This is a genomic window from Methylobacterium currus (assembly GCF_003058325.1).
Taxonomy (GTDB): domain Bacteria; phylum Pseudomonadota; class Alphaproteobacteria; order Rhizobiales; family Beijerinckiaceae; genus Methylobacterium; species Methylobacterium currus.
Genome location: NZ_CP028843.1, coordinates 6,478,796 through 6,534,320, shown reverse-complemented (window position 1 = coordinate 6,534,320; position 55,525 = coordinate 6,478,796). Strand labels below are relative to the sequence as shown.

The window sequence follows — 55,525 nt, the reverse complement described above, 5'->3', positions numbered from 1 at the left end:
GCCCGGGCATCGGCATCGTGGCGGCGAGCGAGGATGCGGCGGCACGGCTCGGGATCGACGGCATCGTGGTGGTGCGGGTGCTGCCGGGCTCGCCCGCCGCCCAGGCCGGCCTCCAGGGCGTCGATCCGGCGACGGGCGAGATCGGCGACATCATCATGGGGGTGGACGGCCGCCCGGTGCGGCGGCTGGCCGATCTCACCGCGGCGCTCGAAGCCTCCGGCGTCGGCCGCAGCGTGACGCTCCAGGTCGAGCGCGACGGGCGGGCGATCACCGTCATGGTCACCCCGGCGGATATGGGACAGCGCCGGCGCTGACGCCTTCGGTCGCGCGGCGGAGCCGGAGGCGTTATCCTGGCGCCGATCCGCTCCGGAGCCCGCCCCGTGCCTGCCCGCCTCCTCGCCGCCCTCCTCGTCACGGCCGCCGTGCTGCCGGCTGCCGCGGGCGAGCGCGGCGCCCGTCCGCCGCGCCTGTGCCCGCAGGACGCGCCGCCCGGCGTGCGCCTGCCCGACCGGCCCGAATGCCGCGAGGCACCCCCGGCGGCCGTCCGGGCCACGGCCCCGGGCTTCATCGATCTCGGCAACGGCACCTCGCTGCGCGTCAGCGGCCGGGCCGCCTACGAGGTGGGCTATACAGGGCGTTGACCCTCGATGGGCTGACCCGCGATCGTCCGGGGCGATGCCGTTCCTCCCTTGGTCGAGATCCGGACCGAATCGCCCTCCGGGACCTGCCCCGTCGGAACCCTCCGGGGCCCCGCCGCATTCGCTCATCGGGGCGAGACGGAGGGCATGATGATCCTGGCAGCCTGCGAGGGCCGGCACTGGCAATACGAGATCGTCGAGCATGCCGACGGCTACGTCGTGCGGATGCGCGACCTCGATACCGGCGATCTCGACGCGGAGGGCGCCACGGTCTTCCGCACCATGCCGGTGGCCTTCGCCTTCGCGGAGATGTCCGCCGCCTTCGACCGCTTCACCGCCTCGACCGAGGAGGAGGCGGACGACGTCCAGATGGCCACCGACTTCGCGGTGTCCGAGCGCGTCTTCTGCGATCTCAGCAGCCGCCTGTGCGACGGCGGCGTCGCCGGCAACCTGGTCCAGGCCTGGGAGCGCCGGCCGGCGGACGGGCCTCGGCTGACGCTGCACTGATTGTCACGACCCCAGCCGCTTGAGCACGTCCCGTGCCGCCCGCTCCCCGTCGAGCGTCGCCCCGCCCACCGTCATCGCCGCCCCGCCCCCTGCTGCCTCGCCGGCGAGGTAGATCCGCTCGGCCACCGGCACCCGCAGGGCTTCCCGGGCGGCGAGGTGGCCGGGCCGCGCCAGGGAGTAGCTGCCGCGGGAGAACGGGTCGGTCCACCAGGCGGCGAGCCGGCCCGCCGTGACGGCGGCGCGGATGTCGGCGCCGAAGACGCTCACCAGATGGTCGGTCGCCGCGGCCAAGGCCGCCCTCTCGCCGGCCTCGCACAGGGCCCGGGCGCCGTCGCCGCCGCAATGGAGCACCGCCAGGGGCTTCCCGAACGGCTGCATCTCCAGATAGGCGGTGAGGCCGGGCGTGCCGCCGCGCAGGATCACGGCGTCGCGCAGGTCCTGGGCGCGTAGCCGGGCGAGGTCGAGGGCCAGCCCGATCTTGGTGTAGGCGCCCATCGTCAGTCCCGCCACGGCTTGCGCGGTCGCCGCCGGCAGGTCCGGGGTGAAGCGCAAGGAGCCCGACGCCAGCACGCCGACCGGCACCGTCACGATGGCGCAGGCGGCCCGTAAGCGTCCGCGGGGCGTCTCCACGGCGACGCCCGGGCCGCTCCAGTCGAGGCCCGTCACGGGCGTGTCCAGCCGCACCGGCAGGTCGGCGTAGTGGGAGGCCACGAGGGCGCCGTAGCCGTCGACCCAGATGTCGTCGCCGGACCAGAGCTGGTCGTAATCGGCGCAGGAGACCCGGTCCGGCTCCTCGCCGAGGGTGAGGCGGGTGAGCCCGGTGGCGGCGGCCCGTGCCGCCTCGTCCTCGCCCGCCACGGCCTGCGCCACCGAGCGGTCCGGACCGGCCGGGTGGTCGAGGAGGGCGCTGACCCGGCCGAACCCCGACCGGCGCTGGCGCCGCTCGGCCTCGCTCGCCCGGACGCCATCGTTCACCAGGACCGGCCAGGGGCTGGTGGCGTCGTCGGTGGTGCGCACGCGCGCCGCTTGCGCGATCTCCCGCCACGGGTTGCGCTCGGCCCAGTGCACGTATTGCCCGCCGGCATCGAAGCTGCGCCCCGGCCCGAGCGCCGTCTCGGTGAAGGCCCGCCCGCCGACGCGCCCGCGGGCCTCCAGCACCACGACGCTGTGGCCGCTCCGCCGGATCGCCGAAGCCGCGGCGAGGCCGGCGGCGCCAGCCCCGATCACCGCGACGTCGGCATCGCTCGCGGCGCGGGTACGGGTGGAAGCGGCGAGCACGGCGGCGCCGGCCAGGAGGGAGCGACGCGACAGCGTCATCCCGGTTCTCCGTATGGGTTCCTTGTGCGACTCACCTCGGCGGAGGTGCGGCGCCGGCAAGGCTGCGCGGCGAAATATCGCCCGGTCGGCGGCCTGACGGAGCGCCTTCGACGCAGGCTGTCCGAGATCCGAGGTCGACCGGACTTGCCTCGCGTCACCTGCTGCGCCAGGACGATGAGATATGCGGCGGATTCGTTCTCGGGCGCTTAACCGGTGCGGCGCACCGCTGCGCCGGATCGGGGGAGGCGATCAATGCGGGTCGTCGTGTGGCTCATCTCGGGTGCCCTTCTCCTGGTGGCAGGGTGGCACTGGGTGAAACTGGACAAAGTCATTCGTCCCAAAATCCCGAAGACCGGCGAGGAGAGCTTTCGTGTGTCGGTCCGGCACTGGATCTGGAACCCGGACATCTCCGACGACGCGCGGCGTCACGCCGTCGCGGGAGCGTTCGCCCTCGCGACCGGGATGGGTACGGCGAGCATCGGTGTCTGGTGTCGCGGGCTGCCCGCCCTCTCCATCCTCTCGGTCGGTGGGGCCGTGTTCGGGCTCTTCGATGTCGTGCGGGAGTACCGGGTGTTCCGAACGCGGCGCCGCTGGCGGGCAGGCTGACCGTGCGCTGGCAGCATCCGCTCACGGCGATGCGAGCCGCCGTTCGACGTCACGCCCGCCCCACGAACGCCATCCGCCCCTGATTGTGCCCGAGATTCTGCGGCATCCGCTCCGCCGCGAAGCCGGCAGCCGCGAGCCGGGCCAGCATCGCGGCCTCGCCGGAGCGCGTGAGCCCGAGGCGCCGGCGCAAGCTCCGGTAATCCGACACGAGGGTGCGGGCGAGGCCGATCACCGCCGCCAGCAGAAAACCCTCGCGCCGGGCGAAGGCGAGGAGCGCGGCGGCGTCCGACAGAGCGCCGAGATGGGGTGGAATGACGTCGGCGAGGACCAGGCGGCCGCCGGGCTTCAAGAGGCGGCGCCAGGTCAGCAGGCAGGCGTCGAGCTCCGCGGCGGTGAGGTACTGCGCCAGGGAGTTCGCCACCACGAGGTCGAGGCCGGCCGGCGGCAGCGCGGCGACCTCCTCGGGCGACAGGACGGCGATCTTGGGATTGTCGGAGAAGCGCCGGCGAAGGGCGTCGCGCTGGCGCGGCGAGGCGTCGCAGAGGAGGAGCCGGCCGCAAGCCAGAGCGACCCGGGCGGCAGACAGGGCCTCGCCGCTGCCGTGGTCGAGGACGACCGCGTCCGGGTGCGGAACCAGGGCGGCGATCTCGTCGGCCAGCCCGGCATAGTGCCGGGCCTTGTGGCGCGCATTGACGTAGATCGGGGTGTCGCGGTCCCAGAACTCGCGCCAGGAGGCAACCACCCCGGGCGCGCTCAGCCGCCGATCAGCAGGACCGAGACCGCCCGGTCGATCGAGAGATAGAAGACCGCGAAGGCGACGACGGCGGCCAGCGCGAACTCGGCGGCGTCGTTCGGCAGGGCGCGCAGCTCGCGCAGGGTCTCGCGGCCGTAGAGGGCGCCGAGCCAGGCGAGGGTCAGTACCACCGGCATCGCGAACAGGAACGACCAGGTGCTCTCGACGCGGCTCGCCATCGGGTCGATCAGCGCGCGGATGTTGCGCACCCACGGCGCCTGGGTCGCGGCCGCCAGGGTGGTCACCCAGGCCAGCCCCACGGCGATGCCGAGATGGGTCGTGAAGGTGCGGTGCAGGCGCGAGAAGCTGTCGGTCGCGGCGTGGTCGGTCACTGGGCAAGCCCCGAATTCGCGGCCCCGCGACGATCGTTCATCGTCGTCGCTCCAGGGCGGTAGACGGCCGAAGAATCGGCCGCGAGTTCGGGTTTTTTGTGGCTGCGGCCGGATCCGGCCGCAACCTTTTTCAGAGTTACGCGTTGCTGCCTTTCGTCTCGCGCATGAGGCTGACGAAGCGGTCGAACAGGTAGTGGCTGTCCTGCGGGCCCGGCGAGGCTTCCGGGTGGTGCTGCACCGAGAAGGCCGGGCGGTCTGTCAGGGACAGGCCGCAATTCGACCCGTCGAACAGCGAGACGTGGGTCTCGACGGCGTTCTCCGGCAGGCTGTTCGGATCGACCGCGAAGCCGTGGTTCATCGAGACGATCTCGACCTTGCCGGTGGTGCGGTCCTTCACCGGGTGGTTGGCGCCGTGATGGCCCTGGCTCATCTTCACCGTGCGGCCCCCGAGCGCGAGGCCCATCAGCTGGTGGCCGAGGCAGATGCCGAAGGTCGGGACCTTCTTGTCGAGGAGGGCGCGGATCACCGGCACGGCGTATTCGCCGGTCGCCGCCGGGTCGCCGGGGCCGTTCGACAGGAAGACGCCGTCGGGCTTGAGCGCCAGCACCTCCTCGGCGCTCGCGGTGGCCGGCACGACCGTGACGTCGCAGCCCGCCTTCGCCAGGAGGCGCAGGATGTTGCGCTTCACGCCGTAATCGATCGCCACGACCTTGAGGCCCTCGCCCGGCGCGCGGCTGCCGTAGCCGGCGGGGTGCTGCCACACGGTCTGCCCCCAGGTCGTGGAGGCCTTGCTCGTCACCGGCGGCACGAGGTCGAGGCCTTCCATCGGCGGGAGCGCGGCGGCCTTCGCCTTCAGCGCCTCGCGGTCGAAGCGCCCGTCCGGGTCGTTGGCCAGGATCGCGTTCGGCATGCCGCGGTCGCGGATGAGGGCCGTCAGCGCGCGGGTGTCGACCCCGGTGATGCCGACGATGCCGCGGGCCTTCAGCCAGCCGTCGAGGTGGCGCGAGGAGCGCCAGTTGGAGGGATTCGTGACGGCCGAGGCGATCACCGCGCCGCGCACGCCGGAGGCCGGGGCATCGTCGAGGCTCTCGAGGTCCTCGTCGTTGGTGCCGACATTGCCGATATGCGGGAAGGTGAAGGTGACGATCTGCCCGGCATAGGACGGATCGGTCAGGATCTCCTGGTAACCGGTCATCGCGGTGTTGAAGCAGACCTCGCCGGCGGCCTCGCCGGTGGCGCCGATGCCGAAACCCTCCAGAACCGTGCCGTCGGCGAGCACCAGGAGGGCGGTCGCGACGGGCTCGGCCCAGCCTTCGGGTTGCGCGGGGGCGGCCGCGTCGTCTTGCAGCATGATCGTGAACTCGCTTATGTCGCGGCCGGGCACGGCCGACGGGCGCGGCCGGCTGTTTACGGGGCCGGCGGCGGCCCGGTCAATCTGGGGATGCTCCGGTATCCCCTCAAGTGCCTCACCTTTCAAGTGCCTTGCATCACACGACAACACCAGGAGACCGGCATGCTGCGCCAGCGCCTCACCGCCGAGATGAAGGAAGCCATGAAGGCCGGCGACAAGGCGAAGCTCGCCACCGTCCGGCTGATCCAGGCCGCCCTCAAGGACAAGGACATCGAGGCCCGCGGCCTAGGCAAGGAGCCCCTGGGCGAGGAGGAGATCTTTTCGCTGCTCCAGAAGATGATCAAGCAGCGCAACGAATCGGCGACGGTCTACGACCAGGGCGGCCGCCCCGAACTCGCCGAAGGGGAGCGGGCGGAAGCCGCGATCATCGCGCAGTTCCTGCCCCAGCAGATGGACGAGGATGAGACCCGCGCGGCGATCCAGGCCGCCATCGCGGAGACCGGTGCCGCCTCGCCGAAGGACATGGGCAAGGTCATCGCCGCCCTGAAGGGCAAGTATGCCGGCCGGATGGACTTCGCCAAGGCGAGCGGCCTGGTGAAGGGAATGCTGGCCTGACGGCCGCGACCGGCGCCGGGCCCGGCCGTACCGGTGTCGTGCAAGGACGCCGCGCCCGACGCCTCGTCGCGGGCGCCGGCGCGTCTGGACGGCGGAGGTCGATCCCCGCTGTCCCGACGGCGCGGCGCATCGGCCGCGCCGGTTCCCGCCCCGTCTCTCCCGGGCCGCGCGAGCCGGCATCGGGCGTGAGGTTCAACAGAATTTCGCAGAAGGACGTCTGTTCCATCGTTAGGTAAGGATTAAAGAGGTTCGTCGTTATCTCTGCGTCATCCAAGGGGAGCCTGACGGGTTCCGGGGAGCGGGGGTGCACGGTGAGATCGTTGTCGTCCATTCGGGTCCTGGTGCTCGGGATCACGCTCGCCCTGGGAGGCATCGTCGGGACGATGACGCTCGACCGGGTCGTCGAGGCCTGGAACAAGCACCGCGATGCCCGGGCCGTCGCCGTCGCGGCGACGCTCGACCAGCGCGTCCTCGACGCGATGCAGACCCTGCGCTTCGAGCGTGCGGACACCGCCGTCGCGGTGAGCCTGGCTGGCGACGAGGCCACGGCCCAGCACAGGACCATCGCCGGCCATCGCGCCCGGGCGGACGAGGCGATCGATGGGCTGGTCGCCGCCTCCGCCGGCCTCGACGTGCCGGGCCTGCGCCAGGCGATCGCGGATTTCGAGCCCGCCTACCGCGACCAGATGGCGCTGCGGCGCCTGGTCGACGCGGCCGCCGACCGCGAGATCTCCGCCCGCGACAAGACCCTGGCCCCGCGGGTGCTGCAAACGGTCGATGCCACCATCGACCGCCTCGACCGGGTCGCCGGCGCCCTGGAGCAGCAGATGGCCCGGCTCGAGCCGGAGACGCGCCTGCTGACCGGAATCCAGCGCCTTGCCCGGGAAACCCGCAATGCCGCCGGCTTCCTCACCTCGACGATCAGCACCGTCCTGGCGAGCGGGGCGCCGCTCTCCACCGAGCAGGCACAGGCGCTGCAGGTCATGCGCGGGCGCCAGGACGCGATGTGGAAGCTCGTCGAGGGGCGGACGGCCGAGCTGCCCGCCAGCGTCGCCGCCGCGGTCGCGGCGGCGCAGGAGGCGTATTTCGCGCCCGCCACGGCCGCGGCGATCCAGCGCAACCTGCGCGCCTTCACGCCCGGGGCCGAGGCTCCGATGACCCGCGAGGCGTGGAAGGACTTCATCCTGCCGAAGCTCGCCACCATCATGAACCTGGCGAGCGAGGCCATGGCGGCCGAGGTGCGGGCGGCGGATGCGGCGGCCGAGGCGGCAGGGCGCCGGCTCGGCACCCACCTGGCGCTGCTCGCGGTGGTGCTCCTGCTGGTGGGCGCGAGCTGCGCGGTCGCCCAGCTGCGCATCGCCCTGCCGATCCGCCGCATGACCGGTGCGATGCAGGCCCTCGCCGCGGGCGACGCGACGGTGGCGGTGCCGGCGATCGGACGCCGCGACGAGGTCGGCGCCATGGCCGCCGCCGTGCAGGTGTTTCGCGACAACCTCATCCGCACCCGCGCCCTCGAGGAGGAGACGGCGCTGGCCCGCGCCTCGGCCGAGGAGCAGCGCCGTGCCGGCATGCGCCAGATGGCCGATGCCTTCGAGGCGGCCGTCGGCGGCATCGTCGGCCAGGTCGCGGCCTCGGCCACCGAGCTCCAGGCCACCGCCGCCGTGATGACCGACGGCGCGACCCGGACCGCCGGACGCTCCACGGCGGTTGCCGCCGCCGCCGGCCAGACCGCCGAGAATGTCGGCACGGTCGCGGCCGCCGCGGAAGAGCTCGGTGCCTCGGTGAGCGAGATCGGCCGGCAGGTCTCGGGCTCGGCCGCCCTCGCCCGGACCGCCGTCGACGAGGCCGCCGGCACCGCCGGACGGATGCGCGAGCTGAGCGAGGCGGTGGCCCGCATCGGCGACGTCGTCGGGCTGATCTCCTCGATCGCCAGCCAGACCAACCTGCTCGCCCTCAACGCCACGATCGAGGCCGCCCGGGCGGGGGCCGCCGGCCGCGGCTTCGCCGTGGTGGCGGCGGAGGTGAAGGAACTCGCCGGCCAGACCGCGAAGGCCACCGAGGAGATCACCGGCCAGATCGGGCGGATCCAGAGCAAGACCGGGGAGGCGGTGTCGGCGATCGAGGCGATCACCGGGCGGATCACCGAGATCGACCGCGTGTCGATCGGGATTGCCGCTGCCGTCGAGGAGCAGGGCGCGGCGACCCAGGAGATCGTCCGCAACGTCGCGGAAGCCGCCTCCGGCACCAACCAGGTGACCCATACGATCACCGAGGTTGCAGGGGCCGCGGAGGAGACGGGAGCTGCCGCGACGCAGGTTCTCTCGGCCTCCTCCGAGCTGTCGCGGCAATCCGAGCAGCTCTCGGCCGAGGTGAAGCGCTTCCTCGCCTCCGTCCGGGCGGCCTGACGGCCGCACCGGCGTGACGGCCTGACGGCCGCATGGCGGGGCGGCGAGGACGGAAGAGCCGGCTGCGCCGCGGCCGGCTCCGATCCGTTAGGACTCTGCTGACCAAGACGCGTTACAAGGCAGATCCCTCGACCGGACCGTAACCCTTGCGCTATCCGCCCCACCTGCTCGAAGAGATCCGCTCCCGCCTGCCGGCCTCCGAGGTCGTCGGCCGGCGCGTGCGCCTCAAGAAGGCGGGTCGGGAATGGCGCGGCCTGTCGCCGTTCAATGCCGAGAAATCGCCGTCGTTCTACGTCAACGACCAGAAGCAGTTCTACCACTGCTTCTCCTCGGGCAAGCACGGCGACATCTTCACCTTCGTGATGGAGACCGAAGGCGTCTCGTTCCCGGAAGCCGTGGAGCGCCTGGCCTCGGAAGCCGGGGTGGCCTTGCCGGCGCCGAGCGAGGCCTCGCGCGAGAGCGAGACGCGGCGGCGCGGCGCCCTGGAGGTGATGGAGCTGGCCTGCACCTTCTTCGAGGAGCAGCTGGCCGGCCGCACGGGCGCGCGGGCGCGCGACTACCTCGCCGGCCGCGGGCTCGACGGCGAGGTCCGCCGCACCTTCCGCCTCGGCTACGCGCCGCCGGAGCGCTACGCGCTCCGCGACCATCTCGCCGCCCGCGACGTGCCGGCCGAGCTGATGGTGGAATTGAACCTGCTGACCACCGGCGACGACATCAAGGTGCCGTTCGACCGTTTTCGCGACCGGGTGATCTTCCCGATCCGTGATGTGCGTGGCCGGGTCGTGGCCTTCGGCGGCCGCGGCATGAGCCCGGACGCCAAGCCCAAATACCTCAACTCCTCCGAGACGCCGCTCTTCCACAAGGGGCGGATGCTCTACAACCACCACGCCGCCCGTAAAACGGCCCACGAGACCGGCCGGGTGATCGCGGTCGAGGGCTATGTCGACGCGATCGCGATGACGCTCGCCGGGCACCCGGAGGTGGTGGCCTCGCTCGGCACGGCACTGACGGAAGACCAGCTCGCCCTGCTCTGGCGCATGGCCGACGAGCCGATCCTGTGCTTCGACGGCGACGGCGCCGGCCGGCGCGCCGCCTACCGCGCCCTCGACGTCGCCCTGCCGGCGCTCCAGCCCGGCAAGTCCCTGCGTTTCGCCCTGATGCCGGAGGGCCAGGACCCGGACGACCTCCTGCGCACCGGGGGCCCGGGCGCCATCGACCGGGTGCTCGACGGCGCCCGGCCCCTCGTCGACGTGCTGTGGTCGCGCGAGACCGAGATGAGCCCGGTCGACACGCCGGAGCGCCGGGCCGGCCTCGCCCAGCGCCTGCGCGAGATCGTGAACGGCATCCGCGACGAGACCCTGAAGCGCTACTACCGCGACGAGATCGAGGCCCGGCTGCGCTCCTTGAGCCCCAATGGCGGCGCCCGCCGGGAGGGAGGGGGCGATCGGGCGTATCGGGAGCGGGCGCCCTTCGTGCCGCGGGGTCGCGGCGTTCCGCCCCAGCCGGTCTCGCCGCGGCTCACCGCCCGGGCGAGCCCGCTTCTCGCCCGCTCCTCGCTGTTCTCCGGCGGCTCGTCCTCGCGGGAGGCCTTGATCGTCGCGGCCCTCCTGGTCCATCCCGAGTTGCTGGCCCGCGAGGCCGAGGAGCTGGCGGAGGTCGAGTTCGAGGGAGCCGATGCGCGCGCCTTGCGCGGCGCGCTGCTCGATCTCGCGGCGGAGGGAGGGGCGGGTGACGCGGCCTTCCTCGACGCACGGCTGGAGCGAGCGGGACTCACGGCGGCGGCGGGCCGAATCTCTGCGCTGGTGCGGCCTGGCGACCGCTGGGTTCTCGATCCGCATGCCGATCCGGTGCGGCTGGAGGACGCGCTCCGGCAGGCCGTGATCTTGCACCGCAAGGCCGGAACGCTACATAGCGAACTCCGGGCCGCCGAACGCGCCCTGGCGGAAGAGGAGACGGAGGCCAACTTCGCCTGGCTGCGCGACGTGAAGACCCGCCTCTCCGTGGTGGCGGGCGCAGAAGCCGAGGCGGAGGTGGCCCACGACGCGGACCACGAGGCCGAATCGTGACGGAATCGTCTTGAACGCCACGCGCGGCTTGCGGCTTTCGTCCGGACTAGTTAACGGCAAGTCGATCGATTGGCTTGCACATTTGCGTGAGATCCTGGGGCGGCTCGTGCGCCGTCCGACGAGACATCACGGTGCCGGCATGGCGGGAGCCTCCCCCGCCCGGGCACTGCCGACACCGGGAAGCATAGGCTGAGCATGGCGACGAAGGCAACGGAACGAGACGAGACCGAGGCGGCCCCCGAGCAGCAGACCGACGGCCCGCTCCTCGACCTGACGGATGCCTCCGTCAAGCGGATGATCAAGCTCGCCAAGAAGCGTGGCTACGTCACCTATGACGAGCTGAACGAGGTGCTTCCCCAGGAGGAATTCACCTCCGAGCAGATCGAGGACGTGCTGGGCCAGCTGTCCGAGCTGGGCGTCAACGTGGTCGAGGCCGAGGAGGCCGACGACCAGCAGGGCGAGAACGCGCCTCAAGAAGGGGCCGAGGAAGAGGAGGCCAGCGAAGGTGGCGAGGTGGCCGAGGTCGCCGCCGCCCGCCCGGTGGCCCTGCGCGCCGAGACCGCCAAGGAGCCGACGGATCGCACCGACGATCCCGTCCGGATGTACCTGCGCGAGATGGGCTCGGTCGAGCTTCTCTCCCGCGAGGGCGAGATCGCGATCGCCAAGCGGATCGAGGCCGGGCGCGAGGCGATGATCGCCGGCCTGTGCGAGAGCCCGCTGACCTTCCAGGCCATCATCATCTGGCGCGACGAGCTCGTCGACGGCCGGGTGCTCCTGCGCGACATCATCGACCTCGAGGCGACCTATGCGGGCCCCGACGGCCGCGCCGGCCCCGCCGAGGGCGAGGTCGAGGGGGAGGGCGACGAGGAGGCCGAGGGCGAGACCCCGCCGGAGGGCGAGGGCGACGAGGACGACCTCGAGAACAACGTGTCGCTCTCGGCGATGGAAGCCGAGCTGAAGCCGCGCGTGCTCGAGACCTTCGACGCGATCGCCGAGAACTACCGCAAGCTGCGCAAGGTCCAGGCCGAGCAGGCCGAGACCCGGCTCAAGGGCGCGGCGGCCTCGGAGTCGCAGGGCCAGCGCTATTCCGAGCTGAAGAACACCGTCGTCGCCGACGTGAAGTCGCTGTCGCTGAACGCCAACCGCATCGAGGCGCTGGTCGAGCAGCTCTACGACATCAACAAGCGGCTGATCTCGCATGAGGGCCGCCTGATGCGGCTCGCCGAGAACCACGGCGTCGCCCGCGACGAGTTCCTGCGCCACTACCAGGGCTACGAGCTCGACCCGCACTGGGTCGAGCGGGTCGCCAAGCTCGGCGGCAAGGGCTGGAAGAACTTCACCGAGCGCGGCGCCGACAACATCGGCACGCTGCGCGAGCAGATCATCTCGCTCGCCTCTGAGACCGGCCTGGAGATCCAGGAGTACCGGAAGATCGTCCACATGGTCCAGAAGGGCGAGCGCGAAGCCCGCCAGGCCAAGAAGGAGATGATCGAGGCGAACCTGCGGCTGGTGATCTCGATCGCCAAGAAGTACACCAACCGCGGCCTGCAGTTCCTGGACCTGATCCAGGAGGGCAATATCGGCCTGATGAAGGCCGTCGACAAGTTCGAGTACCGCCGCGGCTACAAGTTCTCGACCTACGCCACGTGGTGGATCCGGCAGGCGATCACCCGCTCGATTGCCGACCAGGCCCGCACGATCCGCATCCCGGTGCACATGATCGAGACGATCAACAAGATCGTCCGGACCTCGCGCCAGATGCTGCACGAGATCGGCCGCGAGCCGACCCCGGAGGAACTGGCCGAGAAGCTGGCGATGCCGCTGGAGAAGGTGCGCAAAGTCCTCAAGATCGCCAAGGAGCCGATCTCGCTGGAAACCCCGATCGGCGACGAGGAGGATTCCCACCTCGGCGACTTCATCGAGGACAAGAACGTCGTCCTGCCGATCGACGCGGCGATCCAGTCGAACCTGCGCGAGACCACCACCCGGGTGCTGGCCTCGCTCACCCCCCGCGAGGAGCGCGTGCTGCGCATGCGCTTCGGCATCGGCATGAACACCGACCACACCCTGGAGGAGGTCGGCCAGCAGTTCTCGGTGACCCGCGAGCGCATCCGCCAGATCGAGGCCAAGGCCCTGCGCAAGCTCAAGCATCCGAGCCGGTCGCGGAAGCTGCGGAGCTTCCTCGACAATTGAGGCCGCGGACACAGCGAGAAAGGCCCGGCAGGCGATCCGCCTGCCGGGCCTTTGTCGTTATTGCGGCGGCGCCACGATCCGCGCCACCGCGCGCCGGACCAGCGGCAGCACGAGCAGCAGGGTCGGGAAGGCGACGAGCCACGAGAAGCCCCAGGCCCGGGGCCAGTGCCAGAGCATGCCCGGCGTGAACCCGATGCTGAGCAGGGTCGAGATGCCGGAGACGACGCAGGTCATCAGCACGGAGAGCAGGAAGGCGGTGACGAGCGGTGCAGACGAGGCCGGCAGCCGTCGTGCCGATGGGGAAGAGGTCATGACACGTCTTTCGAGACGGGCGGCCTGCCCGGGCGATGCGGCGCGCACTCGCCCGGCGGAGACCACCCGAGGGAGCGCGTTGCCTGACGTGAGACGCTTACGGCCGGCCGGGACACGGCCCGGCGACGACCTTGCCGATAGCAGACGCAGGGTCACATGCCAAGCGGATGGACCGGTTGTCCGTAGCCAAGCCTTTCCGCAACCAAGCCTTGCCGTCCTGCGGCGCAACGCCCATCTCAGCGCCATGCACGACCCGCTTCGCCCTCATCCCGCTCCGACGCCCACGGCCGCGGCGGACGGATCGGAGGCGAGCGACATCCCGATCGGCCTGTTCCGCGACTGCGTCGCCCTGCGCGACTGGCTGCTCAGCGAGGGGGCAAGATTGCCGGAATCCGGCGATCTCCTCGCCGGCATGGCCGAGCGGCTGAACGATCTCGGCGTGCCGGTCGACCGGGCCACCACCGCCATCGATGCGCTGCACTCGGACTATTCCGGCGTCGGCCGGTTCTGGACCCGCGAGGACGGCGTCAGCTTCCGCCTGTTCCCGCATGGCGAGGTCACCGAGCAGGCGCTGGCCCGCAGCCCCTTCGCCCATGTCTACGCCACCGGCGAATGGCTGATTCTCGACCTGCGCGAGACGCCGGACGACCGCTACAGCATCATCCCGGAGCTGAAGGCGGCGGGCTACACCCACTACATCACCGTCCCCCTTTTCTTCACCAACGGCACCAAGAACGGCGTCACCTTCGCGACCCGCGATCCCCGCGGCTTCGGCGACGACGACCTGGCGATCCTGCGCTTCATCATCCCGACCCTGTCGGCGGTGATGGAGATGCGCGGCCTCAATGCCCGCCTCGATCACGTGCTGCGGGTCTATGTCGGCGACGGGCCGCATCAGGCGATCCTGGCCGGCTTCATCCGCCGCGGCCAGGTCGAGCGGATCCGCTCGGCGATCCTCTTCGCCGACATGCGCGGCTACACCCACCTCACCGACGCGCTGACGCCCGAGGCCTCGGTGGAGCTTCTCAACACCTATTTCGACTGCCTGGTGCCGCCGATCGAGAGCGAGGGCGGCGAGGTGCTGAAATACATGGGCGACGGTCTCCTGGCGATCTTTCGCGAGAGCGGCGACGATCTCGGCGGCGCCGCGCAAGGCGCACTCTCGGCCGCGCAGGCGGCTTTGCGCCGCGTCGAGGAGGCGAACCGCGCCGGGCGTTTTCCCACCCGCATCGAGGTCGGCATCGCGCTCCACCACGGCGAGGCGGCCTACGGCAATGTCGGGTCCGGCGCCCGGCTCGACTTCACGGTGATCGGGCGCGACGTGAACCTGGCGAGCCGGCTCGCCAAGCTCAACAAGGTCCTGTCCGAGTCGCTCCTGATGTCGAAGCCCTTCGTCGACTTCCTGTGGGGCGACCCCGAGCTGCTCGGCACCCATCCCCTCGACGGCATCGCCGAGGAGATGGCGATCTACCGGCCGGGCAAGGGCGGGTGAAGGGGCGGGTGAAGGGGCGGCTGAGGGGTGTTGACGGCAGGCCCGTCCCCCGCCAAATACCGAGCGTTCCAGGGAGATCCCCGACAAGGGGCTGAGACACCGCTGGACCGCCGCCCTCGGGCCGGTCAGCGCGGAAATCCTTCGAACCTGATCCGGCTCATACCGGCGTAGGGATTGGACAGGGTCCGCCAGGACCCGCGCGCATCATCCGGCATTCGGGCGCAGTCCAGTCTCTTCGGGCCACCGTGGAGACGAGGGTGCACGCGCAGACGATCGGACGGCGGAGCGGACCGGCCACAGATCCCGAGAGCGACCGGCTGCCGGAACGGGCCCAGGGTGCGATCGATGTCGCAGTGATTGGCGCCGGGCTGATCGGCCTGTCGATCGCGTGGCGCCTGGCCAAGGCGGGTCTCGCCGTCGCGGCGATCGAGCGGGCCAAGGCCGGGGACGGCGCCAGCCTCGCCGCCACCGGCATGCTGGCGGCGGCGGCCGAGCACGAGCCAGGGGGCGAGGCCCTGCTGCCGCTCTGCCTCGCGAGCCAGCGCCTCTGGCACCCTTTTCGCGATGAGCTGGAGGCCGAATCAGGTCTGACCATCGACTACCGCCGCGAGGGCACCTTCGTGATCGCGCTCGGCCGCGACGAGGTCGAGCGCCTGCGCTTCCGCCACGACTTGCAGCGCCGCGACGGCCTCGCCGTCGAGTGGCTGTCCGGCCCGGCCATCCGCGCCCGCGAGCCGGGCCTGCGCCCCACCGTCACCGCCGGCCTGTTCTGCGCCGACGACCATCAGGTCGATCCGGCCCGGGTGATGGCCGCCCTGCGCCGGGCCTTTCGCGCGGCCGGCGGGCGCCTCGTCGAGGAGACCACCGTCACCGCGCTCCTTCGGGAGGGCGGCCGGGTCGCCGGCGTCGAGACGAGCGCGGGCACCGTGCGGGCGGGTACCGTCGTCCTCGCCTCCGGCGCCTGGGCCGGGGAGGGGAGCCTGGTGCCGGACCTCGCCCTGCCGGTCCGCCCCCTCAAGGGCCAGTCGGTCGCGCTGCAGATGACCCCCCGCAGCGGGTCTCTCTCCCACGTGGTCTGGACCGAGCAGGTCCACATGGCGCCGAAGGGCGACGGCTCGCTCATCGTCGGCGCCACCGTGGAGGAGACCGGCTTCGACCCGCACCTCACCGCCGGCGGCCTCTACGCCCTGCTCGAAGGCGCCCGACGGGCCCTGCCGGGGGTGGAGGAGATGCGGGTGGCCGGGATCTGGAGCGGCTTTCGCCCGACCTCGGACGACGACGCCCCGATCCTAGGCGAGGCCTTGCCCGGCCTGGTGCTGGCGGTCGGCCACCACCGCAACGGTTACCTCCTGGCCCCGGTCACCGCCGAGGCCGTCTCCACCCTGATCCTGCGCGGCGAGACGCTGCCGGTGGCCGCTCCCTTCGGCCTCGCCCGGTTCGCGCCGCACCATTCCCTCCGCAGCGAGACCCCATGAAGCTCTTCGTCAACGGCGAATCCCGCGACAGCGACGCCGCCACGCTCGACGCCCTCTGGCGCCAGGAGACCGCCGGGCTGGACCTGCCCGGCCCGCAGGGCTTCGCCATCGCGCTCAACGGCGCAGTGGTGCGCCAGCGCGACTGGGCGGCCACGGCGCTGACGGAGGGCGACCGCGTCGAGATCGTGCGCGCGATGCAGGGTGGTTAGGCAGACGACGAATTCGCCTGACGCCCCCTTCGTTCCGGGCGCGGAACGGGCGGAGGCTTGCGACAGGGGCTTGCGACAGGCCGCCGGCCCATGCCGCGAGGACCTCAAAATCCCCCGGTGCGCCACAAGGCGACCGCCGCCGCGACCAGCACGGCGAGCCAGGCGCCGGCGACCAGCATCAGGGTGCGCCGGTGGCCGGAGCGCGGCCGGTTGTCGTTGGCCGCGCGGCGCAGCCGGAGGGAGGCGGCGGCGTAGCCGTGAGTGGACGCCGCGATCGTGGCCGGGCGGGCAGGGGCGGTCTTGCGCAGGCTCGTCATGGCGATTCGTGCTCGTCGGACGACGATAGCACGCGCGCGCGCCGAACGTGAGCCGGCCGAACGACGCAAGCCGTCAGGACGACAAAAGGGGCGAGAACGGGATCGGGCGCGCGGCGATCCGGGGGGCGTGATCGTCGATCCAGCGCGGGCTGAGCACGGCGCCGTCCTCGGTCACGATCCAGGGCAGGGCCTCGGGACCCCCGGCCCGCACCGCCGCCGCGAGGGCGGCGCGCAGGGTGGGATAGCGGCGCGTCTCCCGCGGCCCCGATGCCCCTCGCGTGCCGTGCCACACCATCAGCTCGGCCGGACGCTCCATCTGCGGCTGCGACATCGTCGAACTCCTCTCGGCGCACCGAGGCTCGGTGAACCGAGAGGAGAATGACGCTTCCGCTCTGAGGCGGCGCTTACCGGAGGATTGCAGTTTGGTAACGAAGCCGCGTCACGACTCCGCCGGCGCCTCGCGATGCGGCCGCAGCTCCGGGGCACCGATCTCGGGCTCGGCCTCCGCCGCCGGCTCGCTCCGGCTCTCGGCCCGGCTGGTGTCGATGAACAGGCGGGCCTCGCCCTCGCCGAGGCCCAGGCTGCGCAGCGCATAGAGCGCCATGCCGAAGCCGACCTCGCGCTCGGCCATCAGCACCAGCCCCACCTTTTCCTCCTCGAGCTTGCGCCGCTCGGTGTCGCTGTGGGTGCGCACCACCGTGTCGATCCCCGGATTGGCCTCGCGGGCGATCTCGATCAGGCGACGGGCCTGATGCGCGTCCGGGCTCGCCACCACCAGCAGCCGCGCCCGCCCGATATCTGCGGCAGTGAGGATGCCCGGCGCGCTGGCATCGCCGAACACCGCCGCGATGCCGGCGGCACGCAGTTCCTCGACCCGGCGCCGGTCGCGCTCCACCACCACGTAGGGCAGTTCCCAGGCGGCCAGCGCCTTGCCGATGGCGCTGCCGACCCGGCCGTAGCCGACCACCACCGCGTGGCCCTCGCGGCCCCTGGCGTGGGACGAGATCGCGAGCTGCTCAGCCCCGCGCTCGAACCGGGCGGCCAGCGCCGGCCGCCCCTCGATGAACCGGCTGACGCGGCTCATGCCGGCGAAGATCAGCGGGTTGAGGGTGATGGAGAGGAGGGAGCCGGCCAGGATCAGGTCGCGCCCTTCCGGCGGCAGCAGCTTCAGGCCGATGCCGAGGCTCGCCAGGATGAACGAGAATTCGCCGATCTGCGCCAGGCTCGCCGCGATGGTGAGCGCCGTCGAGAGCGGATGGCGGAAGGCCAGCACGATGGCGATGGCGGCCAGCGACTTGCCGACCAGGATCACCGCCAGGGTGGCGAGCACGGCCAGCGGCTCGCGCAGCAGGATCGTCGGGTCGAACAGCATGCCGACCGAGACGAAGAACAGGACCGCGAAGGCATCCTGCAGCGGCAGCGAATCCGCCGCGGCCTGGTGGCTGAGGTCCGATTCGGCCAGCACCATGCCGGCGAAGAAGGCGCCGAGCGCGAAGGAGACGCCGAACAACTCGGCCGAGCCGTAGGCGATGCCGAGCGCCAGCGCGAGCACCGCCAGGGTGAACAGCTCGCGCGAGCCGGTGCGGGCGGCCTGGTCGAGGATCCAGGGCACCACCCGGCGGCCGCCGGCCAGCATCAGCACGGCGAAGGCCGCCACCTTGGCGAGGGTGAGGCCGAGGGTGAGCCAGATGTTGCCGTCGCCCGCGATGCCGTGCGCCGCCCCCGCGCTCTCGCCGCCCAGCGGCCCGGCCAATGCCGGCAGCAGGACGAGGGCCAGCACCATCGCCAGGTCCTCGACGATGAGCCAGCCGACCGCGATGCGGCCCTTGTCGGAATCGAGGAGGCTTCGCTCCTCCAGCGCCCGCAGCAGCACCACCGTCGAGGCGACCGACAGGGCGAGGCCGAAGACGAGGCCCGCCCCGAGGCTCCAGCCCCAGGCGACGCTCAAGGCCAGCCCCATCAGGGTGGCGACAGCGATCTGCACGACGGCGCCGGGCAGCGCGATGGCGCGCACCGCCATAAGATCGCCGATCGAGAAGTGCAGGCCGACCCCGAACATCAACAGGATCACGCCGATCTCGGCAAGCTGCCCCGCCAGCTCCGCATTGCCGACGAAGCCCGGCGTGTAGGGGCCGACCGCGAGGCCGGCCAGGAGATAGCCGACCAGGGGCGGGAGCTTCAGCCGCTGCGCGAGCATGCCGCCGACGAACGCGAAAACGAGCCCGAGGGCGATGATGGCGATCAGCTCGGAGGCGTGCGGCACGGTCGGGTCAGCTCCTTCGGAATGGGGCGCGCCGCAGGGGCAGCAACGACGTGTCCGAAGTCTAGCAGCCTTTCCGGGCTCCCGCGGTGCCGCATCGCACCAAAAATCGCCCCCGCTCCCCGAAATCCTCGCATCCGGCGAGCGCCGTCGCCGGGCGGCGCTCTACCGTCCGAAGCGGGCGGTTTTCAGCGCCCGAATGGCCGGCGGGCGGGGCCGGCGGCGCGGGGAAGCCGCGGCAGGCTCGTCCGCAGGCTGACGCCCGGCCGGGCGGCGAGCACGATGACGATCGCGCCGAGGGCGGCGGAGGTCATCACGAGAAGCTCGGTCGAGAACATGCGGCAGCCCTGGCGGTGAGGGGACGCCGCTGTGCGGCAGTCGAAAATATCGGCGTTTCGTGCCGGGTGGACGATTGCCGCCCGGCGTCGCTGCTCTAGCTCGCCGCAGGAGCGGCCGGCCATGTGACATCCCGCCGTGAGGCAGCATGTCCGCATCGGTCGCCCACGATTCCGACGCAATGGGCCGGCCTCTGGCATCCGGCCGCGCGATGCGGCATCAGCGACGGACAATCTTGTGCGCGCACCGCACCGCCAGATGAGGGTGTATAGTATGAAGAAGGTCCTGACCGGGGCGCTCGTGGCCCTCGGCCTGTCGTCGGGCGCAGCGCTCGCGGCACCGAAAGACCCGAGCGGGACTTGGTTGACCGAGGACGGCCGGGCCCGCATCCGGATCGAGAAGTGCCCGAGCCGCACCGACCGGGTCTGCGGCTATGCCGTCTGGCTCAAGACCCCCAACGACGACAAGGGCCAGCCGCGGGTCGATTTCAAGAACACCGACGCCAAGAAGCGCAGCCGCCCCTCGCTCGGCCACCAGCTCATCATGGGTCTGAAGCCGAATGCGGATAATCGTTACGAGGGACAGATCTACAACGCCGACGACGGCAAGCTCTACGACGTCTCGATCTGGACCGAGGAGCCGGGCGAGCTCAACGTGCGCGGCTGCCTGATGGGCTTCCTGTGCGGCTCCCAGACCTGGACCCGCGTGAACGACGTCGCGCCCGGCCAGCTCACCGCCCCGACCGGCGCCCCGAACGGCCCGCGGCCGGACCCCGAATGGGCCGCGGCGCCCAAGGCCGCCAGCCCCTCGGCTGCCCCCGCGGCGGCCAAGCCCGCGACGCCGGCCGCCGCCCCGAAGCCGTGAGACGGTCCCCGAACGCGCCATTCGGCACCGGCGCTCGGCCGCCTGCGGCGTGGGGCCCGCGGGCTCCCCACGCCTGAGCGAAGCCGGTCCCCGCTTGCGCAAGCCGCCGCCGCACAGGCGCCGGGCGATCGATCGGGCGCCGTGAGAGACCCGTGTCCCGGACGGCATCCGGGATACGGGTAAACCGACCCCGCAGCGTCAGTGCGCGCCTTCGATTTCCTTCAGGGTCGCTTTTTTCAAAGGCACCTGCCGGTCACGGCAGGTGCCTTTTTCGTCGGCGGCCTTGGCGCCGCGACCGTAAATCCAGGTTGTATCATCCGCGATCACGGCGCGCCGGACCTGCCACCGTGGCTGCGATCGTCGCCGCTCTCTCACAACCTCAAGTATTTTTTCCCTCTCTGATCGCTGCATGTTGGGCTGCCTGCGCGTTGCCCGTATCGCGCGAAGGCTTAGGTCGCCCGCCAGGGCTGGGCACGGAACCAAGCGCTGAGCAAAAATTCCTCTTACAACCGCATATAGGCAAATGAGAACTTGTCGGAAAAGCAGCGGGTCTGAGGCGAACGCTCCCGGGGGGGTGTCATAGGGTTCGATCTACTCGCAGATAAAAATTTTTCATTGACTGTTAGGTTTTTTGGCCGCATGTGCAAAGAAGTATTCCAAAAAAGGGGGGCGTTCATGAGCGCTGACGAGCTGGCACCGACATCGCAACTGATCAATCTGTCGGCCGACATCGTATCGGCCTACGTGTCGAAGAATTCGGTGCCGGTGGGGGAGCTGGCGAACCTGATCACTGCCGTACACGCCTCCCTCGAGCGCGTCGCCGCGCCCCCGGCGCCCGAGCCGGAGAAGCCCGCGCCGCCGGTGCCGATCCGCAAGACCGTCACGCCGGACCACATCATCTCGCTGGAAGACGGCAAGCCCTACAAGTCGCTCAAGCGGCACCTGACGACCCGTGGTCTGACCCCGGACCAGTACCGCCAGAAATGGGGCCTGCCGCCGGACTATCCGATGGTCGCGGCGAGCTATGCCGCCCAGCGCTCCGAGCTGGCCAAGAGCCTCGGCCTCGGCCAGATCCGGCGCGACCGCGCGGCGGCGGCCCGGCTCGCGGCCGGCCAGGGCGATGAGGGCGAGCCGGCGCCGGCCCGTCGGGGCCGTCCGCGCAAGGGCGAGTGATACCGCCGCGCCTTCGAACGGACCCGTTCGAAGGCGCCGGCTCAGCCCGAACGGGCGCCGGCGCTGATGCGCCGGACGCTTTCGCATCGACGTGTCGATGCGAAAGCGCGATGGTATGAGGCGACGCCCGGACGACGGCGTTTGGGCGCGTTCGCGAGCGCGCCGTCCGGCACTGTCCACGCGTTCCGGTGATCGCTGGGCGATCGCCCGGTCCGCGACGAGACAGGGTGCGCCTCTTCTTTGTGCGTGCAGCCTGGCGGCAAGGATGGATGCCGGCTCCCCCTTGCGCCGTGACACCGGCCAAGAGGCGGGCGGGATGGCGACGACAACGAAAAACCCCCGCCGGAGGTCGCGCGCCGTGCGCGGCGCCGAATCCGTCGGGGGCTGACAACGACTGGCGCGGGTCCCCGGACGGGGGAAGCCGCGTCGGTCCGGCGATGGGCGTCTGGCCTACTTGCGGCGCGCCTTGCGGGCGGCGTAGCGCGCGTCGCGGGCGGCCTTGCGCTCCGCCTCCATGGCGGCCTCCCGCTCGGCGGCCTCGGCGGCTTCCCGCTCGGCACGGGCCTTGGCCTCGGCCTCCTCGGCGGCCCGCCGCTCGGCCTCGGCCTGCTTGGCGGCCTCGCGCTCCGCGGCGCGGGCGGCGCGGGCCTCGGCGATCTTCTGGCGCTCCGCCAGGCGGGCCTGGACCTCCGGGTCGTCGGCGGCGGGCTTGGCCCGGAACTTCTCCAGCAGGGCCTTCTTCGCGTCCGCGGACGTACTCCGCCGATCGTTGAAGTTCTGGTCCTTGAAGCCGGCCATCGTGTTCGTCTCGTCGTCCTGCGTGCGAAGGCGCGCCCGTCCGTGTGGGCCGCGCCGGGATCCGTCATGGGCTGTCCGGCTCCCGCTTGCGCGCGAGGGGCCGTCCCACGTGCTCTAGCGCCGACAGCGTCCGGTTTCAAAGCCAAAGACGCCGCGGTCCCCCGGGCGGGAGGTGGAACTTCGCCCGATCGGCGAAAAACGCCCCGCGGCGGACAGGGGATTGTCAAGGTTTCCCCGGCACCTTCGCGGGGCAGCGGCGATCCCCTGCCGGAGGAGACCTCATGCGTGCGATCGTCCTCGACGATGCCGAGCTCAACAACCTCTTGATGCTCGAGGCGCTGCGGCCGATCGTGGGTTGCCGACCGCAGAGCTTCACGCGGCCGGCGGACGCGCTCACCTTCGCGGCGGCCCATGTCGACGAGATCGGCGTCGTCCTGACCGATTACGAGATGCCGGAGATGGACGGCCTCGCGGTCATCCGGGCGTTACGGGCGCTGCCGGGCTTCGCGCATGTGCCGATCGTGATGGTGACGAGCTTCGACCAGCGGGCCCTGCGCCGCTCCGCCCTGGAGGCCGGCGCGACCGACTTCGTCAACAAGCCCTGCGACCCGGTCGAGATCCGGGCCCGCGTGACCAATCTCCTGGCCCTGCGCCGGGCCCACAAGGTCGAGCAGGCCCAGGCCGCCCGCCTCGCCCAGGAGGTCGCCGCCGCGGTGGCCCTGGTCGAGGCGCGCGAGCGCGAGATCGTCACGGTGCTGATGCGCGCGGCCGAGCACCGCGATACCGATACCGGCGACCACGTCGCCCGGGTGGCGAACTACACCCTGCTGATCGCCGAGGCCCTGGGCCTGTCGCCCGAGCAGTGCCGGCTGATCAGCCTCGCCTCGACGATGCACGATGTCGGCAAGATCGCGATCCCCGACGCGATCCTGCTCAAGCCCGGTCCCCTGACGCCCGAGGAGCGCCGGGAGATGGAGCGCCACGCCGAGCGCGGCGCCCGCATCCTGGCCAACAGCTCGTCCGACGTGGTGCGGCTGGCCGCCGAGATCGCCGTGAGCCACCACGAGCGCTGGGACGGCAAGGGCTACCCCAACGGCCTGTCCGGCACCGACATCCCGCTTCCGGGCCGCATCGTCGCGGTGGCGGACGTGTTCGACGCCCTGACCAGCGACCGGCCCTACAAGCGCGCCTGGACCCTGGAGGCCACCCACGCCTTCCTGAGGCAGGAGGCCGGGGCGCATTTCGACCCGGCCGTGGTGGCTGCCTTCCTGTCCCGCTGGGACGCCGTCGCGGACCTGGTCGGCCAGGCCGCGAGCCGTGCCGCCTGAGGGAACCGGAGCCGTGACGACCGGGCTGACGGGCGCGCCGGAGGCGCCGATCGCGGGAACCGAGCCGGGACAGAACCGGAGCTTGCGCGCCCGGGTGCTGCGCGTCGCGGAGGATCCGCTTCGCGTGCCGTCGACATGCGGGGACGCCGATCCCGGTGCGGGATCCGCGCAGCTCCCGTCGGGCGGTCGCTGGTTGCAGTCGCGGGGCGCGCGCCCGGCGAAGCGCGCCGGTGTCGCGGGTCCGGTGCCCAAGGCGGTCGAGCTCAAGGCGGTCGAGCCCATGTCCGTCGAGCCCGTGGCGCCTGAACCGGCGCCGGCCGAGTGCGCCCCCGCGGCCCCATCGCCTGCCCCGTCGCGCCCGGCTCGCAGCCTCGCCACCCGCCTCGGCCGGGTGGTGCTCGGGGCGGTGATCGTCGCCCTGGCGGCCGGCACGGCGCTCGGCGCCTGGTCGGAGGTCAACCGCTACGCCGCCGATACGCGCCGGGCGCTCACCGGCCTCGCCTCCGTCTTCGCCGCCGCCGCCGCGGGCGCCGCCGCGGCGGACGACACTGCCGGCGCTCACGCGGCGTTGCGGGCGATCGCTCGCCAGACCGGCATCGTCTATGCCGGTCTGACCCGCCCGGACGGCACGGCACTGGCCGAACAGGGGACGGGCCTGCGCCTCGCCGACGACCTCGATCTCGACGAGGAAGGTCTGACGCCCCTGGCCCTGATCCTCGCCCGCACGGTCAAGGTCAGCGTGCCGGTGGTGGAGAATGCCCGGATCGTCGGGCGGGTGACCCTGATCGCCGACACCGCCGATCTCGTCGGGCGACTGTTCGACGTGGTGCGCAACGCCCTGATGGGGGCGGCCCTCGCCCTGGCGGTCGGCTTCGCCGTGGCCTGGCGCCTCGGCCGCACCCTGACCCGGCCGCTCACCGCGCTCGCCCGCACCATGGACGCGGTGCGCGAGAACCACGATTACGCCCGCCGCGCCGTCCTGCCGCCCGGCGCCGAATCCGACGACGAGGTCGGGCGTCTGGCGACGAGCTTCAACGACCTCATCGATGCGGTGCGGGAGCGCGACCACCGCCTGGTCGAGCATCAGGGCCGGCTGGAGCAGGAGGTGAGCGACCGCACCCACGACCTCAGCGAGGCCAAGGAGGCGGCCGAGGCCGCCAACAGCGCCAAGTCGTCGTTCCTGGCGACGATGAGCCACGAGATCCGCACGCCGATGAACGGCATGCTGGTGATGGCGGAGCTGCTCGCCGCCGCCGAGCTGCCGGCGCGCCAGCGCCGCTACGCCGAGGTGATCGCCCGCTCGGGGCAGAGCCTGCTCGCCATCATCAACGACATCCTGGATTTCGCCAAGGTCGAGGCGGGCAAGCTCACCCTGGAGCGCATCACCCTCGACCCGGCCGAGGTCGCCGATACCGTCGTGACCCTGTTCGGCGAGCGCGCCCGAGCGAAGGGGCTCGACCTCGCGGCCGTCGTCGCGCCGGACGTGCCGCGGGCGATCGAAGGCGATCCGGTGCGGCTCGGCCAGATCCTCGGCAACTTCGTCAACAACGCCCTGAAGTTCACCGAAACCGGCCATGTCCTGGTGCGGTTCGAGACCCGGGCCGGCGGCGCGACCTTGCGCCTGAGCGTGTCCGACACCGGCATCGGCATCCCGGCCGAGACCCTGCCGACGATCTTCTCCGCCTTCTCGCAGGCGGACGGCTCGACGACACGGCGCTTCGGCGGCACCGGCCTCGGCCTGTCGATCGCCGAGCGCCTCGTCGACGCCATGGGCGGGCGGATCGGGGTCGAGAGCGAGGTCGGCCGGGGCTCGACCTTCTGGGCCGAGATCCCGCTCGATCGTCTCGCTCCGGCGGAACCCCTGATGCGGGTCGGCGGGATCGTCCCGGCGGTGGTCGTCGCGGTATCAGGGCCCGCGACGCATCTCGTCCTGACGGAAGGCCTGGCCGCCGCCGGCTTCGCGCCGGGGGAGACGGGGGAGGGCGCCCACCACCTCGTCGAGGCCGGCGAGCTCGCCCGGGCCGGGCGCCGCCCGGCCGGGGCCGGCCGGGTCCTCGCCATCGCGCCGATGGGCGAGCCGAGCGGCGCCGCCGTGCTGTCCTCCGGCCTCGCCGACGCCCTGCTGCGCTGGCCGCTGGCGCAAGGTGAGTGGCGCCCGGCGCTCGCGGCGCTGGCAACCGGCGGCACCTTCGCGGGCATCGGCGCCGAGGCCGGCCCGGTCGCGTCGCTGCCGCGCTTCCCGGCCGCGCGGGTGCTGGTGGCGGACGACAACCCCGTCAACCGGGAGGTCGCGGTCGAGGCCCTGGGCCGGCTCGGCGTGACCCGGGTCGTCACCGTGGAGGACGGTTTCGGGGCGCTCGAGGCGGCGCGCGAGGGCGGGTTCGACCTCATCCTGATGGACGGCTCCATGCCGGGCCTCGACGGCTTCGACGCCGCCCGGGCGATCCGGCAATGGGAGGCGGCGGAAGGCGCGGCCCGCGTCTCCATCGTGGCGGCGACCGCCCATGTCGTCGGCAGTGCGGCCGGAGCCTGGCGCGAGGCCGGCATGGACGGCGTGCTGGCCAAGCCCTTCACCCTGACCGATCTCGCCCGCACGCTGGCGGCGGCCGTGGGAGCAGGGGAAGAGTCGGGCACGATCCTGGAATCGGGCGAGACCGGGATCGACGAGGCGGACGAGCCGGTTCCGGTCACGCTCCTCGATCCCGACACCCTGGCCGGGCTCGCCGAGATGGCCGAGGGCTCCGGATCGGCCTTCGTCGAGCGGGTGCTCGGGCTGTTCGCGTCCCACGGGCCCGACGGCCTGGCGGCCCTGCGGGCGGCGGCCGACGCCGACGCCGCGGCCCGGGCGGCCCACGGGCTCAAGTCGATGAGCCTCAATGTCGGCGCCGCGGCGCTCGCCGGTCACCTGCGGGAGATCGAGCACGCGGCCCGCGTCGAGGGGCGGGTGCCGGACGAGGCGACGCTGGCGCCGCTCGACGGCCTGCTCACGGACAGCATCGCGGCGCTCTACGGGCATTTCGGGCTGGAGACCCCCGCGCCGCCGATGCGCGACGCGGCCTGACACTGCCGCGACACGTCGTGCGGGCGACCGGAACCGCCGGAGGCGACAGGGATCGCCGCAGGCGGCAGGACCCTTCCGGCGTCCCCCGGCGTTACAGTCGTCAGCCACGGCCACGCTCGCCGGGCGACGGGAGACTCAGAGCATATGGCCCAGGAGAGTTCGGCCCACCAGAGCAGCGGCGCGATCTACACCGCCGCCGGTGCGAACCTGGCGATCGCCGTGGCGAAGTTCGTCGGCGCGTTCTTCACCGGCAGCAGCGCGATGCTGGCCGAGGGCGTCCACTCGGTGGTCGACACTGCCAACCAGATCCTGCTGCTCGTCGGCCTGAAGCGGGCGAAAAGGCCGGCGGATGCCCGCTTCCCATTCGGCTACGGCCGCGAGGTCTACTTCTATGCCTTCCTGGTCGCGCTGCTGATCTTCCTCGGCGGCGGCGCCTTCGCGGTCTACGAGGGCGTGCACAAGCTGCAGCACCCGGAGCCCGCCGCCGATGCGGTGATGTTCGGGCGGACGATCCCGGGATTCGTCGTCAACCTGGCGATCCTCGGCTTCGCGGTCCTGGCCGAGGGCTATTCCTGCTTCGTCGCCCTCAAGGCGTTCTGGGGCGAGAAGGGCGAGCGGCCGCCGATCACCGCGATCCGCCGCAGCAAGGACCCGGCCCTGTTCACCGTGCTGGTGGAGGATGTGGCCGCGCTCACCGGCCTCGTCGTGGCGCTCGCCGGCGTGATCCTGGCGGAGACGCTGGACAGGCCCGCCTTCGACGGCATCGCCTCGATCGTGATCGGCCTGATCCTGATCGGGATGGCGATCTTCCTGATGATCGAGACCCACGGCCTGCTCGTCGGCGAGGCGGCGGAGCCCGAGCTGGTCGCCGGCCTGCACGAGATCGTCCGGTCCGAGCCGGGGGTGCAGCACGTCAACGAGGTGCTGACGCAGCATCTCGGCCCGGCCGATATCCTGGTCAATGTCAGCCTCGACATGGACGACCGGCTCTCCGCCGGCGAGATCGAGCGGCTGGTCGGCCATCTGGAGACGCGGATGAAGGCGTTGAGCCCCAAGGTCCGGCGCGTCTTCATCGAGATCCAGGCCCGGCACGATGCGGCTGCCCGGCAGCCGGACAGGGTGGCCTGATCCCGTCACGCCCATTGCTTCATTCTCCAACGTCCGACCGCCGCCGGTGGTCGGATTTGCGCCAGAACTCGCCTCGGGGCGCGGCTCAAAAGCCGGCTCCAGATAGATTTTTATGCAATTATCGGCAACGTAAAATCAGAAATTACAACCTTGAGTATATTAAATCTGGTTGCATCACGGTGAAATCCACAAGAACTACCTAATTTGATCACTGAGTTGCTGGTACCAGCTTGCAGATGGGCATGAGACTTGCCACCAAGTCTCAGGGACCGGGTGATCGCCCATGCGGACTTGGGCAGCGGACGGCCCTCAAGAAGACCGCGTGGCGGCGCGGCGCCGGCAGGCCCGCTGCAACGCCTCCGTCCACCACACTCTCGAAGCGGAAACCCAATGATGTCAGACGTGGATACTCAGGATCAGGAGCCGGGCGACCTCGTCATGCTCACGGCCGATATCGTGTCGGCCTACGTGTCGAAGAACTCGGTGCCGGTCGGGGATCTCGGCAGCCTGATCGCCGCCGTGCACGCCTCCCTCGAGCGCGTCGCCGCGCCGCCGGCGCCCGAGCCCGAGAAGCCCACGCCGCCGGTGCCGATCCGCAAGACGGTCACGCCGGACTACATCATCAGCCTGGAAGACGGTAAGCCCTACAAGTCGCTGAAGCGGCATCTCACCACCCGCGGCCTCTCGCCCGAGCAGTACCGCCAGAAATGGGGCCTGCCGCACGACTACCCGATGGTCGCGGCGACCTATGCCGCCCAGCGTTCCGAACTCGCCAAGAGTTCCGGGCTCGGCCAGCAGCGCAAGAACCGCGGGCGGTAAGCCGTCCGTCGGGCCCGCGTCGGCGGGCCGGACAACCTCGTCCCGCGGGGGCGGGGAGGGCCCCGGCGCCCGCGGCGCGGGTGCCTGTTTACCTGGGCCGCGTTGACACCCGCCATGTCATCCCGGGGCTCGCCGAAAGGCGAGAACCCGGGATCCATGACCCTTGACGATTCAGAACCAATCGGAGCGCATCCGTCTCGCCCTGCGTCGCGAGCGGCTATGGATCCCGGGTTCCGCTGCGCGGCTCCGGGATGACGAGGAGGGTTTCGAGAGCGTCGGGGAACCCGAACGGGCGTTCAAGCCGCGTCCGGATCGCGCGGCGCGGCCGGCGCGAACAGGTCCTCGGGCGGATCGACGATGATCCGGCGGCCCGCGACGTCGATCTCCGGCACGAAGGCCTTGGTGAAGGGCAGGAGGGCCGGGCTGCCGCCGGCGGCCGGCGCGATCTCCAGCAGGTCGCCGCCGCCGTAATTCGGCACCGCCCGCACCGTGCCGATCGCGTTGCCGGCGCGGTCCACCACCGCCAGCCCGACGAGGTCGGCGGCGAAGAACTCGTCTTCGTCCTCCGGGGCGCCGAGGCGCTCGCGCGCGACGTAGAGGGCGAGGCGGTTCAGGCTCTCGGCCCCGGTGCGGCCGGAGAGGCCCGCGACGCGGGCGATCAGCATATCGGGGGCACCCGCGGCGGGGCGCAAGGACGCGATCTCGATCGCGCTTCCGTCGGCCCCGGTGAGCGGGCCGTAGGACCCGATCGCCATCGGGTCGGCCGTATAGGATTTCAGCCGCACCTCGCCGTTGAGGCCGTGGGCGCGACCGAACTCGCCGAGCAGCACGAAACCGGGATCGGAGGCGATCCCGGATTCGGCCCGCGCGGGCGCAGGGTTGGCGCGCTGCGGCGGCGCGCCTTCGCCCCGGCGCGGGTCGGAGCCCCCGCGGCCAGGACCCGAGGAGGTCTGGCCGCGCGGAGGACGGGCGTCGGGGCGGCGCGCCACGGTCAGTCTTACTCGGCCGACTCGGCGGCGCCGGCCTTCTCGGCGCGGGCGGCGGCGCGCTCCTTGGCCTTGGTGCCCGGCTCGGCCTTCTGCGGGTTGTTGCGGGTCGGACGCTTGGCGAGGCCGGCGGCGTCGAGGAAGCGCAGGACGCGGTCGGTCGGCTGGGCGCCCTTGGCGAGCCAGGCCTGGACCTTCTCGGTCTCGAGGATGACGCGGGCCGGATCGTCCTTCGGCTTCATCGGGTCGTAGGCGCCGACCTTCTCGATGAAGCGGCCGTCGCGGGGCGCGCGGGCGTCGGCGACGACGATGCGGTAGTAGGGGCGCTTCTTGGCGCCGCCGCGGGTGAGGCGAATCTTGAGGGACATGGGTCTCTTCCTGTCTGAGGTTGGGGAGGATCGTTCGACGTCGCGGACGGGGGGATCCTGGCGGATCCCGACCCGCCTACTTCTTCTTGCCGAAGGGGAGTCCGCCGAGGCCGGGCAAGCCCGGGAGCTTGGCCCCCAGGCCCGGCAGGACGGGGGCAGCGGGGGGCGCCTTGCTCGGGCCTGCCGGCGGCTTGCCGGCGGGACCTGACGCCTTGGGACCGCCGAGGCCGGGCGGCATCGGCGGAAGGGTGGTGCCGGGGGGCAGGGATTTCTGCAGCTCGGCGAGCATCTCGGGCGTGGGCTGGGGCATGCCGCCCATCATCTTGCCCAAGCCGCCCATTCCGCCGCCCATTCCGCCGCCGCCGAGGCCGAACATGCTGCCGAGCGCCTGGCCGATGCCGCGCTTGCCCGAGCCCATGGCCTTCATCATGTCGGCCATGGTGCGGTGCATCTTGAGGAGCTTGTTGATCTCGGAGACGTCGACGCCGGAGCCCCTGGCGACGCGCTTCTTGCGCGAGGCCTTGAGGATGTCCGGGTTGCGGCGCTCCTCGGGGGTCATCGACGAGATGATGGCCCGCTGGCGCTTGAACATCCTCTCGTCGAGGTTGGCGCCCTCGACCTGCTTCTTGATCTGGCCCATGCCGGGCAGCATGCCCATCAGGCCGCCGATGCCGCCCATCTTCTCCATCTGGGCGAGCTGCATCGACAGGTCGTCGAGGTCGAACTTGCCCTTGCGCATCTTCTCGGCGACGCGCAGGGCCTGTTCCTGGTCGATGGTCTCGGCCGCCTTCTCGACGAGCGAGACGATGTCGCCCATGCCGAGAATGCGGTTGGCGACGCGGGCAGGATGGAACTCCTCCAGCGCGTCGACCTTCTCGCCGGTGCCGACGAGCTTGATCGGCTTGCCGGTGACCGCCCGCATCGAGAGCGCCGCGCCGCCGCGGGAATCGCCGTCCATGCGGGTGAGCACGATGCCGGTGACGCCGAGGCGCCCGTCGAAGGCGCGGGCGGTGTTGACCGCGTCCTGGCCGGTCAGGGCGTCCGCGACGAGCAGCACCTCGTGCGGGCTGGTGGCCGCCTTGACGTCGGCGGCCTCCTGCATCAGCGCCTCGTCGAGGGTGACGCGGCCGGCGGTGTCGAGCATCACCACGTCGAAGCCGCCGAGGCGCGCGGCCTCCATGGCGCGCTTGGCGATCTGCACCGCCGACTGGCCGGCGACGATCGGCAGCGACTCGACCCCGACCTGCTTGGCCAGCACCGCCAGCTGCTCCATCGCGGCCGGGCGGCGGGTGTCGAGGGAGGCGAGCAGCACCCGGCGCTTGTCGCGCTGGGTCAGGCGCCGGGCGATCTTCGCCGTGGTGGTGGTCTTGCCCGAGCCCTGCAGGCCGACCATCAGGATGCCGACGGGGGCCGGCGCGTTGAGGTCGATGATGCCGGCCTCGCCGCCCAGCATCGCCACGAGCTGGTCGTTGACGATCTTCACGACCATCTGGCCGGGCGTCACCGACTTCAGCACCACCGCGCCGACGGCCTGCTCGCGCACCTTCTCGGTGAAGGAGCGGACGACCTCGAGGGCGACGTCCGCCTCCAGCAGGGCGCGGCGCACCTCGCGCAGGGCGGCGGTGACGTCGGCCTCGGTCAGGGCGCCGCGGCGGGTCAGCCCGGACAGGATGCCGGAGAGGCGGTCGGAGAGGCCTTCGAACATGCGCGTCAGTCTCCGGGGGTTACTCGTTCAGGCCCGCGGAGGTGGCGCGCCGGGCCTGGAGGGCGCCCTCGAAGTGATGGAGCGCCCGCTCGAACTTGTCGCGGCAATCGGGATTGCAGAAGCCCACGACCGCGCCGTTGTAGAGCGTCAGCGCATCGTGCGCGATCGGCTTGCCCGACCAGGGGCAGAGCTCGTTCACCGCGTCCTCGATGCGTAACGGCGCGTGGTCGGTTCTGGTCATCCGGTCTCCTGTGGGCCGCCCGTCCGGGCAGCAGGTGGTTCAGTCGCGCGCAACGCCATTCGCGCCCGAGGGCGCATCGCGCTGTCGGGCGTTGACCTCCGGCCTCATGGGCCGGTCGGCGTCGAGACGAGACCTCGTCCTTGAGAGGCCGGGGCCTATCTCCCCGCGCGAGCGATGTCAACGTCCGACATCCGGCACACCCGCATCGGGCCCGCATTTACGGCTTCTTAACCATGCCGGCGGTTAACTGGGGCAAGATTCGCAGGAGATGCGGCGTGTCCGAACCGGCCTTGAAGACGCAGACCACCGCCGCCGCGCGGCAGCCTTCGGGCCCGCTGCAGGACTGGCTCGCGACCCTGTCGCGGATCGACGCTGCCGACCAGGCCCGTGCCGCGCCGCGCCGTCCGGCCGAGGCCCCGCCGGCCTGGGAGCCGCGCATCGTCGCACCGGGCGGGGCGACCCCGGCGCCGGCGCCAGAGGCTGCGCCGCCGCCCGCGGCCGGCGCGGAGCCGGACGACCTCGCCGCGCTGATGGCCGAGAACATGATGCTCAAGGCACGGCTGCGGCAGGAGCACGGACGCTACGACGAATTGCAGGCGCTGCTGGCCGAGGAGCTGCGCTCCCTGCGCGCCCATGTGCAGCACGAGGTCGACAAGGCCGAGGAGCTGCGGGTCGAGCGCGACCTGTGGATGGCCCGGGCCGAGGCCCTGGCCCAGCCGCTGTTCCAGCCGCGGCGCTGAACGCGGCCCCGGCCTGACGCGCGCACCTCTCGGACATCCTGCATCACGGGAAACGCCCCGGCATCGACGCATCGATGCCGGGGCGTTTCGTCATCGGCGAGCAGGGGTGCCCCTCGGCGCCAGGTAGTCCGGCGCGCGAAGCGGGTCAGGCCCGCTTCGCCCGGGGCGCTTCGAGGACCTGACCGTCGATGGCGGCCGGCTCCTCCGCCTGCTGATCCGCGGTCCGGATCGGGGGGCAGTCGGCCGAGCGCAGGTGGATTGCCGAATTGTCGTCGATGCACCGGAGTGCCGCCAGGAGGCCGGCCTCGTTCGCGACGTCGGCGACGAAGCCGTGCCGGCCCTCGACGACGCAATCGGCCGCCACGCCGCGATGGTGCGGCGAGATCCGCCGGCCGTCATGCCTCGTGATCAGGTCGGGGATCCGGCGCCGGATCGCGGCGGTGACGCAACCGGCGGTCAATCGCTGGTTGCAGTGGAACTGGATCAGGTCCGGATCGATCCGGTCTGGGACGCGCCCCGTCTCGGGATCCTCGACCAGGGCGTCGACGTCGGGATGACCGCCGGCGGTGGCGCGGAGCACCCGCACGCCGTCGCGGACACACCAATCGAGGGCGTCGGCCCGCCCCGGAGGGGGCCGACCACGTCGATCTACCGCTCGGGCCTCAGGATCGCCCGCAGCGCGCGGACGTGGTCGTGGACGGTCGCCGAGGTGCGTCCGGGCCGGATCTTCCCGGCTTCCGTCCCCCGGTTCGGGCCGGCGCGCGAGATCATTTCCCGTCCGGCCCAAAATGCTCTAGAGCGACGCCGCCATGTCCCATAGCCGCCATGTCCCATAACAGCTTCGGCCACCTCTTCCGCGTCACCACCTTCGGCGAGAGCCACGGCCCGGCCCTCGGCTGCGTCGTCGACGGCTGCCCGCCGCTGATCCCCCTGGAGGCGGCGGAAATCCAGTCCGAGCTCGACCGCCGCCGGCCCGGCCAGTCGCGCTTCACCACCCAGCGCCAGGAGCCGGACCAGGTCCGCATCCTCTCGGGCGTCTTCTCCGACGAGCGCACGGGCGGGCGCCAGCTCACCACCGGCACGCCGATCGCCCTGATGATCGAGAACGTCGATCAGCGCTCCAAGGATTATTCCGAGATCCGCGACAGCTACCGGCCGGGCCACGCCGACTATGCCTATGAGGCCAAGTACGGCATCCGCGACTATCGCGGCGGGGGCCGATCCTCCGCGCGCGAGACCGCCGCCCGGGTGGCGGCGGGTGCCATTGCCCGCAAGGTGCTGGCCGGGGTGACGATCCGCGGCGCCCTGGTGCAGATCGGCCCGCACGGCATCGACCGCGCCCGCTTCGACTGGGACGAGGTCAACAACAACCCGTTCTTCTGCCCGGACGCGACCGCGGCGGCGCAGTGGGCGGAGTATCTCGACGGCATCCGCAAGGCGGGCTCGTCGGTCGGCGCGGTGATCGAGGTGGTGGCCGAGGGCGTGCCCGCCGGTCTCGGCGCCCCGATCTACGGCAAGCTCGACGCGGATCTCGCCGCCGCCATGATGTCGATCAACGCCGTCAAGGGCGTCGAGATCGGCGACGGCTTCGCGGCCGCTGCCTTGCAGGGCGAGGAGAACGCCGACGAGATGCGGCCGGGCAACGACGGGGCCCCGATCTTCCTGGCCAACCATGCCGGCGGGGTGCTCGGCGGCATCTCGACCGGCCAGCCGCTGGTCTGCCGCTTCGCGGTCAAGCCGACCTCCTCGATCCTGACGCCGCGCGCCTCGGTCACCCGCGACAACCGCCCGGTCGACGTCAGAACGAAGGGCCGCCACGATCCCTGCGTCGGCATCCGGGCTGTGCCGGTGGGCGAGGCGATGATGGCCTGCGTGCTCGCCGACCACCTCCTGCGCCATCGTGGCCAGGTCGGAGGCTGACGGAAGGGGTTGGGCTTTCAGCCTGCCTGAATGCGCTGCCGGTTTTCAGTTTGACTGAAACGGCGGGCGGGCTATGACGGGGGCGTGAAACTCGGTGACTGGCTCAAGCAGCAGGGCGTGACCCGCCTCGACTTCGCGCGGCGCTGCGGGCTCTCGCCGGCAGCGGTGACGGGCCTGTGCAACAATCCCGAGCCCTGGCTCTCGCGCGACACGGCCGCCGCCGTGGCGCGGGAGACGGGCGGCGCCGTCACCCCCAACGACTTCCTGGGTCTCAGCCTCCCAGGACAGGAGATGCCCGTGACCCACGCATCGATCATCGAGGCCCTCGACGCCTTCGCCCGCGGCGAGATCGTGATCGTCACCGACGACGACGACCGCGAGAACGAGGGCGACCTCGTCATCGCCGCCTCGCTCTGCACGCCCGAGAAGATGGCGTTCATCATCCGCAACACCTGCGGCATCGTCTGCGCGCCGATCACCGCCGCGGAGGCCAAGCGCCTGCGCCTCGAGCCGATGGTGGCCTCGAACGACGCGCCGCTCGGCACCGCCTTCACGGTCACGGTCGACGTCAAGCACGGGCTCACCACCGGCATCTCGGCCGAGCAGCGCTGCAACACCGTGCGGGCCCTCGCCAACGGCAACATGGGCGCCACCGACTTCGTGCGCCCGGGCCACGTCTTCCCGCTGATCGCCCGGGACGGCGGCGTGCTGATGCGCTCCGGCCATACCGAGGCTGCGGTCGACCTCTGCCGCCTGACGAAGCTCCCGCCGGTCGGCGTGATCTGCGAGCTTGCCAACGACGACGGCACCGTGATGAAGGGGCCGCAGATCACCGCCTTCGCGCAACAGCACGGCCTCAAGCAGATCTCGGTCGCCGAGCTGATCTCGTACCGGCAGGCGCGCGAGAAGCTGGTCGAGCGGGTCGGCACCTTCCCGGTCAAGACCGAGTGGGGCGAGCTGACCGGCTACGCCTACACCACGCCGTTCGAGCCGATGCAGCAATTCGCCTTCGTGCATGGCCGCATCGGCGAGGGCCGCGACGTGCTGGTGCGGCTGCACCGCTCGAACGTGGTGGCGGACGTGATCGAGGGCGGCCGCACGATCGAGGCGGTGATGCGCCGCTTCGCGCAAGAAGGCCGCGGCGTGCTGGTCTACCTGCGCGACGGCACCGCCGGCGTGCCGCTGTCGCAGCTGCCCGACGGCGCCGGCGAGGACGGGGCCGAGGCGGCCCGGGTGCGCCAGTGGCGCGAGGTGGGACTAGGCGCCCAGATCCTGCGCGACCTCGGCGTGGTCTCGATCCGCAACATCTCGAGCGCCGCGCGCTCCTATGTCGGCCTCTCGGGCTTCGGCATCGAGATCGTCGCCGACGAGCCGCCGGAGGGGTAGGGGCGCTGCCGCGCCCCTCGCGACAACGCCCCCCGGCGCCGTCATCGCTTCCGACGGCGGTGCCGGCGATCGGCCGGATCGTCAGGGGGGCTTCAGTGCCCCATCAGCGTCTCGACATGGGCGGCGACCGACTTCGACAGCCCGATGAGGTCGTAGCCGCCCTCCAGCAGCGACACCACCCGGCCGCCGCAGCGGCGGTCGGCGATCTCCATCAGCTCCCGGGTCGCCCAGGCGAAGTCGGCCTCGGTGAGCTTCAGGTTGGCGAGCGGGTCGCGCCAATGCGCGTCGAACCCGGCCGAGATCACGATCAGGTCGGGCCGGAACGCGTCGAGGCGCGGCAGCACGCCATGGGCGAAGGCCTCCCGGAACGTGTCGCCGTCGTCGCCCGCATGCAGCGGCACGTTGACGATCGTGTCGTGCTCGCCGCGCTCGGACGCCGCGCCGGTGCCCGGATAGAGCGGCATCTCGTGGGTCGAGGCGTAGAGGACGTTGCGATCGTCCCAAAAGATGTCCTGCGAGCCGTTGCCGTGATGGACGTCCCAGTCGACGAGCGCCACCCGGGCGGCGCCGTGGTGCTTGCGCGCATGGCGTGCCGCCACCGCCGCGGTGTTGAACAGGCAGAAGCCCATGGCGCGCTCGCGCTCGGCGTGGTGGCCAGGCGGGCGCATCGCCGCGAAGGCGTTGGCAACACGGCCCTCCATCACCTCGTCGACCGCCCGCACCGCGGCCCCGAGCGCCCGGCGCGCCGCCTCCAGGGAGCCCCGCGACATCACCGTGTCGGAATCGAGCGCCACCAGGCCCTCGTCCGGCGCCGCCGCGGCGATCGCCGCGACGTAGTTCTCCGGATGCGCGAGGCCCGCCACCGCGAGGTCGGCGAGCGGCGCCTGCTCGCGGACCAGGGCGGCGAAGCGCTCGTCCTCCAACGCCCGCTCGATCACCCGGATGCGGTCGGCCCGCTCCGGATGTCCCGGCGGCGTGTCGTGGTCGAGGGAGGCCGGATGGCAGAGATACAGCGTCGACATCGTGCCCGTTCCCAGCGTTCCCGTCGGGCCGTCCTGCGGCGGCCCCTCCCTGTCCGTACCGTGGCAGGGCCATGGCCCGGACGCAACACAAGCCCGGCATCTCATTTGGGACCGTCATCCCCCGCTTCGCGGGCCAACAGCCACGCTCTAGGGTCGGGGGACGACTGATTCGCGGGCCTGCCCGCCTGATTGCAAGGGTCTTCCCCGATGCGCCGCCCCCGCTTTGCCCTCGCGCTTGCCCTGACGGGGGCCGTCCTGGCGCTGCCGGGCTGCATGTACCGCGCCACGCCCGATCCCGAATTGTCGGCCAAGGACAAGGAGTGGATGGCGATGGTGCCGGAGCCCGAGGTCGACCGGCGCTTCGCCCGCTACATGATCGAGGACCCGACCGGCGAGGCGCCCGGCACCATCGTGGTCGAGACCAGGGAGCGCCAGCTCTACTACGTGCTGCCCGACCGCAAGGCGATCCGCTACGGCGTCACCGTCGGCGACGAGGCCTATGGCTGGTCCGGTACGGCGCGGATCTTCCGCAAAGCCTCCTGGCCGGACTGGCACCCGCCGGCCGAGATGATCAAGCGCTGGCCTCACGTCCACGCGATGCAGGGCGGCCCCGCCAACCCGCTCGGCGCCCGCGCCCTCTACCTGGCGGATGCCAGCGGCAAGGACACGCTCTACCGCATCCACGGCACCAACGAGCCGGAGCGGATCGGGCAGGCGGCCTCCTCGGGCTGCATCCGCATGCGCAACATCGACGTGGTCGACCTGTACAACCGGGTCGGCGCGGACGCGAAGGTGATCGTGCGGTAGCGCGAGGGCCGCTCTGCCGGCCTGGAGCGTCGCCCGCTCAAGGCGAAACGTCCCTGTCGGCCTGGCACCCCAGCTGCGCTGAGGTCGTTGCGGCAGTCCGGCGGGGTGAAAGCCGCAACGGCTTGCCGGATCGCGGCATGACATGCCTCGCCCTGCGAGCGGCCGCGATCGGCAGCAACGTCTTCAGCTTGGCGGAGGCCTGCTCGATCAGGTTGAAATCCGGGCCGGAGCGCGGCCGGTACACCAGACGGTCCGGACCGAGGTCGAGGTGACCCGCGCACCGCGCCTGGCGGGCCCCTGCTCCAACCGGCCGGTCCTGCCCGGCTGCGTGGTAAGCCCCTTTTTGCGGATGATGCAAGGGCGTGCCAGGCCGCGCGACAGGCTGCTGGTGCCGGTGACGAGACCGTGCCTGGCGACGGCGTCGCGCCGCGCGCCTCGCCCGTCGCAGGCCGACCGCGTGACGCCCCGTCGCTCCAGACGACAATCAAGTCTTCGCGATCACCTTCTGCAAACAGACCGCATTGGTGTCGCGATAGCCCAGGTGATCGTAGAAGCCGAGCACCCCGTCATTCTCCCGGCGCACCAGCAGCTGCACCTTCCAGACGCCGCGCGCCGCGAGCCAGGCTTCGCCCGCCTCGACCATCCGCCGCCCGAGCCCGCTGCCCTGCTGTCCGGGCGCCACCGCGACGTAGTAGAGCCAGCCCCGGTGCCCGTCCTCGCCGGCCATCGCACTCGCGACGACGCGGCCCTCGACCTCCGCCACCAGCACGGTGCCGTGGTCGCCGCGCCGGGCGAAGGCGATGTCGGTCGCGGGATCGTTCCAGGGCCGCGCCACCCCGGCCTCGTGCCACAGGGCGATCACCGCGGGCACATCGGCATCCTCGATCTCGCGGATCGTCGGCATCATGTCGGGCGCTCGTCCTTCCTGCACCGGCTCGCCGCGTCCACCCTGCGGCGCGACGCAAGCCGCTACACCATCGAAGCGGTCTCCGGAACGCCTCGACCGACCCTGGAAACGCGATTGGGGCCGTATCGGAGGATCAGCCTTCCGGCGCCCTGACACCACGGCCAGGAAGAAGCCGTCTCTGTCCCATCGGCGGCCGATGAGATCTCACGTCGGACGAATCGTCCGACAGTCCAGATCAAGATTGTGTGTCGGTATCGAGGAAGAATGTCTGGCGGAGAGAGACCGCCAAACTGCCGGCCTAAGGCTATGACATATCATATTTTCTCATAGGGGTTGGAGGGTTCACCCCAGCGTAGTTCCTCGGTTGCGGTCGCTCCCTTACCACCTTGCTCGTCGTTGCGCCATTCTGACGCATCCGCACGATTTTTTTCGCTCATGAACAAGACCGGACATAACAAGACAATCCGGGAAAGTTCGGCTGGATGTGCTGCCTAGACCAAAATAAAAAACGTTTAACTCTGGGTGTATTCATACTCTAAATCGCTGCCGTAAGGAGTAGGGCACGCCCGCATTTCATCGTTTCATTGGTGTCCGGGTCTCGCCCGAGATGCACGCGGCCTTCCACGATGCCGCCCGCCGCCGCGGCGAGACCGCCAGTACCCTTCTGCGCGGCGCGATCCAGGCTACCGTGAGGGCTGCCGCCAACTCGAACGGAGAGGAGCCCCGCCGTGCTGGCTAAGGCTCCTCCGCCTCCGGTGTTCCGGCAAACTGACGCGACGCGCATCAACGCGCTGAACAACCGGCCCGGCGCAGCGCCTCGTTCATGGCATCGACCATCAGCTGTTCCAGGGTGATGTCGAGGTCTTGCTCTGGATGTTCGGTCCCGGAGTTCGGTGGTGCGGGTCATGCGTGAACCTGGACGGGTCATCTGTCCAGGCTTTGCAGATGGCCTCGTCCAGGCGGCGGGGCCTTCTTGGTTGGGCCGGGTAATCTCAGGCAGCTGGGTACGGCCCCTGGAACAGGTCGCCCATGGCCTTGCGCCGGAACAAGGTGCGCCAGCGGCGGCGCTGATGCTCATCGCGGTCGTGCAGCCTATGGCTGCGCTGGCAGAACGCCGCCAGGTTGGCGTCCTCGTTGTTGGCCGTGTCGTGGTCGCGGTGCGCGGTTGCCAGCACTACCTTCGTGTGATCCGGACCCGAGCGAGCAAGTCCTCGTTGCGCAGCCGCTGCCGGAGACGGCGGCCCTGGCCGTCGCGTCAGCTCGCGACTTCGGCATCCCACCACCGGCCGTCGCCGAGGTGAAAGACCCGCTGCAGATGGGGCGAGCACATTCCTCGCACCGGCCTCGCGCCCGGCGGAAGCGGGTCGCAGCCGCGAGTTGCGGCCGATCGATGGGGTAGAAGAAGCTGTGCTTCCGCCTGATCAGCATCCCCGCTCCCCGGAGCAGAGGGCTTGCTGCCGAGAGAGCTTAGCGGTTTCCGGGGTTAATCTCGACCTACCAGAATGCGGGCAGCGCGGCTGCAAACGCCGGGCTGTGATCTGACCGGATAGGCCACCCGCCGGAGGGTTTGAAGGCGGCGGGTGGCGGTAGGTCAGATGGTGATCCGGCCGGTGAGCAGGAGCACAATCAGGATGATGAGCAGGATGCCGCCGATCCCGAGACCCCCCGTGCGGTACCGGCCGCCGCCGTAGAAGCTGCCGCCGCCGCCGAAGAGCAGGATGAGGAGGATGAGGACGATCAGTAGGGTCATGGGCAGCGGTCCTTACAGCCAAGCTGGTTGGTATCAGGAATGCTGCTCAGGCGCATTTCGTTCCCATGCCGGGGACGGGGCTACTAAGTCGGGGACGCGAGCGGAGTTAAGGACGATCTCGTTGTAGGAAGCGACGTGCGAACTCGGATGGGTCGGTTTGCGGATGAGGGGCGGAGGGCAAGCCTCCGCGTCCGACAGGAGCGGGCCAAGCGGCGGGCAGCCGATCTGGCTCCCATTTCGGGGAACTGCAGGCCGGCGGCGTTACGACGTTGCAGGCCATGGCAGTAGACCTCACCGCACGCGGTGTGCCCACCGCGCGCGGCGCATCACGGTTCGCCGCGCAGGTGAGCCGGGTGCTTGCCAGGATTGCAGGATCGCGGCGGGCCGAGGTGTTCCCTCCGAAGAGACGCGGCTCGCCGGCCTCGCCGAAAGGGTGGTCGGGAAGGCGAGGCGACGAAGGCTGTGCATGCCGCGCGCTGGCGGGCAACCCTCACGGAAGGTTTAGGCTAAGTAAGGCGAGCCGGAGCGTTTTCCCGTCATGGAGACCCGGCCCGCCCGTGACGCCAGCCGAGCAGCGATATGGCGGCAGGCTGGTGTGACTGTCGGGCCAATGTTCTCTTGCTAGGAGTGTTCCAGCGTCGCCAATCGCTGTCACTCCGCGACGGGTTCGGCCTTCTTCGGCCGGCCGCGGCGGGCTGGCGGGGGCGCTGCCGCTTCAGCCTTCCGGATGGCTGCCTGATTGCGCCGGATCTGTCCGAGGCCCGAGCTCTTGGCGAGCTCGGAGCGCGCCGCAGCATAGTTGGCCGCCACCATAGGGTAATCTCGGGGCAGGCTCCACTTCTGCCGGTACTCGTCGGGGGTCATGCCTCGGCTTGAGAGGTGCCTTTTCAGCGACTTATAGGGTCGACCGTCTTCCAGGCTGATGATGTGGTCCGGGGTCACCGTCTTGCGGATCGGGATGGGCGGCGTGGGCTTCTCGACCTCGGACGTCGGTGGTGCGGTCAGCTTCATCAGCGCGGCATAGGTTGCCGCGATGAGACTCGGCAGCTCCGATGCCGGAACGTTGTTCTTCGTGACGTAGGCGCCGACGATGTCGACGGTGATCCCGATAAAATCGATGTCGTGCTGCGAGGTATCGTCCATATCCGAGACCCAGATTATTCGTTCTTCTACGGGTTCAGGATAGCGCGTGCCCGGATGGGTAGGTCAAGCCTCATTACGGTGAGACAAACCGCGCATCATCTTCAAAAATATCGATCAGACCCATGCCTTGCGACGCTTGAGGGCGCTTATGTCAGGCTGGGCTGGTTTCAGGCAGCTCGAGCTTCTGTGCAGTCACGGGGCTGTCGCTGCGGTCGTCGAGTGGCAACGTCGGGTCTGATAAATGGCGACAGCGCCTCGCGGCTTCCCGTGCACCACCACCCTGACGACCGATCGTGTTCTGCACAATGGCGCAGGTAGAGGGCGTGAGCCGGCTTCTGCAGAATCTCTTGGTGCAGCGGCTCCCCAGCCAGCAGGAGGATCAGCGTCGCCAAGAGGCACGGTAGTCCGGCCGCGGCGACCTGCATCGCCTCGAACGCGATCTCGCTCAGGCCCGAACGCTGGCGGGCGGCGCCGGCCGTCGATCAGCCCAGTCGCGCACCCTCGTGCATCAGATGAGCGATGGCTTGGCCATGGGTAAGGCCCGACGCGATCACCTCGTGGCCGTAGTAGATCGTGTAGGTGCCGTCCTCGGTCCCGACGATGCGGATCTCAGGCATGGAGCGCTCCTCTGAGAAGCAGCTGCACGGATGCGACTGAGCCAACGATACTCTCGTCGGAGCGAAAGAGCGAGTCGGCGAGGCGGCGACCGGATAATCGTTTCTCCAAACAGGATCGGCCGCTCAATCCAGAGCGGTTGTTATCCAGTGAGTCCGGGTTGCAATTGCCGAGCGTGTGCCACCGGTGCCATTCAGGGGCGTCGCGGAGAACCATTTCTGCGCGGGGAGGTCTCATGAAGAAGTATCTGCTTGCCGCGAGCGTGATGCTCATCGCTGCTTCTGCTCGCGCGCAATATTATGGCGGATATGGCACGCGATCAAATTCATCATGCCATCACGTGCAGGGCTGCACAAATAGTAACGGAATTTACTTTCCGCCGAATTATCAGTAAAATCCCAATCAAAGTCAGTGCGATAATTATGGAGCGAGGGGTAAATACAAACAATATACTGCAAATCAAGGAACTCGTATCCTGAGAGACTAGCCAGAGAGGCGCGCGCTACGGCGGCGCGCCCGGGTTGGATTGGGCCGCCCTGGCGCGCGTCGGCGTACCACGGACACAACGCAGCCCTTTGCAGCAGTACGCGCGAGGGGATCAGCCCATCCAGCTTGTCGGGCCAGCGAACCTCGGCGCCAGAGCCGGCGCCTTCGCCTTGACTTTCTCCCTCTTGCGGAGAGCCTCCGCAGTGCGCTCGCCCTCGCTCCAACTCATCACCACGGCGCCGCCCTTGCCTGGGGAGCGACCGAGACGCTTCCTGAGATCGTCCTTGCTTTCGATCTGAATGCCGCGAGCCGTCAGCGTCCATGTCGGGGCGCAGAGATCGGCACGCAGCTCGGGGTTGGGTGGGAGCGCTATCGGAGAGCCGCCATTTTGGTCCGGATCCAAGGCCTCGCGGAACCGCCACCACGCTTCGGCCCGCCGGTTCACGAAGGCGATGCGCTGGCCCTGGACCTGGCCGCCGATCCGCATCTCGCAGAAGACCGGACCGAGGCCGATCCGGTGCGCCCGCTCGACCGCCTTGAACATCGTGTTCAGGTGGCCGAAATCCTTGTTGGCGGTGGCGATCTCGATTCCCTCGGCCAGGACCCGTTTTGCTACCAGTCGCGGGAATCGAGGGCCTGGGCCCGGGTCACCTCGTCCAGCGGCCGGTCGCCGATGACGCCGACGAGGTTGGCGATCGCGCGCAGCTTCGGGTTGCGCCACTTGCGCAGCTGGTCTGGGGAGAGGTTGCGGTTGGCGGGGGCCGACAGGCGCTCGAACTCGGCGAACAGCGTCGAGAGCCGCAAGGGGGCCGGCGCCTCGCCGCCGAGCACGGCCGTGACGGTGGCGGCCTCGGCGGAGCGTGGCTGGGCCACGAAGGTGCGGATGCGCGCGAGCAGCTCGTCGTCCGGCAGCTCGGCAAGGCTCGACGCGAGGCGGTAATCGAAGCCGAAGCCGCGGGCCCGCTTGCGCGCCGCGTCGTAGCGCTCCTGCGCATCCCGCGACTGGCCGCCGAGCAGGCCGGACCAATCGTTCTCGATGTCGGCGTTGAGCGCGTCGATGACCCGTCGCGCCTTGGCACCCCGCGGATCGCCGGCGAGGCGGACCTTTCGTGGTCTGACGCACGATGACGCGCCGATCGAACGCCGCGATTGCGTCCGGCACGCGCCGCACGGGGTACCAGATGCCATCCCGGTTGGTCAGATAATCCGCCATCCCGCTGCGCCGCGTTACACAGAACATTGCGTAGGATGATGCGCTATAACCCTAGGTTAGGACAATGCAAAAATGAAATTATAATGGATTTCAAATGCTTGCTAGTCAAGGGCTGGCGGAGAGAGACCGCCAAACTGCAATCCTAAAGCTCTGACACATAACGCCTTCTCATAGGGGAGGGAGCCTTCACCCCAGCGTCTGCCCCAGCGCAATTCCTCAATTGCGGTCGCTTATCACCTCAGCCCGGGTATCGTTGCGCCATTCTGACGCATCCACACGATTTTTGATCAATTGCGAACGGGATCGAACAACGTAAGACGTTTTAGAGAACACGCCTCTGGCGACGATGATTATACCAAGCGATATCGGCGTTTAACGCTCGGCGTATTCATGCTCTAAATCACTCTGGCAAGGAGTAGAGCATGCCCGCTTTTCCTCGTCTCATTGGCGTCCGGGTCTCGCTCGAGATGCACGCGGCTTTCCACGATGCCGCCCGCCGCCGCGGCGAGACCGCCAGCACCCTTCTGCGCAACGCGATCCAGGCTGCTGTGCGGACTGCCGCCAACTCGAACGGTGAGGAGCCGCGTCGTGCTGGCGGAGTAAGCGATAGGCGGGAGCGGCGTTGTGGTTGATTACAAGGTCCGCGCTTTGGCGGATTTCCAACACGCCCGGCAGCCAATACCGGCAATCCTTGGAGAACGGTCAGTGGGCGATCCAGCAGGCCGACGGGGTGCTTATCACTCGGCACCCCGATGGTGCGCTGCGCTACACCCCGCTTTATACGAACGACCAGCTCGTCGCCGCCGCGGCAGCGGGCGCCGCAGAGGCCGTCGCAGACAAGGCGTCTCTTGGCGGCATCGTCGGCCCCGATTTGGACTGGCCCATCCCCTCAGGCGCCGTCCACGTCGTCATTCCGGCTCTCGCCACTTCGCGCACGTGGTCGCTGCCCGACGTGGGCGGCTACCCGCGCGGCCAGGATCTCGTCATCGTCGATGAGGGGCGTTTCCTCGGCGGCGCCCCCACGCTAACGGTCGTCCCGCTCGCAGGCTCGGGCGACGCTATCACCGGCTACCCGGCTGGCATCCCTCTTTCCGATGCTGGCGCTTCGGTCCGCCTGCGCCGGGGGGGCTCTCTGACGTGTGAGTTGTTGTCTGATGCGTCGCATTTTTCTCCTCGCCCTCTCACTCTCGGCGTTGATCGGCATCGCCCGCGCCGACGGCCTCACTCTTGCGACGCCGGGCGGCCCAAATACCCAAGGCCAATGCTACGCCTCCGGCAGCAGCGGCCCGCGCGTGCCGTGCGTGCTTCAGGGCAGACCTGGACGCGGGTGCTGCGGCCGACTGATCCGGGAGACAATCTCACCGCCGTTCCAAGCGCTGGCGCCGCGGTCAACACTCTCGGCCGCTCCATCTTTGAGGCCCTGCGCGGGTCGACTTTCCTCCTGCGCCCCTTTCTGAGCGACCTGACCTGTGCGCAGGATCAGACAGCGAATTGAACCGCCCCGGGTTTCCCGGAGGCTCCAACTTCTGAGAGGATGGAGCCATGACGAAGCGAAGAGCCCCGTTTTCCCTGAGGTGCGTGAGCACGCCGTGCGGATGGTGCGCGAGCACGAGGGCGAGCACGGCTCGCAATGGGCAGCGATCCAGTCGATTGCCGCCAAGATCGGCTGCTTGGGCGAGACGCTGAGGAACTGGGTGCGCCAGTCTGAGCGGGATCAGGGCGTGCGACCCGGACAGACGACGGACGAGCGCGAGCGGATCAAGGCGCTGGAGCGGGAGGTTCGCGAACTGCGTCAGGCCAACGAGATCCTGCAGAAGGCGAGCGCATATTTTGCCATGGCGGAGCTCGACCGCCGGTCGCGGCCATGATCAGCTTCATCGACGATCATCGAGCCGTCTACGGGGTCGAGCCGATCTGCAGGGTGCTGCCGATCGCCCCGTCGACCTACTACCTGCACGCTGCCCGGCGTATCGACCCCGGCCAGCAACCGGTTCGTGCTCGCAGCGATGCCGCGTTGATGATCGAGATCAAGCGCGTGTTCGAGGCCAACTTCTGCGTCTACGGCGTGCGGAAGGTCTGGCGGCAGCTGGCGCGGGAGGGGATTGTGACCGCTCGATGCACGGTGGCGCGGCTGATGCGCAAGATGGGCTTGGCGGGGGTGGTGCGTGGCAGGACCATGCGCACCACGATCCCCGACCCGGCCGCAGCTTGCCCCCTCGACCGCGTCAACCGTCAGTTCAAGGCTCCGCGGCCGAACGCTCTGTGGGTCAGCGACTTCACGTACGTGGCGACGTGGTCGGGCTTCGTGTACGTGACCTTCGTCATCGATGTGTTCGCCCGGCGCATTGTTGGTTGGCGAGCATCACGTCGTGCACATGCGAGCTTCGTGCTGGATGCTCTGGAACAGGCCCTGCACGAACGTCGCCCTGTGCAAGGCAGCGGTCTGGTGCATCACTCGGACCGCGGCTCGCAATACTTGGCTTTACGGTACACTGAGCGCCTGGCTGGAGCAGGGATCGAGCCGTCGGTCGGCAGCGTCGGCGATAGCTACGACAACGCCTTGGCGGAGACGATCAACGGTCTGTTCAAGGCGGAGGTGATCCACCGACGCGGGCCGTGGTGCTCCTTCGAGGCGGTCGAGTACGCCACCTTGGAGTGGGTCGACTGATACAACCACCGTCGCCTCCTCGAGCCGATCGGCAACATCCCTCCCGCCGACGCCGAAGCGCGCTATCATGCTCACGTCGGCGACCAAGCCTTGGCCGCCTGACCCAAGACAAACAGCCTCCAACAAACCCGGGGCGGTTCAAGCCGCTTCGCCGCGCATCGGCTGCCGGGGCTGGTCGACGCGCCGCGCTCCGGAGCGCCCCGCAGCATCGGTGACGAGGCTGTCGAGCGCTTGGTCGCTCTCACTCTGGAAGAGGCACCGGCCAACGCCACGCACTGGAGCACCCGCGCGATGGCGCGCCGTACGGGCATGAGCCAGACGGGCATGAGCCAGAGTGCGGTGTCACGCATCTGGCGCGCCTTCGGTCTGCGGCCGCACCAAGCCGACACCTTCAAGCTCTCCGCGGATCCCGCGTTCGTGGAGAAGGTGCGCGACGTGGTCGGCCTCTCCCTGGCCCCACCCGATCGCGCGCTGGTGTTGTGCGTCGACGAGAAGCCGCAGATCCAGGCGGTGCAGGGTACGGCTGCAGCCTTTCCCCTCCGGCCGGGCCAGGCCGAGCGCGTGACACACGACTATCGCCGGCATGGCACGCTCGACCTGTTTGCCGCCCTCGACGTGAAAGCCGGAACGATGATCGGGAGCTGCAAGCCGCGTCATCGCAGCGTCGAGTTCCGCGCCTTCCTGGAGCAGGTCGAGAGCAGCGTCGCACGCGATCTGGAGGTGCATCTCGTGCTCGACAACCTGAAGACGCACAAGACGACCCTGGTGCATGACGGGTTGGTCCAGCATCCGCGGTTCCACCTCCACTTCACGCCGACGAGCGCGTCGTGGCTCAACCTCGTGGAGTGCTGGTTCTCCGTTCTGAGCCGGCGTCGGCTGGAGCGCGGTGCGTTCAGCAGCACAGAGGGCCTGGAGGCAGCGATCCGAGACTACATCGCCGAAACCAACGCTCATCCCAAGCCATTCGTCTGGACCAAGTCAGCCGACGCGATCTTGGCCAGTGTCGGCCGCTTCTGCACACAGATCTCTAACTCAGACCACTAAGTACAGCCGCGGAAGTCATGTGGGATGCGCTCCAATGATGGAGCAGACACCGCCTGGCTTGCGGTTGTAACGGTCGAAGAAAGCCTGGGCGGCTTCAACCAGAGCGTCGATGCTGGCGAACAGCTCGCAGTGTGTGACCTCGCGGCGGAACTGGCGCCAGAGCATCTCGATCGGGTTCAGCCACGGGCTGTAGGTCGGGAGGTAAAGCAGGACGAGGCGCCCGGCCGCGCCGCGCAGCACCGCCTCGACCTCATCGTCCTCGTGCGTGCTGGCATTATCCCAGGCGACGTAGACGGTCTCGGTCGGGTGCTTTTTCAGGAGCGCTTCGAGGAGTTCAGCGACCTCGCGTCGCCGCTTATGAGGGCGGGTGAGGACCACCGTCTGGCCGCTCTGCCAATCAACCGCCCCGAGCCCATAGCGCCGCGTCGGCTGCATCGGGGTCGGGATCATCACCTGCTGCCCCTTGGGACCCCACATCGGCCGCAAGGTCGGATACCAGCTGATGTTGAACTCGTCGGCGTAGTAGAAGACCGAGCCGGGCCTCAGGCCGTCGCGAGCGCGTTCGACCGCCTTTTTTTGACAGCATAGTCCGGATCCGGGCTGCTGATCGTGTGCTGGGGACGACCGAACCCCAGACCAGCCGAGCGCAACAGTCGATGGATGCTCGCCACGCTCATGCGCAAGCCCGTCTCCTCCGCCAAGCGGTCGGCCAGCCGGGCGGCGGTCCACATCGAGAACGGCAGGTCCAGGGCGCGGGGCCGTCGCCGCACCAGCTCGACCAGCCGCTCGCGATAGGCGGCTCCGGCTTTGGCCGGCTTGCCCGAGCGCGGCGCGTCGGAGAGTCCGTCGATGCCCTCGGCCTCATAGCGATGGACCCAGCGTCGGACCGTCTCACCGCTCTCGCGCACGATCGTGGCGACCTCGGAGATGGTGAGGCCCTGCTCGGCCAGCAGCAGGATCATCTGCGCACGCGTGCGGACCCGGACGTCACGCGTCATGCGATAGAGATCGTCAAGCCCGCGCAGCTGATCGACGTTCAGCTTGTCCAGATGCAAGGCGCGCATCGCGGCCCCCTGATAACACACCAGCATACCACAAAAATTATGAGGACGTATTTAGGAGCCGTCGGGTGTGCCTGTCGAGCCCAGGCAGGCCACAGTGGACTACGGCACGTCGCGACCAATGGTGACAATCACCCGCCACTCGCCTGCTCAGCGAAGTCCTCGGGCACCTCGCCGAACTGGCCAAGGATTGCGACGCTCCCCAATTCGCCACGATACTGAACTGCTCCGGGTTTTTCGGAGGCTCCAACTTCTGAGAGGATGGAGCCATGACGAAACGAACAGCCCCGTTTTCCCCTGAGGTGCGTGAACGTGCCGTGCGGATGGTGCGCGAGCACGAGGGCGAGCACGGCTCGCAGTGGTCGGCAATCCAGTCGATTGCCGCCAAGATCGGCTGCTCGGGCGAGACGCTGAGGAACTGGGTGCGCCAGTCCGAGCGGGATCAGGGCGTGCGACCCGGGCAGACGACGGACGAGCGCGAGCGGATCAAGGCGCTGGAGCGAGAGAACCGCGAGCTGCGCCAGGCCAACGAGATCCTGCGCAAAGCGTCGGCGTATTTCGCCATGGCGGAGCTCGACCGCCGGTCACGGCCATGATCAGCTTCATCGACGATCACCGGGAGGTCTACGGGGTCGAGCCGATCTGCAGGGTGCTGCCGATCGCCCCGTCGACCTACTACCTGCATGCGGCCCGACGTGCCGATCCCGAGAAGCAGCCGGTTCGTGCGCGCAGCGACGCCGCGTTGATGATCGAGATCCAGCGCGTGTTCGAGGCCAACTTCTGCGTCTACGGCGTGAGGAAGGTCTGGCGGCAACTGGCCCGGGAGGGGATCGTGACCGCGCGATGCACGGTGGCGCGGCTGATGCGCCGATTGGGCTTGGCGGGGGTGGTGCGTGGCAGGACCGTACGCACCACGATCCCCGACCCGGCCGCTGCCTGCGCTCTCGACCGCGTCAACCGCCACTTCAAGGCTCCCCGGCCGAATGCCTTGTGGGTCAGCGACTTCACCTACGTGCCGACGTGGTCGGGCTTCGTCTATGTGGCCTTCGTCATCGATGTGTTCGCCCGGCGCATCGTCGGTTGGCGGGCCTCACGCAGCGCTCACGCGTGCTTCGTCCTGGATGCTCTGGAACAGGCGCTGCACGAGCGTCGCCCTGGTCAGGGCAGCGGGCTGGTGCATCACTCGGACCGCGGCTCGCAATACTTGGCTCTACGCTATACCGAGCGCCTGGCTGGAGCAGGCATCGAGCCGTCGGTCGGCAGCGTCGGCGACAGCTACGACAATGCCTTGGCGGAGACGATCAACGGCCTGTTCAAGGCAGAGGTCATCCACCGACGCGGACCCTGGCGCTCCTTCGAGGCCGTCGAGTACGCCACCCTGGAGTGGGTCGACTGGTACAACCACCGTCGCCTCCTCGCGCCAATCGGCAACGTCCCTCCCGCCGAGGCCGAAGCGCGCTACTATGCTCACGTCGGCGACCAGGCCTCGGCCGCCTGACCCAAGCCAACAAGCCTCCGAAAAACCCGGAGCGGTTCAACCCACCGGCGCGGCAGCAGGACGAAGCCGCGCTTGGCCTGGGGCGCCTTCACCACCTCCAGGTCAATGCCGTGGGCACTCGCGGCGGCTGCGGGCTTGGGACCGGAATAGCCCTGATCGACAAAGCCCAACTTGACGCTGTCGCTTGTCTCCGCCTGAACACCGGCCGCCAGCCGGCCGACCTCGGCCCGGTCGTCGGTACTGGCGGGCGTCACGTGCAGCGCCACGACATGGCCGGGCGTGTCCACCGCCAGAGGCACCTTCGCCCCCCGCTTGCGCTTGGCCCCGTCGTAGCCTGCCCGCTCGCCGCTCTCGGGCGAGGACCGCAGCGTCCGGCTGTCGAGGATCACCGCCGAGGGCTCTGGCTCCCGCTCCGCCGCCATCCGCAGCACCGCCCGCAGGTCGCCAGCCACATCCACGAAGCTGTCGGCTGATAGCCAGCGTTGCGTCTGCTGGTAGACCGTGGCCCATGGCGGCAAATCGTGCGGCATGAACCGCCAAGGCGCACCCGTCTTCACGATGGAGCGCAGCCCGTTGAACACCTCGCGCAGATCGTGGTCGCGCTGGGCCGAGTCCTCCCGCAGCAACGCGAGGTAGGGGGCCACCAGCGCCCATTCTTCATCGGACACGTCGGACGGGTAGGCGCGGCGATCGGTCGGCATCACTCTCAACGCAACGCCACCCTAACTCGTTCATAACACGCTCTAGCCCTTCGGGTTCACCGCCAGCGGCCACGAACTGATCGAGCAGCAGTGTGGCCGCTTCGCAGAACATGCGCTCGGGTAAGGCGTGCTCGAACTGGGAGGTGGGGAGAGGAGCGCACATCGCGCACCTCTCTTCAACGTGCCGGATCGAGCCGAAGGCGGTGCCGCAGGTCTGCGGTGCCGCCTGCGGTGTAACGATATCCCCTTCCTTTAAAGCCTTTTCGTTACACGCGACCTCGCGCATTCCAGCCCGGACCTCTTGGTCGAAGAAGGGGTAGCGACCCGTCACCAGTGACGTGCCGTTGATCAGGTCGAGGTGCGCGAGCAGCTTGCGCTTCTCCTGCTCGCGGTGCGCCTGGACCCGATCCGCGTTGCTCGCGTGCTTGCGCCGCCGGCCGGGCTGACCCTTGCGGGGCACCAGCCCCATGCCGGGCAGCGGCTCGACCTTGGCTCCGGGGAAGAGGTCTGCCAGCCACTCGGCCGTGTCGCGGTCCATGACGACGACGCGTTTGGGCGTGGCGTCATCCGGATTGCGGATCGAGCAACGCATCACCGCCTGATAGACCGCCGTACGGTAGTGGGCGGTGCGCATTTCCTCGCCGTTGATACCGCGCCCCTCCATGAACCCGAAGTGGGCCAGAGGCGGGTTGAGGGCCGAGAGCGCCACCACGTTGTGGTAGCCCTGGTAGCCGTTCAGGCCGTGTGGGGTGTTGGGCAGCCGTGCGGCCCCGGTCTGGGCGAAGAAGCCATCGCTCAGGTCCGTGTTGCCCATCCAGACGAACGATTCATCACCGACGAGGTCGCCTACGGCGGCCCTAATCTGATCGAGAACCGTCGCGTCCTGTCCGTTGAGCTTGCGATCCCGGTAGCGCTTCGACCACGGCTCCTCACCCGCGTAGAGGATCGCGATGCGCTCCCCGTGCTCGTGGGCGTGGTAGCGCAAATCCCGGGCAAGGCTCGTGGCCGGCTTGAAGACGATGCCCCGGGCCGTGAAGAGGCGGTGGAACATCGTGTCGGGCATACAGGCGGAGGCAACTAGTGCATTGACGCATTCAGAGGATTCACGGCAGGCGTGAGGTATGCGAGTCTGAGGCATGGCTCAGACTGTCTGCGTGATTCCCAGCGCCGCCGACCTGGCGCACCTGTCCGCCATCGTCGCCGATCGGGCGCAGTCCCTCAAGCACATCCAGCGCGCCCGCATCGTTCTGCTCTCGGCCGAACGCCTCTCCGTCCTCGACGTCGCCCGCCAGGCCGGCGTCAGCCGGCCAGCCGTCTGGCGCTGGCAACAGCGCTACGCCGAAGAAGGCGTCGAGGGACTGCTGCGCGACAAGACCCGTCCGCCTGGCAAGCCGCCCCACTCCACCGACACCGTCGCCGAGGTGCTGGCGCTGACCTGCTCCGAACCGCCCGGTGAGGTCACCCACTGGACCGGCCGCGCCCTGGCGCAGGCCGTCGGGATCTCCTTACGATCGGTCCAGCGCATCTGGGACGCACACCGCCTCCAGCCACATCGGGTCCGCAGCTTCAAGCGCTCGAACGATCCAGCCTTCGCCGAGAAGGTCGAGGACATCGTCGGCCTCTCCATGGATCCGCCGCGCCATGCCGCCGTGCTCTCGCTCGACGAGAAGAGCCAGATCCAGGCCCTGGAACGCACCCGTCCGAGCCGACCCGTCACGCCAGGTCGTCCCGTCACGCCAGGTCGTCCCGAAACCCAGACCCACGACTACGTCCGTCACGGTACCACGACGCTGTTTGCCGCGCTCGACGTGCTGGAGGGCACCGTGATCGGTCGCTGCATGCAGCGTCATCGCCACGACGAGTTCCTGCGCTTCCTCAACACTATCGAGGCCGCGGTGCCGGCCGGCAAACTGATCCATGTGATCCTGGACAACTACGCCACCCACAAGCACCCGAAAGTGCGAGCCTGGCTGGCCCGGCATCCGCGCTGGATCTTCCACTTCACTCCGACCTCGGCCTCGTGGATGAACGCGGTCGAGGGCTTCTTCTCGGCCTTGACCCGGCGCAGGCTGAAACGTGGCAGCTTCAGCGGGATCGTCGACCTTCAGGCTGCGATCAACCGCTACATCACCGAGCACAACGACAGGCCAAAGCCCTTCGTCTGGACCAAGCCGGCCGCCGCCATCCTCAATGCCGTCAACGGCAACGCTGCACCATCCGAATGAGTCAGTGCACTAGCACGCCCTTGAACCCCGCGAACACCGAAGGGCGCAAGAGCGAGTAGGTGCGCAACGATCCTGCCTTCTCACCCCGGATCAGGCGCTCGAACTGAGCCTGATCGACGTGGACATCCCACTGGCCGGATGTGACCCGGCGCGTGAGCGGCTCCAGCACCTTCAGCACGTCATCGCCGTGCTCGTTGCGGGCGATCTTCAGCGCGCTCACTGGCCGTTCTCCTGGGCAGCGAGGGCGTCCTCGGGGGTGACGAGCCGCGCGTAGGCGGCACCGGTCGGCACGACCGCGAGGTGGGGCGTGATCAGGTGGTGCGTCTCGGGCAGGCGCAACTCCTCGAACTGATCCACCTGTGGGACCTCGTCCATGATCAATGTAGCCGCCGATGTGAAACTGACCCGGTCGCCGATTGAATCCTGACCCAGGCCGTAGGCTGGGCTCCTTCTGCGGGAGGAGGCCCGGATGGTGGGTGAGGAGGCAGCGTTGGAGATCCGGGTGTTGCATCGGCATGGGAAGGGCATCCGCGAGATTGCCCGCGCGACGGGTCTGTCGCGCAACACGGTGAGGCGCTACCTGCGCGACGAGGCGGCGGCGCGCTACAAGGGGCGACCGCCCCGACCGGGCAAGCTCGATCCGTTCAAGGGCTACGTGGTGGAGCGCCTGGCTGCGGCAGCGCCGGACCGGATCCCGGCCAGCGTGCTGCTCGTCGAGTTGCGCGAGCGGGGCTATGCGGGCGGCTACACGATGCTCAAGGAGTTCGTCGCTGGCCTGACGCCGGCGCCAGTTCCGCAGCCGGTGGTGCGCTTCGAGACCGCGCCGGGCGAGCAGATGCAGGTCGACTGGGCGGTGATGCGGCGCGGCGCCGACCGGCTCTCGGTGTTCGTGGCGACGCTGGGCTGGAGCCGGGCGGCCTACCTCGAGTTCGTCACCGACGAGCGCCTCGAGACGCTGATCGCCGCCCACGAGAACGCCTTCCTGGCCTTCGGGGGCGTGCCGCGCGAGGTACTCTACGACAACATGCGCACCGTGGTGGTGGAGCGGAACGCCTACGGTCGCGGGCGTCACCGCTTCCAGGCCGGCTTCCTGGACTTTGCCCGCCATTGCGGCTTCCGGCCCCGGCTGTGCCAGCCCGGACGGGCGCAGACCAAGGGCAAGGTCGAGCGCTTCATCCGCTACCTGCGCGGCAGCTTCTACGTGCCGCTGGCCAGCCGGCTCGGCCAGGAGGGGCTGGTGCTCGACCGGGAGGCGGCCAACCTGGCGGCGGGTCGCTGGCTGCGCACGGTCGCCAACCAGCGGGTGCTGTCAACGGGCACCGAAGTCTCCGCAATTGTGGGCTTTCAAAATTCCCTGGCCGGCGGGTTCGGTGCGGATCGGTGATCAGCCGGCCGTGTGATCGGAGGCAGCCTTTCCGGGTGGACGACCGCGACGCCTGGGTGCGGGCGGCGGAACGATCAGGGCCTTGGAGCGGACGTGCTCGGGGACGAGGTCGGCGTGCTGGCGCAGGCGGTAGCTCGCCCCCTCGATCTGGATCACCACGGCATGGTGGAGGAGTCGGTCGAGCAGGGCTGTCGCCACGACCGGATCACCGAACACCTCGCCCCACTCGGCGAAGCCGCGGTTCGAAGTCAGGATCATCGCCCCGCGCTCGTAGCGCGCGTTGACGAGTTGGAAGAACAGGTTGCCGCCACCGGGGACGACGGGGAGGTAGCCGATCTCGTCCACGACCAGCAGCGAGGCCCGGCAGAGATAGCGGATGCGCTCGCGCAGGGAGCCGTCGCGCTCGGCCTTGGCCAGCGAGGTCACGAGGTCGGCCAGCGTCGAGAACACGACGCTGCGCCCGGCCTTGACCGCCTCGACGGCGAGCGCGATCGCCAGATGGCTCTTGCCGGTGCCGGGTGGTCCGAGCAGATGGACGACCTCGGCCCGGTCGATGAAGGTCAGTTCCGCCAGCGCCAGGACGCGCTCGCGGTCGAGCGAGGGCTGGAAGGCAAAGTCGAACCCGGACAGCGTCTTGATCGTGGTCAGGCGCGCGACCAGCAGGGCGGTCTTCACGCGGCGGTTCTCGCGCAGCGTCAGTTCCTCGGTCAGGATCACGTCGAGGGCGGCCAAGCCGTCGATCTCGCCCTGCTCGATGCGCCGGACCGTCGCGTCGAGCACCTCCAGGGCGCGCGGCATGCGCAGGCCGACCAAGCTGCGCTTGATGCTGTCGAGGGTCGTGATGGCACAGGATGCGGTGCGGCTCATCGCTGGCCTCCGATCCCGCCGGCGAGCCGTTCGCCGACTGCCTGGTAGACAGCCAGCGAGCGCCGGGCGACGTGATCGCCATGGCGGCCGATCGGCAGACTGTCGGGATGGCCGTGGCGCATGGCCCGAGCGGCCGTGCCTTGCCGATGGTCGGGGTCGATGCGGTACTGCCGTCGTCCCTCCAGGATCGGATGGCTCGCGACGAGCCGGCCACCATCGAGGATGCGGATCGTGTCGGGCAACTGATGCACCTCGACGACGCGCCGGGTCCGATCCGGTACGCTGTAATAGTTGCCACCGATCGAGACGAGGCCATCGTGGCTGACGCGCCGCTCCAGCGTGAGCAGAGCGTCGAAGGGCAGAGCCGGCAAGGGCTGCAACTCGGGCCGCTCG

General features: G+C 70.1%; 55 protein-coding genes, 4 pseudogenes, 1 riboswitch and 2 other annotated features (2 of these 62 cut by a window edge). Of the genes and pseudogenes, 27 read left to right on the top strand and 32 right to left on the bottom strand.

What is annotated here, in order from left to right:
* The 3 genes from DA075_RS30030 to DA075_RS30020 form a co-directional block, all read left to right on the top strand.
* Window positions 1–314: the 3' end of a S1C family serine protease gene (locus DA075_RS30030; RefSeq protein WP_099956896.1), read on the top strand. The gene continues 805 nt to the left of window position 1, outside the view; only the last 314 of its 1,119 coding nucleotides appear in the window; its start codon lies off the left edge, out of view; the stop codon is at window positions 312–314.
* 66 nt (window positions 315–380) lie between these two features.
* The gene (locus DA075_RS30025) at window positions 381–641 is read left to right on the top strand and encodes a hypothetical protein (protein WP_232387083.1); all 261 of its coding nucleotides are present in this window, start codon (window positions 381–383) and stop codon (window positions 639–641) included.
* 144 nt (window positions 642–785) lie between these two features.
* The gene (locus tag DA075_RS30020) at window positions 786–1,145 is read left to right on the top strand and encodes a hypothetical protein (RefSeq protein WP_232387082.1); all 360 of its coding nucleotides are present in this window, start codon (window positions 786–788) and stop codon (window positions 1,143–1,145) included.
* 3 nt (window positions 1,146–1,148) lie between these two features.
* Here the strand turns inward: DA075_RS30020 and DA075_RS30015 are convergent, their stop codons facing one another.
* Window positions 1,149–2,462 (bottom strand): flavin monoamine oxidase family protein, encoded by a 1,314-nt coding sequence (locus DA075_RS30015; protein ID WP_099956288.1) that lies wholly within the window; start codon window positions 2,460–2,462, stop codon window positions 1,149–1,151.
* A gap of 252 nt (window positions 2,463–2,714) precedes the next feature.
* Here DA075_RS30015 and DA075_RS30010 point away from each other — a divergent pair, with 252 nt between their 5' ends.
* Window positions 2,715–3,068, top strand: coding sequence for a hypothetical protein (locus tag DA075_RS30010; RefSeq protein ID WP_099956287.1), 354 nt, complete (start codon window positions 2,715–2,717; stop codon window positions 3,066–3,068).
* A gap of 49 nt (window positions 3,069–3,117) precedes the next feature.
* Here DA075_RS30010 and DA075_RS30005 read toward each other — a convergent pair whose 3' ends face one another.
* From DA075_RS30005 to carA, 3 genes are all read right to left on the bottom strand, one after another.
* Window positions 3,118–3,810 carry a class I SAM-dependent methyltransferase gene (locus DA075_RS30005; RefSeq protein WP_099956286.1) on the bottom strand — a complete coding sequence of 231 codons (693 nt, stop codon included), beginning with the start codon at window positions 3,808–3,810 and terminating at the stop codon, window positions 3,118–3,120.
* Window positions 3,811–3,821: 11 nt separating this feature from the next.
* A complete protein-coding gene (locus tag DA075_RS30000; RefSeq protein ID WP_099956285.1) occupies window positions 3,822–4,193 on the bottom strand; it encodes a hypothetical protein in 372 nt (123 codons plus the stop codon).
* A 136-nt stretch (window positions 4,194–4,329) separates the two neighbouring features.
* The gene (gene carA / locus DA075_RS29995) at window positions 4,330–5,544 is read right to left on the bottom strand and encodes a glutamine-hydrolyzing carbamoyl-phosphate synthase small subunit (RefSeq protein ID WP_099956284.1); all 1,215 of its coding nucleotides are present in this window, start codon (window positions 5,542–5,544) and stop codon (window positions 4,330–4,332) included.
* 162 nt (window positions 5,545–5,706) lie between these two features.
* On the opposite strand from carA, the gene DA075_RS29990 reads away from it, so the two are divergent.
* From DA075_RS29990 to rpoD, 4 genes are all read left to right on the top strand, one after another.
* Entirely contained in the window at window positions 5,707–6,159 is a 453-nt protein-coding gene (locus tag DA075_RS29990) for a GatB/YqeY domain-containing protein (RefSeq protein ID WP_099956283.1), read from the top strand.
* Between the two features lie 320 nt (window positions 6,160–6,479).
* Window positions 6,480–8,564, top strand: a complete 2,085-nt coding sequence (locus tag DA075_RS29985; protein ID WP_244936446.1) for a methyl-accepting chemotaxis protein — start codon at window positions 6,480–6,482, stop codon at window positions 8,562–8,564.
* 146 nt (window positions 8,565–8,710) lie between these two features.
* Window positions 8,711–10,630, top strand: a complete 1,920-nt coding sequence (dnaG, locus tag DA075_RS29980) for a DNA primase (RefSeq protein WP_099956282.1) — start codon at window positions 8,711–8,713, stop codon at window positions 10,628–10,630.
* 195 nt (window positions 10,631–10,825) lie between these two features.
* Entirely contained in the window at window positions 10,826–12,823 is a 1,998-nt protein-coding gene (gene rpoD, locus DA075_RS29975; RefSeq protein WP_099956281.1) for an RNA polymerase sigma factor RpoD, read from the top strand.
* Between the two features lie 57 nt (window positions 12,824–12,880).
* On the opposite strand, the gene DA075_RS29970 is transcribed toward rpoD, so the two are convergent.
* Window positions 12,881–13,135 (bottom strand): DUF2798 domain-containing protein, encoded by a 255-nt coding sequence (locus tag DA075_RS29970; RefSeq protein ID WP_099956280.1) that lies wholly within the window; start codon window positions 13,133–13,135, stop codon window positions 12,881–12,883.
* A 244-nt stretch (window positions 13,136–13,379) separates the two neighbouring features.
* Here DA075_RS29970 and DA075_RS29965 point away from each other — a divergent pair, with 244 nt between their 5' ends.
* The 3 genes from DA075_RS29965 (at window position 13,380) to thiS (ending at window position 16,311) form a co-directional block, all read left to right on the top strand.
* The gene (locus DA075_RS29965) at window positions 13,380–14,627 is read left to right on the top strand and encodes an adenylate/guanylate cyclase domain-containing protein (protein ID WP_099956279.1); all 1,248 of its coding nucleotides are present in this window, start codon (window positions 13,380–13,382) and stop codon (window positions 14,625–14,627) included.
* Window positions 14,628–14,688: 61 nt separating this feature from the next.
* A riboswitch (TPP riboswitch) is annotated at window positions 14,689–14,819 on the top strand.
* Between the two features lie 65 nt (window positions 14,820–14,884).
* Complete coding sequence (gene thiO, locus DA075_RS29960) at window positions 14,885–16,102, top strand: glycine oxidase ThiO (RefSeq protein ID WP_164712521.1); 1,218 nt, start codon at window positions 14,885–14,887, stop codon at window positions 16,100–16,102.
* A complete protein-coding gene (gene thiS, locus DA075_RS29955) occupies window positions 16,099–16,311 on the top strand; it encodes a sulfur carrier protein ThiS (RefSeq protein ID WP_099956277.1) in 213 nt (70 codons plus the stop codon). The genes thiO and thiS overlap by 4 nt, the downstream gene beginning before the upstream one ends.
* A gap of 104 nt (window positions 16,312–16,415) precedes the next feature.
* Here thiS and DA075_RS29950 read toward each other — a convergent pair whose 3' ends face one another.
* The 4 genes from DA075_RS29950 to DA075_RS38285 all read right to left on the bottom strand — a co-directional run bounded on the left by DA075_RS29950 (window position 16,416) and on the right by DA075_RS38285 (window position 19,202).
* The gene (locus DA075_RS29950) at window positions 16,416–16,628 is read right to left on the bottom strand and encodes a hypothetical protein (RefSeq protein WP_099956276.1); all 213 of its coding nucleotides are present in this window, start codon (window positions 16,626–16,628) and stop codon (window positions 16,416–16,418) included.
* A 73-nt stretch (window positions 16,629–16,701) separates the two neighbouring features.
* Window positions 16,702–16,959, bottom strand: a complete 258-nt coding sequence (locus tag DA075_RS29945; protein WP_244936444.1) for a hypothetical protein — start codon at window positions 16,957–16,959, stop codon at window positions 16,702–16,704.
* 108 nt (window positions 16,960–17,067) lie between these two features.
* On the bottom strand, window positions 17,068–18,891 hold the full coding sequence (locus tag DA075_RS29940; protein WP_099956275.1) for a monovalent cation:proton antiporter-2 (CPA2) family protein: 1,824 nt from the start codon (window positions 18,889–18,891) through the stop codon (window positions 17,068–17,070).
* Between the two features lie 185 nt (window positions 18,892–19,076).
* On the bottom strand, window positions 19,077–19,202 hold the full coding sequence (locus tag DA075_RS38285) for a hypothetical protein (protein WP_269153914.1): 126 nt from the start codon (window positions 19,200–19,202) through the stop codon (window positions 19,077–19,079).
* 295 nt (window positions 19,203–19,497) lie between these two features.
* Between DA075_RS38285 and DA075_RS29935 the strand changes: the two genes are divergently transcribed.
* Window positions 19,498–20,088 carry a DUF2147 domain-containing protein gene (locus DA075_RS29935; RefSeq protein ID WP_099956274.1) on the top strand — a complete coding sequence of 197 codons (591 nt, stop codon included), beginning with the start codon at window positions 19,498–19,500 and terminating at the stop codon, window positions 20,086–20,088.
* A 198-nt stretch (window positions 20,089–20,286) separates the two neighbouring features.
* Here DA075_RS29935 and DA075_RS38280 read toward each other — a convergent pair whose 3' ends face one another.
* Window positions 20,287–20,415 (bottom strand): hypothetical protein, encoded by a 129-nt coding sequence (locus tag DA075_RS38280; RefSeq protein ID WP_276330922.1) that lies wholly within the window; start codon window positions 20,413–20,415, stop codon window positions 20,287–20,289.
* Between the two features lie 348 nt (window positions 20,416–20,763).
* On the opposite strand from DA075_RS38280, the gene DA075_RS29930 reads away from it, so the two are divergent.
* Window positions 20,764–21,261, top strand: coding sequence for a Ros/MucR family transcriptional regulator (locus DA075_RS29930; protein WP_099956273.1), 498 nt, complete (start codon window positions 20,764–20,766; stop codon window positions 21,259–21,261).
* 450 nt (window positions 21,262–21,711) lie between these two features.
* Here the strand turns inward: DA075_RS29930 and DA075_RS29925 are convergent, their stop codons facing one another.
* Window positions 21,712–22,059: a DUF6481 family protein gene (locus DA075_RS29925; RefSeq protein ID WP_099956272.1), complete on the bottom strand. Its 348-nt coding sequence runs from the start codon at window positions 22,057–22,059 to the stop codon at window positions 21,712–21,714.
* A 281-nt stretch (window positions 22,060–22,340) separates the two neighbouring features.
* Between DA075_RS29925 and DA075_RS29920 the strand changes: the two genes are divergently transcribed.
* The 4 genes from DA075_RS29920 to DA075_RS29905 all read left to right on the top strand — a co-directional run bounded on the left by DA075_RS29920 (window position 22,341) and on the right by DA075_RS29905 (window position 28,395).
* A complete protein-coding gene (locus tag DA075_RS29920; RefSeq protein WP_099956271.1) occupies window positions 22,341–23,387 on the top strand; it encodes an HD-GYP domain-containing protein in 1,047 nt (348 codons plus the stop codon).
* Window positions 23,388–23,400: 13 nt separating this feature from the next.
* The gene (locus DA075_RS29915; RefSeq protein ID WP_232387075.1) at window positions 23,401–26,448 is read left to right on the top strand and encodes a hybrid sensor histidine kinase/response regulator; all 3,048 of its coding nucleotides are present in this window, start codon (window positions 23,401–23,403) and stop codon (window positions 26,446–26,448) included.
* 144 nt (window positions 26,449–26,592) lie between these two features.
* Window positions 26,593–27,576: a cation diffusion facilitator family transporter gene (locus tag DA075_RS29910; protein ID WP_099956270.1), complete on the top strand. Its 984-nt coding sequence runs from the start codon at window positions 26,593–26,595 to the stop codon at window positions 27,574–27,576.
* 390 nt (window positions 27,577–27,966) lie between these two features.
* Complete coding sequence (locus DA075_RS29905) at window positions 27,967–28,395, top strand: Ros/MucR family transcriptional regulator (RefSeq protein WP_420813094.1); 429 nt, start codon at window positions 27,967–27,969, stop codon at window positions 28,393–28,395.
* Between the two features lie 296 nt (window positions 28,396–28,691).
* Here DA075_RS29905 and rimM read toward each other — a convergent pair whose 3' ends face one another.
* The 4 genes from rimM to DA075_RS29885 form a co-directional block, all read right to left on the bottom strand.
* Window positions 28,692–29,384: a ribosome maturation factor RimM gene (gene rimM, locus DA075_RS29900; protein ID WP_099956269.1), complete on the bottom strand. Its 693-nt coding sequence runs from the start codon at window positions 29,382–29,384 to the stop codon at window positions 28,692–28,694.
* 8 nt (window positions 29,385–29,392) lie between these two features.
* Window positions 29,393–29,749: a 30S ribosomal protein S16 gene (gene rpsP / locus DA075_RS29895; RefSeq protein WP_099956268.1), complete on the bottom strand. Its 357-nt coding sequence runs from the start codon at window positions 29,747–29,749 to the stop codon at window positions 29,393–29,395.
* Window positions 29,750–29,825: 76 nt separating this feature from the next.
* Window positions 29,826–31,454, bottom strand: a complete 1,629-nt coding sequence (gene ffh, locus DA075_RS29890; protein WP_099956267.1) for a signal recognition particle protein — start codon at window positions 31,452–31,454, stop codon at window positions 29,826–29,828.
* Window positions 31,455–31,473: 19 nt separating this feature from the next.
* Window positions 31,474–31,695: an eL24 family ribosomal protein gene (locus DA075_RS29885; RefSeq protein ID WP_099956266.1), complete on the bottom strand. Its 222-nt coding sequence runs from the start codon at window positions 31,693–31,695 to the stop codon at window positions 31,474–31,476.
* Between the two features lie 275 nt (window positions 31,696–31,970).
* Here DA075_RS29885 and DA075_RS29880 point away from each other — a divergent pair, with 275 nt between their 5' ends.
* Entirely contained in the window at window positions 31,971–32,435 is a 465-nt protein-coding gene (locus DA075_RS29880) for a hypothetical protein (protein WP_099956265.1), read from the top strand.
* Between the two features lie 145 nt (window positions 32,436–32,580).
* On the opposite strand, the gene DA075_RS29875 is transcribed toward DA075_RS29880, so the two are convergent.
* Complete coding sequence (locus tag DA075_RS29875; protein ID WP_123834494.1) at window positions 32,581–33,015, bottom strand: hypothetical protein; 435 nt, start codon at window positions 33,013–33,015, stop codon at window positions 32,581–32,583.
* Between the two features lie 245 nt (window positions 33,016–33,260).
* Between DA075_RS29875 and aroC the strand changes: the two genes are divergently transcribed.
* Both aroC and ribB read left to right on the top strand, forming a co-directional pair.
* Entirely contained in the window at window positions 33,261–34,355 is a 1,095-nt protein-coding gene (aroC, locus tag DA075_RS29870) for a chorismate synthase (RefSeq protein WP_099956263.1), read from the top strand.
* Window positions 34,356–34,439: 84 nt separating this feature from the next.
* On the top strand, window positions 34,440–35,741 hold the full coding sequence (gene ribB / locus DA075_RS29865) for a 3,4-dihydroxy-2-butanone-4-phosphate synthase (protein ID WP_174800133.1): 1,302 nt from the start codon (window positions 34,440–34,442) through the stop codon (window positions 35,739–35,741).
* A gap of 92 nt (window positions 35,742–35,833) precedes the next feature.
* Here ribB and DA075_RS29860 read toward each other — a convergent pair whose 3' ends face one another.
* Window positions 35,834–36,763: a histone deacetylase family protein gene (locus DA075_RS29860; RefSeq protein ID WP_099956262.1), complete on the bottom strand. Its 930-nt coding sequence runs from the start codon at window positions 36,761–36,763 to the stop codon at window positions 35,834–35,836.
* A gap of 207 nt (window positions 36,764–36,970) precedes the next feature.
* Between DA075_RS29860 and DA075_RS29855 the strand changes: the two genes are divergently transcribed.
* Window positions 36,971–37,570, top strand: coding sequence for a L,D-transpeptidase (locus DA075_RS29855; RefSeq protein WP_099956261.1), 600 nt, complete (start codon window positions 36,971–36,973; stop codon window positions 37,568–37,570).
* 484 nt (window positions 37,571–38,054) lie between these two features.
* On the opposite strand, the gene DA075_RS29850 is transcribed toward DA075_RS29855, so the two are convergent.
* The 7 genes and pseudogenes from DA075_RS29850 to DA075_RS29825 all read right to left on the bottom strand — a co-directional run bounded on the left by DA075_RS29850 (window position 38,055) and on the right by DA075_RS29825 (window position 43,659).
* Window positions 38,055–38,477, bottom strand: a complete 423-nt coding sequence (locus DA075_RS29850) for a GNAT family acetyltransferase (protein WP_099956260.1) — start codon at window positions 38,475–38,477, stop codon at window positions 38,055–38,057.
* Window positions 38,478–39,469: 992 nt separating this feature from the next.
* A pseudogene (locus DA075_RS29845) lies at window positions 39,470–39,905 on the bottom strand (hypothetical protein).
* A 163-nt stretch (window positions 39,906–40,068) separates the two neighbouring features.
* On the bottom strand, window positions 40,069–40,227 hold the full coding sequence (locus DA075_RS29840; protein WP_099956259.1) for a DUF3309 family protein: 159 nt from the start codon (window positions 40,225–40,227) through the stop codon (window positions 40,069–40,071).
* A gap of 651 nt (window positions 40,228–40,878) precedes the next feature.
* Window positions 40,879–41,370, bottom strand: coding sequence for a Ros/MucR family transcriptional regulator (locus DA075_RS29835; RefSeq protein ID WP_099956258.1), 492 nt, complete (start codon window positions 41,368–41,370; stop codon window positions 40,879–40,881).
* Between the two features lie 482 nt (window positions 41,371–41,852).
* Window positions 41,853–41,987, bottom strand: coding sequence for a hypothetical protein (locus tag DA075_RS38275; RefSeq protein WP_269153912.1), 135 nt, complete (start codon window positions 41,985–41,987; stop codon window positions 41,853–41,855).
* Between the two features lie 596 nt (window positions 41,988–42,583).
* The gene (locus DA075_RS29830) at window positions 42,584–43,015 is read right to left on the bottom strand and encodes a hypothetical protein (protein WP_099956257.1); all 432 of its coding nucleotides are present in this window, start codon (window positions 43,013–43,015) and stop codon (window positions 42,584–42,586) included.
* Window positions 43,016–43,083: 68 nt separating this feature from the next.
* Entirely contained in the window at window positions 43,084–43,659 is a 576-nt protein-coding gene (locus DA075_RS29825; protein ID WP_099956256.1) for a hypothetical protein, read from the bottom strand.
* 647 nt (window positions 43,660–44,306) lie between these two features.
* Between DA075_RS29825 and DA075_RS36160 the strand changes: the two genes are divergently transcribed.
* The 3 genes and pseudogenes from DA075_RS36160 to DA075_RS29815 all read left to right on the top strand — a co-directional run.
* Window positions 44,307–45,179 carry a hypothetical protein gene (locus DA075_RS36160; protein WP_123834492.1) on the top strand — a complete coding sequence of 291 codons (873 nt, stop codon included), beginning with the start codon at window positions 44,307–44,309 and terminating at the stop codon, window positions 45,177–45,179.
* Between the two features lie 47 nt (window positions 45,180–45,226).
* A pseudogene (locus DA075_RS29820) lies at window positions 45,227–46,454 on the top strand (IS3 family transposase).
* Window positions 45,507–45,623, top strand: a sequence feature (AL1L pseudoknot). It overlaps the preceding pseudogene by 117 nt.
* 39 nt (window positions 46,455–46,493) lie before the next feature.
* A pseudogene (locus tag DA075_RS29815) lies at window positions 46,494–47,396 on the top strand (IS630 family transposase); the annotation flags it as partial.
* Window positions 47,397–47,411: 15 nt separating this feature from the next.
* On the opposite strand, the gene DA075_RS29810 reads toward DA075_RS29815, so the two are convergent.
* Together DA075_RS29810 and DA075_RS29805 are read right to left on the bottom strand one after the other, a co-directional pair.
* Window positions 47,412–47,942, bottom strand: a complete 531-nt coding sequence (locus DA075_RS29810; RefSeq protein ID WP_099956321.1) for an IS630 family transposase — start codon at window positions 47,940–47,942, stop codon at window positions 47,412–47,414.
* Complete coding sequence (locus DA075_RS29805; protein ID WP_099951551.1) at window positions 47,939–48,460, bottom strand: helix-turn-helix domain-containing protein; 522 nt, start codon at window positions 48,458–48,460, stop codon at window positions 47,939–47,941. The genes DA075_RS29810 and DA075_RS29805 overlap by 4 nt, the downstream gene beginning before the upstream one ends.
* Before the next feature lie 266 nt (window positions 48,461–48,726).
* Here DA075_RS29805 and DA075_RS29800 point away from each other — a divergent pair.
* A protein-coding gene (locus DA075_RS29800) for an IS3 family transposase (protein WP_099952597.1) occupies window positions 48,727–49,955 on the top strand; the annotation gives its coding sequence in 2 pieces (ribosomal slippage) (window positions 48,727–49,021 and window positions 49,021–49,955; 1,230 coding nt in all).
* Window positions 49,008–49,124 (top strand) — a sequence feature (AL1L pseudoknot). Its footprint overlaps the gene before it by 117 nt.
* A gap of 38 nt (window positions 49,956–49,993) precedes the next feature.
* On the opposite strand, the pseudogene DA075_RS29795 reads toward DA075_RS29800, so the two are convergent.
* Both DA075_RS29795 and DA075_RS29790 read right to left on the bottom strand, forming a co-directional pair.
* Window positions 49,994–50,656, bottom strand: a pseudogene (locus tag DA075_RS29795) (IS5 family transposase); the annotation flags it as partial.
* Entirely contained in the window at window positions 50,613–51,707 is a 1,095-nt protein-coding gene (locus tag DA075_RS29790; protein WP_123834488.1) for a hypothetical protein, read from the bottom strand. The gene DA075_RS29790 and the pseudogene DA075_RS29795, both read right to left, overlap by 44 nt.
* A gap of 85 nt (window positions 51,708–51,792) precedes the next feature.
* Here DA075_RS29790 and DA075_RS29785 point away from each other — a divergent pair, with 85 nt between their 5' ends.
* A complete protein-coding gene (locus tag DA075_RS29785) occupies window positions 51,793–52,881 on the top strand; it encodes an IS630 family transposase (protein ID WP_164712520.1) in 1,089 nt (362 codons plus the stop codon).
* Between the two features lies 1 nt (window position 52,882).
* Here the strand turns inward: DA075_RS29785 and DA075_RS29780 are convergent, their stop codons facing one another.
* Window positions 52,883–53,101, bottom strand: a complete 219-nt coding sequence (locus tag DA075_RS29780) for a hypothetical protein (protein WP_099956254.1) — start codon at window positions 53,099–53,101, stop codon at window positions 52,883–52,885.
* A complete protein-coding gene (locus DA075_RS36860) occupies window positions 53,098–53,238 on the bottom strand; it encodes a hypothetical protein (protein ID WP_164712519.1) in 141 nt (46 codons plus the stop codon). The genes DA075_RS29780 and DA075_RS36860 overlap by 4 nt, the downstream gene beginning before the upstream one ends.
* 112 nt (window positions 53,239–53,350) lie before the next feature.
* Here DA075_RS36860 and istA (DA075_RS29775) point away from each other — a divergent pair, with 112 nt between their 5' ends.
* Window positions 53,351–54,265, top strand: coding sequence for an IS21 family transposase (gene istA, locus DA075_RS29775; RefSeq protein ID WP_210207007.1), 915 nt, complete (start codon window positions 53,351–53,353; stop codon window positions 54,263–54,265).
* On the opposite strand, the gene istB is transcribed toward istA (DA075_RS29775), so the two are convergent.
* Together istB and istA (DA075_RS29765) are read right to left on the bottom strand one after the other, a co-directional pair.
* Window positions 54,266–55,132 carry an IS21-like element ISMex13 family helper ATPase IstB gene (gene istB, locus DA075_RS29770; protein ID WP_099952836.1) on the bottom strand — a complete coding sequence of 289 codons (867 nt, stop codon included), beginning with the start codon at window positions 55,130–55,132 and terminating at the stop codon, window positions 54,266–54,268.
* Window positions 55,129–55,525, bottom strand: partial view of an IS21-like element ISMex13 family transposase gene (istA, locus tag DA075_RS29765; RefSeq protein ID WP_200602002.1) — the 3' portion only. Its footprint extends 869 nt past the window's final position; 397 of the gene's 1,266 nt are visible here — the last part of the coding sequence; its start codon lies off the right edge, out of view; the stop codon is at window positions 55,129–55,131. The genes istB and istA (DA075_RS29765) overlap by 4 nt, the downstream gene beginning before the upstream one ends.

Coding starts and splice junctions, on each gene's coding strand:
- DA075_RS30020 (WP_232387082.1), top strand. CDS start 786: ATGATGATCCTGGCAGCCTGCGAGGGCCGGCACTGGCAATACGAGATC.
- DA075_RS30015 (WP_099956288.1), bottom strand. CDS start 2,462: ATGACGCTGTCGCGTCGCTCCCTCCTGGCCGGCGCCGCCGTGCTCGCC.
- DA075_RS30010 (WP_099956287.1), top strand. CDS start 2,715: ATGCGGGTCGTCGTGTGGCTCATCTCGGGTGCCCTTCTCCTGGTGGCA.
- carA (WP_099956284.1), bottom strand. CDS start 5,544: ATGCTGCAAGACGACGCGGCCGCCCCCGCGCAACCCGAAGGCTGGGCC.
- DA075_RS29990 (WP_099956283.1), top strand. CDS start 5,707: ATGCTGCGCCAGCGCCTCACCGCCGAGATGAAGGAAGCCATGAAGGCC.
- rpoD (WP_099956281.1), top strand. CDS start 10,826: ATGGCGACGAAGGCAACGGAACGAGACGAGACCGAGGCGGCCCCCGAG.
- DA075_RS29970 (WP_099956280.1), bottom strand. CDS start 13,135: ATGACCTCTTCCCCATCGGCACGACGGCTGCCGGCCTCGTCTGCACCG.
- DA075_RS29965 (WP_099956279.1), top strand. CDS start 13,380: ATGCACGACCCGCTTCGCCCTCATCCCGCTCCGACGCCCACGGCCGCG.
- thiS (WP_099956277.1), top strand. CDS start 16,099: ATGAAGCTCTTCGTCAACGGCGAATCCCGCGACAGCGACGCCGCCACG.
- DA075_RS29950 (WP_099956276.1), bottom strand. CDS start 16,628: ATGACGAGCCTGCGCAAGACCGCCCCTGCCCGCCCGGCCACGATCGCG.
- DA075_RS29945 (WP_244936444.1), bottom strand. CDS start 16,959: ATGTCGCAGCCGCAGATGGAGCGTCCGGCCGAGCTGATGGTGTGGCAC.
- DA075_RS38285 (WP_269153914.1), bottom strand. CDS start 19,202: ATGACCTCCGCCGCCCTCGGCGCGATCGTCATCGTGCTCGCCGCCCGG.
- DA075_RS29935 (WP_099956274.1), top strand. CDS start 19,498: ATGAAGAAGGTCCTGACCGGGGCGCTCGTGGCCCTCGGCCTGTCGTCG.
- DA075_RS29930 (WP_099956273.1), top strand. CDS start 20,764: ATGAGCGCTGACGAGCTGGCACCGACATCGCAACTGATCAATCTGTCG.
- DA075_RS29925 (WP_099956272.1), bottom strand. CDS start 22,059: ATGGCCGGCTTCAAGGACCAGAACTTCAACGATCGGCGGAGTACGTCC.
- DA075_RS29920 (WP_099956271.1), top strand. CDS start 22,341: ATGCGTGCGATCGTCCTCGACGATGCCGAGCTCAACAACCTCTTGATG.
- DA075_RS29910 (WP_099956270.1), top strand. CDS start 26,593: ATGGCCCAGGAGAGTTCGGCCCACCAGAGCAGCGGCGCGATCTACACC.
- DA075_RS29905 (WP_420813094.1), top strand. CDS start 27,967: ATGATGTCAGACGTGGATACTCAGGATCAGGAGCCGGGCGACCTCGTC.
- rpsP (WP_099956268.1), bottom strand. CDS start 29,749: ATGTCCCTCAAGATTCGCCTCACCCGCGGCGGCGCCAAGAAGCGCCCC.
- ffh (WP_099956267.1), bottom strand. CDS start 31,454: ATGTTCGAAGGCCTCTCCGACCGCCTCTCCGGCATCCTGTCCGGGCTG.
- DA075_RS29885 (WP_099956266.1), bottom strand. CDS start 31,695: ATGACCAGAACCGACCACGCGCCGTTACGCATCGAGGACGCGGTGAAC.
- aroC (WP_099956263.1), top strand. CDS start 33,261: ATGTCCCATAACAGCTTCGGCCACCTCTTCCGCGTCACCACCTTCGGC.
- DA075_RS29860 (WP_099956262.1), bottom strand. CDS start 36,763: ATGTCGACGCTGTATCTCTGCCATCCGGCCTCCCTCGACCACGACACG.
- DA075_RS29855 (WP_099956261.1), top strand. CDS start 36,971: ATGCGCCGCCCCCGCTTTGCCCTCGCGCTTGCCCTGACGGGGGCCGTC.
- DA075_RS29850 (WP_099956260.1), bottom strand. CDS start 38,477: ATGATGCCGACGATCCGCGAGATCGAGGATGCCGATGTGCCCGCGGTG.
- DA075_RS29840 (WP_099956259.1), bottom strand. CDS start 40,227: ATGACCCTACTGATCGTCCTCATCCTCCTCATCCTGCTCTTCGGCGGC.
- DA075_RS29835 (WP_099956258.1), bottom strand. CDS start 41,370: ATGGACGATACCTCGCAGCACGACATCGATTTTATCGGGATCACCGTC.
- DA075_RS38275 (WP_269153912.1), bottom strand. CDS start 41,987: ATGCCTGAGATCCGCATCGTCGGGACCGAGGACGGCACCTACACGATC.
- DA075_RS29830 (WP_099956257.1), bottom strand. CDS start 43,015: ATGTTCAAGGCGGTCGAGCGGGCGCACCGGATCGGCCTCGGTCCGGTC.
- DA075_RS29825 (WP_099956256.1), bottom strand. CDS start 43,659: ATGGCATCTGGTACCCCGTGCGGCGCGTGCCGGACGCAATCGCGGCGT.
- DA075_RS29805 (WP_099951551.1), bottom strand. CDS start 48,460: ATGCGCGCCTTGCATCTGGACAAGCTGAACGTCGATCAGCTGCGCGGG.
- DA075_RS29790 (WP_123834488.1), bottom strand. CDS start 51,707: ATGTTCCACCGCCTCTTCACGGCCCGGGGCATCGTCTTCAAGCCGGCC.
- DA075_RS29785 (WP_164712520.1), top strand. CDS start 51,793: ATGGCTCAGACTGTCTGCGTGATTCCCAGCGCCGCCGACCTGGCGCAC.
- istA (WP_210207007.1), top strand. CDS start 53,351: ATGGTGGGTGAGGAGGCAGCGTTGGAGATCCGGGTGTTGCATCGGCAT.
- istB (WP_099952836.1), bottom strand. CDS start 55,132: ATGAGCCGCACCGCATCCTGTGCCATCACGACCCTCGACAGCATCAAG.